Annotated in this window: 38 protein-coding genes and 5 pseudogenes; 30 read left to right on the forward strand and 13 right to left on the reverse strand. The window is 42.5% G+C overall.

The features are described from left to right. Positions 1-237: 237 nt before the first annotated feature. Together C7B70_RS17580 and C7B70_RS17585 are read left to right on the forward strand one after the other, a co-directional pair. Positions 238-1,731: pseudogene (locus C7B70_RS17580) on the forward strand (ISNCY family transposase). 106 nt (positions 1,732-1,837) lie between these two features. After that, positions 1,838-2,899, forward strand: a pseudogene (locus tag C7B70_RS17585) (IS630 family transposase). 236 nt (positions 2,900-3,135) lie between these two features. Here the strand turns inward: C7B70_RS17585 and C7B70_RS17590 are convergent. The 3 genes from C7B70_RS17590 to C7B70_RS17600 form a co-directional block, all read right to left on the reverse strand. Beyond that, positions 3,136-3,873, reverse strand: a complete 738-nt coding sequence (locus C7B70_RS17590) for an anti-sigma factor domain-containing protein (protein WP_199192333.1) — start codon at positions 3,871-3,873, stop codon at positions 3,136-3,138. 20 nt (positions 3,874-3,893) lie between these two features. Beyond that, positions 3,894-4,478 (reverse strand): sigma-70 family RNA polymerase sigma factor, encoded by a 585-nt coding sequence (locus C7B70_RS17595; RefSeq protein WP_106370307.1) that lies wholly within the window; start codon positions 4,476-4,478, stop codon positions 3,894-3,896. Positions 4,479-4,798: 320 nt separating this feature from the next. Next, the gene (locus C7B70_RS17600) at positions 4,799-5,614 is read right to left on the reverse strand and encodes a DUF4394 domain-containing protein (RefSeq protein ID WP_106370308.1); all 816 of its coding nucleotides are present in this window, start codon (positions 5,612-5,614) and stop codon (positions 4,799-4,801) included. Between the two features lie 1,001 nt (positions 5,615-6,615). Between C7B70_RS17600 and C7B70_RS17605 the strand changes: the two genes are divergently transcribed. The 5 genes and pseudogenes from C7B70_RS17605 (at position 6,616) to C7B70_RS17625 (ending at position 11,959) form a co-directional block, all read left to right on the forward strand. Next, complete coding sequence (locus tag C7B70_RS17605; RefSeq protein ID WP_158260522.1) at positions 6,616-7,299, forward strand: DVUA0089 family protein; 684 nt, start codon at positions 6,616-6,618, stop codon at positions 7,297-7,299. Positions 7,300-7,597: 298 nt separating this feature from the next. After that, positions 7,598-8,818, forward strand: a pseudogene (locus C7B70_RS27880) (DUF4331 domain-containing protein). Positions 8,819-8,892: 74 nt separating this feature from the next. Beyond that, on the forward strand, positions 8,893-10,254 hold the full coding sequence (locus C7B70_RS17615) for a tetratricopeptide repeat protein (protein ID WP_106370310.1): 1,362 nt from the start codon (positions 8,893-8,895) through the stop codon (positions 10,252-10,254). A gap of 25 nt (positions 10,255-10,279) precedes the next feature. Next, a complete protein-coding gene (locus C7B70_RS17620; protein ID WP_106370311.1) occupies positions 10,280-11,569 on the forward strand; it encodes a nickel/cobalt transporter in 1,290 nt (429 codons plus the stop codon). Positions 11,570-11,641: 72 nt separating this feature from the next. Then, complete coding sequence (locus C7B70_RS17625; protein WP_146134089.1) at positions 11,642-11,959, forward strand: hypothetical protein; 318 nt, start codon at positions 11,642-11,644, stop codon at positions 11,957-11,959. A 30-nt stretch (positions 11,960-11,989) separates the two neighbouring features. Here the strand turns inward: C7B70_RS17625 and C7B70_RS17630 are convergent, their stop codons facing one another. The 3 genes from C7B70_RS17630 to C7B70_RS17640 form a co-directional block, all read right to left on the reverse strand. Continuing rightward, positions 11,990-14,068 carry a hypothetical protein gene (locus C7B70_RS17630; RefSeq protein ID WP_199192335.1) on the reverse strand — a complete coding sequence of 693 codons (2,079 nt, stop codon included), beginning with the start codon at positions 14,066-14,068 and terminating at the stop codon, positions 11,990-11,992. A 472-nt stretch (positions 14,069-14,540) separates the two neighbouring features. Further along, the gene (locus C7B70_RS17635) at positions 14,541-15,101 is read right to left on the reverse strand and encodes an IS630 family transposase (RefSeq protein ID WP_106370313.1); all 561 of its coding nucleotides are present in this window, start codon (positions 15,099-15,101) and stop codon (positions 14,541-14,543) included. 3 nt (positions 15,102-15,104) lie between these two features. Continuing rightward, positions 15,105-15,617, reverse strand: a complete 513-nt coding sequence (locus C7B70_RS17640) for a helix-turn-helix domain-containing protein (protein ID WP_106370314.1) — start codon at positions 15,615-15,617, stop codon at positions 15,105-15,107. Positions 15,618-15,697: 80 nt separating this feature from the next. Here C7B70_RS17640 and C7B70_RS17645 point away from each other — a divergent pair, with 80 nt between their 5' ends. From C7B70_RS17645 to C7B70_RS17660, 4 genes and pseudogenes are all read left to right on the forward strand, one after another. After that, positions 15,698-15,922, forward strand: a complete 225-nt coding sequence (locus tag C7B70_RS17645) for a transposase (RefSeq protein WP_369831901.1) — start codon at positions 15,698-15,700, stop codon at positions 15,920-15,922. Between the two features lie 117 nt (positions 15,923-16,039). Next, positions 16,040-16,186 (forward strand): annotated as a pseudogene (locus tag C7B70_RS17650) (IS701 family transposase); the annotation flags it as partial. A 62-nt stretch (positions 16,187-16,248) separates the two neighbouring features. Next, positions 16,249-17,361 (forward strand): annotated as a pseudogene (locus C7B70_RS17655) (IS630 family transposase). Further along, positions 17,351-18,562, forward strand: coding sequence for an FAD-binding domain-containing protein (locus C7B70_RS17660; protein WP_199192336.1), 1,212 nt, complete (start codon positions 17,351-17,353; stop codon positions 18,560-18,562). The pseudogene C7B70_RS17655 and the gene C7B70_RS17660 overlap by 11 nt, the downstream one beginning before the upstream one ends. A gap of 567 nt (positions 18,563-19,129) precedes the next feature. Here C7B70_RS17660 and C7B70_RS17665 read toward each other — a convergent pair. Continuing rightward, on the reverse strand, positions 19,130-19,441 hold the full coding sequence (locus C7B70_RS17665; RefSeq protein ID WP_106370316.1) for a helix-turn-helix transcriptional regulator: 312 nt from the start codon (positions 19,439-19,441) through the stop codon (positions 19,130-19,132). 319 nt (positions 19,442-19,760) lie between these two features. On the opposite strand from C7B70_RS17665, the gene C7B70_RS17670 reads away from it, so the two are divergent. From C7B70_RS17670 to C7B70_RS17710, 10 genes are all read left to right on the forward strand, one after another. Then, complete coding sequence (locus C7B70_RS17670; RefSeq protein ID WP_106370317.1) at positions 19,761-20,591, forward strand: helix-turn-helix domain-containing protein; 831 nt, start codon at positions 19,761-19,763, stop codon at positions 20,589-20,591. Next, complete coding sequence (locus C7B70_RS17675; RefSeq protein WP_106370318.1) at positions 20,588-21,091, forward strand: hypothetical protein; 504 nt, start codon at positions 20,588-20,590, stop codon at positions 21,089-21,091. The genes C7B70_RS17670 and C7B70_RS17675 overlap by 4 nt, the downstream gene beginning before the upstream one ends. A 319-nt stretch (positions 21,092-21,410) precedes the next feature. Beyond that, on the forward strand, positions 21,411-22,193 hold the full coding sequence (locus C7B70_RS28845; protein ID WP_106370319.1) for a DNA cytosine methyltransferase: 783 nt from the start codon (positions 21,411-21,413) through the stop codon (positions 22,191-22,193). After that, positions 22,141-22,752 (forward strand): hypothetical protein, encoded by a 612-nt coding sequence (locus tag C7B70_RS28850; RefSeq protein WP_369831900.1) that lies wholly within the window; start codon positions 22,141-22,143, stop codon positions 22,750-22,752. Before C7B70_RS28845 ends, C7B70_RS28850 begins: the two co-directional genes overlap by 53 nt. A 273-nt stretch (positions 22,753-23,025) precedes the next feature. Beyond that, positions 23,026-23,583: a GIY-YIG nuclease family protein gene (locus C7B70_RS17690; protein ID WP_106370320.1), complete on the forward strand. Its 558-nt coding sequence runs from the start codon at positions 23,026-23,028 to the stop codon at positions 23,581-23,583. 153 nt (positions 23,584-23,736) lie between these two features. Next, positions 23,737-24,246 (forward strand): DUF4238 domain-containing protein, encoded by a 510-nt coding sequence (locus C7B70_RS17695; protein WP_158260523.1) that lies wholly within the window; start codon positions 23,737-23,739, stop codon positions 24,244-24,246. Positions 24,247-24,626: 380 nt separating this feature from the next. Beyond that, the gene (locus tag C7B70_RS26460; protein WP_158260524.1) at positions 24,627-24,794 is read left to right on the forward strand and encodes a hypothetical protein; all 168 of its coding nucleotides are present in this window, start codon (positions 24,627-24,629) and stop codon (positions 24,792-24,794) included. Positions 24,795-25,075: 281 nt separating this feature from the next. After that, positions 25,076-26,398, forward strand: a complete 1,323-nt coding sequence (locus C7B70_RS17705; RefSeq protein ID WP_106370323.1) for a hypothetical protein — start codon at positions 25,076-25,078, stop codon at positions 26,396-26,398. 56 nt (positions 26,399-26,454) lie between these two features. Beyond that, complete coding sequence (locus tag C7B70_RS28425; RefSeq protein WP_255409350.1) at positions 26,455-26,580, forward strand: hypothetical protein; 126 nt, start codon at positions 26,455-26,457, stop codon at positions 26,578-26,580. 70 nt (positions 26,581-26,650) lie between these two features. Further along, positions 26,651-27,088 carry a hypothetical protein gene (locus C7B70_RS17710; protein ID WP_106370324.1) on the forward strand — a complete coding sequence of 146 codons (438 nt, stop codon included), beginning with the start codon at positions 26,651-26,653 and terminating at the stop codon, positions 27,086-27,088. Positions 27,089-27,271: 183 nt separating this feature from the next. Here C7B70_RS17710 and C7B70_RS17715 read toward each other — a convergent pair whose 3' ends face one another. From C7B70_RS17715 to C7B70_RS17735, 5 genes are all read right to left on the reverse strand, one after another. Next, positions 27,272-29,506: a UvrD-helicase domain-containing protein gene (locus C7B70_RS17715; RefSeq protein ID WP_339376744.1), complete on the reverse strand. Its 2,235-nt coding sequence runs from the start codon at positions 29,504-29,506 to the stop codon at positions 27,272-27,274. 79 nt (positions 29,507-29,585) lie between these two features. Further along, on the reverse strand, positions 29,586-31,118 hold the full coding sequence (locus C7B70_RS17720; RefSeq protein WP_106370326.1) for a reverse transcriptase domain-containing protein: 1,533 nt from the start codon (positions 31,116-31,118) through the stop codon (positions 29,586-29,588). 465 nt (positions 31,119-31,583) lie between these two features. Further along, entirely contained in the window at positions 31,584-33,152 is a 1,569-nt protein-coding gene (gene ltrA, locus C7B70_RS17725; RefSeq protein WP_106370327.1) for a group II intron reverse transcriptase/maturase, read from the reverse strand. A gap of 765 nt (positions 33,153-33,917) precedes the next feature. Beyond that, positions 33,918-34,103 (reverse strand): DEAD/DEAH box helicase family protein, encoded by a 186-nt coding sequence (locus C7B70_RS17730; RefSeq protein WP_106370328.1) that lies wholly within the window; start codon positions 34,101-34,103, stop codon positions 33,918-33,920. Between the two features lie 163 nt (positions 34,104-34,266). Then, on the reverse strand, positions 34,267-34,488 hold the full coding sequence (locus tag C7B70_RS17735) for a hypothetical protein (protein WP_106370329.1): 222 nt from the start codon (positions 34,486-34,488) through the stop codon (positions 34,267-34,269). A 10-nt stretch (positions 34,489-34,498) separates the two neighbouring features. Between C7B70_RS17735 and C7B70_RS17740 the strand changes: the two genes are divergently transcribed. From C7B70_RS17740 to C7B70_RS17775, 8 genes are all read left to right on the forward strand, one after another. After that, positions 34,499-35,503 carry an HNH endonuclease gene (locus C7B70_RS17740; protein WP_106370340.1) on the forward strand — a complete coding sequence of 335 codons (1,005 nt, stop codon included), beginning with the start codon at positions 34,499-34,501 and terminating at the stop codon, positions 35,501-35,503. Positions 35,504-35,512: 9 nt separating this feature from the next. After that, on the forward strand, positions 35,513-36,355 hold the full coding sequence (locus C7B70_RS17745) for a hypothetical protein (protein WP_106370330.1): 843 nt from the start codon (positions 35,513-35,515) through the stop codon (positions 36,353-36,355). A 183-nt stretch (positions 36,356-36,538) separates the two neighbouring features. Next, positions 36,539-37,003, forward strand: a complete 465-nt coding sequence (locus C7B70_RS17750) for a hypothetical protein (RefSeq protein ID WP_106370331.1) — start codon at positions 36,539-36,541, stop codon at positions 37,001-37,003. Between the two features lie 114 nt (positions 37,004-37,117). Beyond that, positions 37,118-37,318, forward strand: coding sequence for a hypothetical protein (locus C7B70_RS17755; RefSeq protein ID WP_106370332.1), 201 nt, complete (start codon positions 37,118-37,120; stop codon positions 37,316-37,318). Between the two features lie 84 nt (positions 37,319-37,402). Continuing rightward, on the forward strand, positions 37,403-37,618 hold the full coding sequence (locus C7B70_RS17760; protein WP_106370333.1) for a hypothetical protein: 216 nt from the start codon (positions 37,403-37,405) through the stop codon (positions 37,616-37,618). A gap of 68 nt (positions 37,619-37,686) precedes the next feature. After that, a complete protein-coding gene (locus tag C7B70_RS17765; RefSeq protein WP_106370334.1) occupies positions 37,687-37,905 on the forward strand; it encodes an HD domain-containing protein in 219 nt (72 codons plus the stop codon). A 501-nt stretch (positions 37,906-38,406) separates the two neighbouring features. Beyond that, positions 38,407-38,640 carry a hypothetical protein gene (locus tag C7B70_RS17770; RefSeq protein ID WP_106370335.1) on the forward strand — a complete coding sequence of 78 codons (234 nt, stop codon included), beginning with the start codon at positions 38,407-38,409 and terminating at the stop codon, positions 38,638-38,640. Between the two features lie 58 nt (positions 38,641-38,698). Further along, positions 38,699-39,199: a hypothetical protein gene (locus C7B70_RS17775; RefSeq protein WP_106370336.1), complete on the forward strand. Its 501-nt coding sequence runs from the start codon at positions 38,699-38,701 to the stop codon at positions 39,197-39,199. 146 nt (positions 39,200-39,345) lie between these two features. On the opposite strand, the gene C7B70_RS17780 is transcribed toward C7B70_RS17775, so the two are convergent. After that, positions 39,346-40,032, reverse strand: a complete 687-nt coding sequence (locus tag C7B70_RS17780) for an HAD family hydrolase (RefSeq protein WP_106370337.1) — start codon at positions 40,030-40,032, stop codon at positions 39,346-39,348. A 141-nt stretch (positions 40,033-40,173) separates the two neighbouring features. On the opposite strand from C7B70_RS17780, the gene C7B70_RS26035 reads away from it, so the two are divergent. Further along, positions 40,174-40,389, forward strand: coding sequence for a hypothetical protein (locus C7B70_RS26035; protein WP_146134090.1), 216 nt, complete (start codon positions 40,174-40,176; stop codon positions 40,387-40,389). Positions 40,390-40,589: the final 200 nt, after the last annotated feature.

Consider the following 40,589-nt stretch of genomic DNA (forward strand, 5'->3'; position numbering starts at 1 on the left):
TCGCTTGAGCCAGACTTATTGCAATCCAGCAGTCCCCTCGCTCGACTTCCTCAAAGGCACACTGTTTCTGTTTTTTTCTATAGTAGCAAAGCTAGCTGGAAAAGAGTGTAAGCTAGAAAGAAGAAAATATTGAATCGTTGCTCAACATAAATGGCGCGAAACCAATCACAACCGGAAGCAGAGCGAGAAGAAGTTCTGGAGTGCGTGCAGCAGAATTGTCCCCACTGCAATAAACGAATGCGGAACAAGTACGACAACTACCGTACGGTGAGAACATTAGCGGGGGTAATACGCTTAAGATTAAAGATCCGTCGCTGCTACAACGGTGAATGTGAAAGGTTTGGCTACGTCTTGCGACCGGAGGCAGAAGGCAAATGGGCATTACCGCAGCATGAATTTGGATTGGACGTGATGGCACTGGCAGGAGCGTTGCGTTACGGGGAACATCGTAGTGTACCGGAAATTCATCATCAATTGCAGGGGCGAGGGATCTGTGTTAGTCAACGTAGTGTGAGCCATCTACTAGAGCGATATGAAGAATTATTGGCTCTGTGCATAAGCAATAAGCGACGATTACAGGAGATTGTAGGTGGGAATAAGCAGGTAATCCTAGCAATTGATGGTATGCAACCAGATGTGGGGCATGAAGTGTTATGGGTAATTAGAGAATGTTTGTCTGGAGAAATTCTGCTGGCAAGAACCTTATTGTCTGCTAGAAGCGAAGATTTAGCAGTGCTACTGAGGGAGGTGAAGGAGGCAATAGGAGTACCGATTGCTGGAGTCATCAGTGACGGTCAGCAGTCGATTCGTAAAGCCGTTGAGGTGGCATTACCTGAAGTGCCTCACGGCTTATGTCATTTTCACTATTTACGAGAAGCTGCCAAAGTAATTTATGCCGCCGACCGCCATGCAAAAAAGGAACTTAAAAAACAGGTACGAGGAGTCCGAGCTATCGAACGCAGTGTTACTAACAATGATGACCCAGTGTCTAAAACTGTCCAAGGTTATTGTTTAGCTGTACGCAGCGCTCTCACCGATGACGGTCGTCCACCACTAGAAGCCTCTGGATTAAAACTACGCTCACAATTGACTCTAATTGAGCAGAGCCTAGAACGGGTGGCTCAAAAAGGGGATTAACTTTCCCTCTACTCAAGTTGAAACAGTTACTTTCGCGCATGATTAGAGCAAACCGCAGCCCTGTGGTCACCGATTATCATCGCTTACGACTGGGTTCACCATGCAGCAAAGATTCTTGCTAATCACGCCCAATTTGATAGCTCTATTGTCCAACTTTGTTTTCGGGCTTTAATTGAAGCAATGTCTGCGCGTCAAACCAGCGCTGGTTCTCTGCTTGAGGGGGTTATCCATTTTCTTAAAGTCACTGCTAGTTATTGGTCGGGATTATTCTACTGCTACTGGGTGCCAGGTTTACCTAGAACAAACAATGACTTGGAGCATATTTTTGGCACCGTGCGCCATCATCACCGTCGTTGTACAGGTCGTAAAGTTGCTCCCAGTTCACTTGTATTACGTGGCAGTGTTCAGTTAATTGCTTGTGTTGCGACTCAACTCAAAACCTGGTGTGAGCAACAGTTAGCGGCTGTATCAGTGGCAGACTGGCGTTTGTTACGTTCCCAGTTAGAACAACATCGTATCAATCGGGTTGAACAACTACGTTTTCGACGTTCCCCTGCTGATTACCTTGCTAGTCTTGAATCTCAGCTACTCTAGTTAACTTTGCTACTGTAGAAAAAAACCAACGCCGCTACTAAGTAGACGGCTACAATAAAGTGTAAGATAGAAGAAATGGGTTTTCTGCACGGGGACAATTTTTTTAATGCCTGCTCCTATCCGAATAGTTTTAACAGAGGAAGAAGACCGCACATTATTAGAATTGCGGGTAGCCACCAGTGTGCCACAGAGGACAAGAGATCGCGCCCATATCTTGCGTCTGAATGCTCAAGGGTGGAATACACCTGCAAGGCGCAGAAATTTTTGAGTGTCATGAGCATACAGTAAGAGCCATGATCAGACGCTGGCAAGCAGAGGGGTTAGGCGGACTGTGGAAATTCCCAGGGCGAGGAGCAAAGCGTAAATGGTCAGAAGCTGATTTGCAATATCTAGAACAGTGTCTGGAGAAAGAAGGGCGCACATACAACAGTCTCCAACTAGCTCACAAATTATCCCAGGAGCGACAGGTAAAATTAAGTCCTGACCGCTTGCGACATTTGTTGCAAAAAAGGGCTTTAAGTGGAAACGCACACGGCACAGTCATCGAGCCAAACAAAATCTTGAGTACAAACTACTCAAACAAGCTCAGTTAGATGCGCTTCTTTAGGTAGAACAATTAGGCGGTGTTAAACTGATATACCTAGATGAGTCAGGCTGCCAGTTGTGGAGTCCAAATAGTTATAGTTATAGCCGCAAGGGAGAACAGAAATGCCTTGAGCAGACGGAGCGACGTAACGGACGCATCAGTATTTTAGGGTTATGGCAACCAGATAAAAGCTTTAAGTATGCCTTAGCTTGTGGCAGTTTTAAAAGCGAAAGTTACATCAAATTTATCGATTGGATTGCAGAATTGGCAGGGGCAACTTTTAGGACAACCGGACGAATGACCGTAGTTGTACAAGATAATGGTTCACTACATAAAAGCAACTTGACTCGCCAACAGTGGCAACGCTGGCAAGCACAGGGTTTGTTTCTGTTTTTCCTGCCTCCCTATTGCTCCGAAATGAACCGGATTGAGGAACAATGGCATCAACTTAAGACCCATGAAATTGCCGGGCGGATGTTCGAGGATGAATATGATTTAGCTCTTGCAATTATGGATGGAATGGAAGCTCGTAGTATCCAAGGTGGTTACACATTGGAACGTTTTAAGTTTAATTCCACCTGACCACTTAATGCTCAAAATTTAAGTAGTCCTGAACTATCCCCTCCTCGCGCAGCAAGGCGGGGATAGTTTATTTATTTGTCTTGCTATTAAAAATGCCTGAAACACGGTAAGAAAGGTATTAATATTTTCTCTTTTTTGAAGTGTTTGCTGGTTTCATTCCCCTACACTTCTTCCCTTTGGTGAATTGTGAAGTTCGCCAACAGTATCAGGAACAGAACAGAAACTTACGTTAAGTCTCACAATCTTACGATCAAGATTGGCGCTCCTGCGTGTTCGGCAGGAGCAGCAGAATCTTCCATAGTTACAGCAATGGCTGTAACTACGTCTTCGGTACGATAAGCTTTAGGAACGGTAATCTGCTTAGAAACATTCCCTTTAGCATCAACCTTGAATACTTCTGTCAAAATTGCGTTTTTTTTGTCCGTTGTGAAGGGCGCACCTGGCTTTAACACTGTCCATAGCACGTAAACTTTACCCAGTGGCAACGGAGGTAAATTCTCAACGTTCAGTGTAGCTTCTAGATTATTGGGGTTCACTGCTACAGTAGCTGACGAGAGACTTGCATTTTTTGCTCGCAGCGAGTAAGTCAAAAATTCATCCTGTCGGCTTTGGGCTTGGATAACCTGTAAACTTCGCCACAAATGATAGTTGCTAATGCCCAAAGCAACCATCAGCACGGCGGCGGCTGCCCCTATTTTCCAAACAGATAAAAACGGGCGGGCTAACTTTGTGACCGGGCGGGGGCTATTTCTTGGGATAGCTTGATGTGCTTCCATAATTGCCGAGCGCAGATGGCTTGGCGGACTCACTTCTGGTGGAGCGTAGGATATCTCCAATACTTGTTGCATTTGTGCTACTTCTTGGGCAATTGCCGAATTAGTTGCTAAGAGTTGCTCAAACTCCTCTGCTTCTTCGGAACTAAGATCGCCGAGGACGTACCCAGCAACTAATAACTGTAACTGTTCTGAAAGCATCGACTAAACCATAGGTAGTATTATCCAACGTAATCTCTGAGGGTTTGACGCAGTTTGAGCAGACCTCGCCTAGCTCTAGCTTTCACTGTACCGAGAGGAATTTGCAGTTGCTTGGCAATTTCTGATTGGCTCAGACCATCATAATAAGCCATCTGGAGAATTTGCTGCTGAGGGTCGGATAATTGGGCGAGCGCATCTCTTACCTCTTGCGACTGTTCGCTGCGGGATACTTGTTCAAAAGGAGCCTCCGTAGCAGTTTGTTGCTGATTATCTTGCCATTGTCCGAGAACCTTGCGGGTGTTGTTGCGCGAACGCACTCGGTCAATAGCTCGCGAGCGGGTCAAAATTGCTAGAAACGTTCTCAGCGACCCTCTAGTTGGTTCGTAGGAGGACGATCTAGCAATACTGAGAAAAACATCCTGGGTCAAGTCTTCTGCCTCTTGAGAATTGCCAAGAATTTTGAGGGCTATCCCATAAACTAATCCAGCATGACGGTCGTAAATAATGCCGAAAGCATCATCCCGACCAGATTTCAGTGCTAGGTATAGTTCAATATCTGTCTGTCCAGATAAGCGATTACTATTGGTGGGTTGCTCAGAAGGCATTTTACCTAGTAAAAAAAAGTGCTTTAGGAGTTGATTGTATGATTAATCTCCCATAACTCAAGATAAACAAATGAAAATTCTTTACTATTTTTTAAAGGATGCTGATTTTAAGCAAATAATTTATTTTGTAAATCTTATGATTCGATTCCTGGCTCAATTCTCTACTGAGCCAGGAGTCGTAAGAGATAATGTCATCTCTTTAGATAAGACCCTCGACTCAATTTTCTAAACTATTTTATGCAGTATTAAATACTGAAGCGAGTGCTAGGTACTACCCCAATGCTATGTTTAACAGGGTTTTTGTTCAGTTTGAAATATGGCTATTTATTATCAGAAGTAAGAGAAACAGCGACTCCAATTAAATTACCTTCCCGGAAGTTGCCCATCATTTTAGCTGCTCCGGTTGATAAATCTACTGTATACAAAGACTTGCCAGCCGCAATAAATCCAACATTCTCTCCCTGACTATTGGTAACAATATCAAACCCTGCTACTGGAGGTAGGTTAAATCCTAACGCTCCTACCGCAGTCAATCTACCATCATTAGGAGGAGCTTGGCTTACTAAGGCATCAGAATCATAATCTAGATTAAAAAGCATGGTGGCAGTAGCTCCTTTTCTAGAATTAATATATGCAGAAGCGGTAACACCTAAGTCTTGAGCAGGGTCATAGTTGAGAAGTGTATCGACAGTAACCATTCCTGTATCAACATTAATTCTATAATTCTGACCGTTACTTGCTACTACTCGTAAACGATCGACAACTGGGTTAAAATCTATACCCGATTGAAATCCACCACTGAAGCTGACTGATAAATTACTAACAAAAGTAGCGACACCGTTGTCGCTATTGACTGTATATATCTTGTCTGTATCTGTAAGGGCATAAAGCATCCCGTTAGCAGGGCGGTAATCTATGCCTAAAACATTTCCATCTACTTTTGTAATGTTTATAGTTTGGTTAGGACGACGAGAACGAGAATTAGAATTAGAACCATACTTTACTAGGGTATTATTGCTAGTTAACCCAATTATTTTGTACATTTCTGCACTCTTAGCTGGAGTACCAATAAAAGTCTGTAGACAAGCCGACAAAGATATTGCTACCGCGATTTTGGTCAACTGATTAAATTTCATTAGTCCTCCAATGGACTGGTTGTTTTAGTGATAAGTGAGTTACTACTACTGATTAATCAGCACGTTCAATTGGCTTGAATGACTCTAATACGTGACTAACTACAAATTGGATGCACTATCTCTAAAAAATCTTTTATATTTTTTCCTAGTAGCTGCATGGGCGAAATGAGCAACCGTACAGAAAGTTACGCGCTTGGCTGAAAGCCTCTCCATGTAAGCATTTTAGTATTCAATATTTTTACCCCTTGAAAAATTGTTCAGTTAGGCTATTTGGTACAGTCAATAACAACGCTACAGCAGGGGTTTGAGCCTACTAAAGTTCAGAGCCTTCAATTGGTACAGTTTCATTCCTAAAGCTCATGCTGTTGAAAGTGGGTCGTTAAGTCCTTAGCGTAACTTTCTGTACGCCGGCTCATTTCACCCCGACACCAAGAGCTTGCGGAGAAGCACTGCCATCAAATAATGATTAGTTCAACAGGTAAAGGTAGGAAAGCTGCATCCAAGTGCCACCTAATGTCTAGAAACATTGCCCTGCAAAGCTTTCCGCAAAGTTTCTGGCAATTCGGTGAAGGATCCTCGAAAAAGCTTATAACTTTCTGCTCGGTCGGTACTCACATCCCATTTTCAAAAATGGAATATTTTTAACTTTAAACTATAGTTTTTGACTGAACAATGCTGTCAAACATTAATCATTACAAGAGCTTTTATTTTTGCACCCTATTTATAAAACGAGCAAAAAGTGAGCAACTTTTGGACTGGAAAGTGAGTAGCCGATTGATTTAGATTATGGATGCTAACAAGTGGAGTGCAAATTTACCTTAAACTCACATTCCTAATGAGGATTCTCATGTTTTTCGAGCGCCGGAGGAACTGAAATCGACACTTTATTTAGCTGCTTTTGGCTCAGATCATAAGAACCTTCATTTCTTGAAGACAGCATAACTCAAATTTTTAGGCTGCTCTAACTTGATACTTGCAGTATGATTAAGGACTTACTATACATGAAACAATTTATATCAGCTATTCCGGTGCTGTTAGCAGTAGTTTATGCAGGGCAAGCACAAGCTGTAACTTTCGCTGAAATTAGTGATGCTGGTGACAACCTCAATACAGCCCAAGTTATCCCGTCGGGGGCATTTTCACTAGATTCAATCTCTGGAAATCTATTTAAGAATGATGCTGATTTATTTCAAATCTTTTTAACAGGGGATCAGACATTTTCAGCCACAACTAGAAATGCCCAAACAGAGCAAATTCCAATTGACGATCTTTTAGGGATTCCAACAGAATTAGTCACCGATCCGCAGTTATTTTTATTTGACTCTGCGGGTAGGGGCGTGTATGCAAATGATGATAGTTTTGGCTCTTTACAACCTACTCTTTCATCGCTTGGGTTTTCTCCTAACGAGGCTGGCATTTATTACTTAGCAGTTTCCAGTTCGGGCTATAATCCGTTCAGTAACGGTACAAAAATTTTTTCTGAGGCATTGTCTGGAGAAGTTATACCGAATAGCAGTAGTTTTGTTGTGACTAATTTTATGGGTGCAAGTAATACTAATGGACGCTATGAGATCGCTTTAAGCGGTGCTAAAGCTGTGCCTGAGCCGACATCGATATTAGGTATATTATCTCTCGGAGCTTGGGGTATTGTTAAGCGACTGAAGAATAAAATTAACCAGAAGTAAGTTTGTTATTTGCCAGAGACTGTCTTATTTTTGGATGGTGCAGGTTGCTTAAGTCCGGCTTAAATTTGACTAAAAAATAAATAAATAGCTACAAAGTTGTTAATAAAAAATTGTAAATTTTCTAACTCAAAGACACAATTAAATGATTTGTTTAACCTGATAAATTACCCAATTAAAAATGAGTAATTAAACATCATAGTTAAAACTATTAAAACAAGTTTTTGGTGCTAGTAAAAACTCAATGTGTTCGGTAGTTGTAGGAGAAATCAATATGAAGACAAAAAAAAGTGCAGTCCAAATGAATTTTAAAAAAATCCTTGCATTAGGAGGACTAGTATTAGGAATAGCTATAAGTGCAGTGATTCTGCCGCAATACGCAAAGACTTCCGATCATGATGATGGTGAGGTTGATACCAAAGGTCGCAACCTAAACTTAACGGATTTATATGTATTTCGAGAAAACGATCAAAATTCTCAAGCCAGTAGTGGAGATTTGGTTTTTATTATGAACACAAACCCGCGCTCAGTAGCTCGCCAGCAGTATTACTTCAGTACCAGAGCGCGGTACGAATTTAATGTTAGCCGCATTACAAATAATGATGCTACTCCTACTGGTAAACCAGATGTAACTTTGCGATTTGAGTTTGGTGTGCCTAATTCCAATGGTCAACAGGAAATTAAAGTAACAAGCCTACGCGACGGTAGTACGAGTAATGTGGCAATGGCAACAACTACTCCAATCATCAACGCATCAAAACCAGTAGTTAAGCAAGTTTCAGTGGGTGGCTCTAATTTAAGCGTGTTTGCTGGATTGCGAGAAGATCCATTTTTCTTTGATGTAGAACAATATTTTCGAGTCCGTGCAGGAGCGCTAGGAATTGGAACTGCGGTAGGTTTTCGCCCCCCCAGCACCGCTGTTGACTTTGCTAAAGGTTATAACGTAAACGCGATCGCTGTGCGTGTACCAATTAAATTCCTCCAAGGCTCATCTACTGCAACAACTTTTGATGTTTGGCAAACAATTTCTGTGGCGGGAGCGGGGAACAAAAAAAAACCAGTTGAAAGGTTAAGTAGAACAGCCATCAATTAAAGGTTTATTGTTACTAATGATTATCTCAACGCCCTAAATAGCGTTGGACCTGACTTTGAAGCTGCGGCTTTAGCTGGTCAACAACCCGCCGCTAGGATCGCTGCACCAATTGTGGGTGAAGCCGCAAAAACGCTAAAAGCAATTGGCAATAGTGACGAACGTACTAATGCTCTATTGGGGGCGTTTTTACCAGATGTAATGCGAATTGATACCACGAACACCAGTGGATACGGTAATGCGCTGAATGCCAAAGGTAGCCCAATTCGCGGTCGCTTGCTTAAAGATGATGTAATAGATATTACCTTGAGCGTACTGACTAATGGAGCAATTACAAGTGATAACGCTTCCTACGATGGCACATTAGGCAACCCAGCACAAGGACACAATCCGTTAGCAACCTCTTTTCCTTACTTAGCTCTACCCAATTAGATCCGCTTTGACTATCAATGCACTGTTAAGCGCGAAAAAGCGCTTAACAGCACGGACTTCTTTGTAGAGGTGAAATGAAAGCTATTAAAAATAAAATTGAAGTCCCAGAAGCCACAAACCTTTTATGGTTGTTGCTTTTGATTGTGTTACCCGTTGCTGGTATCTGGCTAGGTTCACGTTTTTTAGATCGTACTAGGCTCGATAGCCCTTACCGCTACAATTTGATTCGTTCTTCATCAGGCACTGTTACTCTGGAATTAGGCAAAGAAATTAGTTTTTACCAACAACGTATCCGCCAAAATCCCGATGGTGGCTTAGATAGAGCTTTACTCGCTACAGCCTACCTAAAAATGGCTCGTGCTTCAGGAGATGTTAGTTGGTATTTGTTAGCAGAGCAAGCGGCTCAAGAGTCGCTTGCTAAATTGCCTTTTAGTAATGAAGGGGCGATTTTAGCTAGTGCGAAAGTTGCAGAAGCTAGACATGATTTTGCAAAAGCAATCGAATTAGCCCAAAAAGCTCCTAGTGACAATGCTTTAGGAATCTCGGTTACGGCAAACTTGGCGATGGGTAAGGTGGATAAAGCCAACCAAGCGGCGGAAACTTTAGTCAATCGAGTTCCTACTCTTGGATCTTTGACGTTACAAGCTTTAGTAGAAGTAGCCCAGGGTAAAGATAAAGAGGCAATTCAAAATCTTCAGCAAGCTATAGCGATAGAAGAATCAGGAGAGACGGGTAGCTCGGTTTGGGCGCGAAGTCTTCTTGGTCGGCTTTACTACAGGCAAGGGCAGCTAGAACAAGCCCGCATGCTCTACCAAGAAGCATTGAGGATAACCCCCCAATATCCTCCAGCACTTTTAAATCAAGCTCAGTTAGAGATTCGACTGGGCAATTACAAAGCCGCCGAAAAACTTTATTCGCAATTCTTTCAGTTGGTCAATAAGTCTCCCACGGTGTACGATCATGTCGTATTGCGGGGAATGGCTCGCGTTCAAGACTTACAAGGTGACTTTTCCGAGGCAAAAAAGTGGCGAACTCAAGCCGAAGCAAGGCTACGGGAAGATTTGATTGGCTTCGGACATCGAAGGGAATTGGCGCAGTTGTTGCTAGAAGGCGATCGCCCGGAAAGTGTAGCGGAATCTCTGACCTTGATGCAGGCAGAAGTAAGTGATCGCCGGGATGCGGAAACTCTTGCTACTTTAGCTTTAGCTCTTAGTCGTTCGGGGCGCTGGCAAGAAGCTCAACAAGTTATGAATCAGGCGCGACGTTGGGGCATCCGCGATGCTGGCATATTTCACCAAGCAGGCATAATTGAGCAGGTATTAGGCAATACAGCCCAGGCTAATAAATTCTTTCGACTTGCTCAAGAAACAGACCCCCAATTTAACAAACAAGCTCAAAAGGCTTTGGGGCTTGGAGTCGGACTCGGTGTGAATTAAAAAAATTACATTAGTGGTGAATTATATGCAGAGAAAATGGCGGCTAGTTGGCTTGAGCCTGATTTCGCTCATCACCTCGCTTTTACTCTCATTTACTTTTGCGAGTTCTAGTTATGCTCATTGGGCAGACTTGTCAGTGGCTGAAGTTGTCGTCGGCGAAACAAAAACTCAAATAACTCTAACTTTTCCTACAGGTTTGACAGCGTTTGCAGACGATAATCAGGACAATCAGCTTTCCATTGCCGAAGTCCGCAGCCATCAAGTCCAGTTGCAAAGCTTTTTTAGCGATCGCCTCCGCTTGACTAATGACAAAGGCGATCAATCTGCAATGACTCTCACCTTACAAGAGGCTACCCAGACCGCTTTGCAGGCTACAGTAGGTACTCATAGCACTTTATTACTAGCCTACACTTGGCTCCAGCCTGTTCAAGGACTAAAACTTTACTACAATCTATTTTTGCCGGGAGTATCTATGGCGCGTTGTCTGGCGACCATAATTTACCCGGAGCAGGTACAAAACTATATATTCGATCCCAATAATCGTGAACTAACCTTAATTGGGGGTTCGATATGGCAGCAAACGGGAACTTTGCTAGTGGCGATTGCGGTTTCTTTTGTGTGGGGGGGAATGCACGCTATGTCTCCAGGACATGGAAAAACAATCGTTGGAGCCTACTTAGTAGGGTCGCGTGCTACTGCCCAACACGCCATATTTTTAGGGCTGACGACCACTATTACCCACACTCTGGCAGTGTTTGCTCTAGGATTAATAGCGCTTTTTGCCTCTCGCTTCGTTGTCCCAGATCAGATATACCCTTGGCTCAGTTGCTTATCAGGTCTTATGGTAGTAGTGATTGGGCTGAATTTGTTTATTAGCCGACTGCGAAATACTCGTCATAGGACGACGCACCATCACGCCCATCACGACCACCATCATACTCATGGCGGCAGTAACCATTCTCATTTACCACCAATGACTAACGAAGCGCCCATAACTTGGCGTAGTCTGCTGACTTTAGGAATTTCTGGCGGTCTTGTTCCCTGTCCTTCTGCTTTGGTTGTTCTGCTGAGTGCTGTTGCTTTGGGTCGTGTTGGTTTTGGACTTGTAATGGTTTTGGCGTTCAGTTTAGGACTAGCAGGAGTGCTTACTGGTCTAGGATTGCTGCTTGTTCGCACTAAGCGGCTTTTTGATCGCCTACCATCGCAGATGCGCTTAGTTAAAGTATTGCCTGCGGTCAGCGCTCTAGTTGTGGCATTGATCGGTGTAGGCATTACAACTCAAGCATTGATGCAAATTGGGCTGGTTCGATTTTAACTAGATGATTAACAATTTTTTTGTATTAAGAAAAACCTAATGTTGAAACGATTATTTTGCTTAACTGCTACTATGTCTGTTGCATTAGTGCCATTTTTGAGTGAATCTACTTTTGCTCGTCCCCTATCTATAAATTCTCAATATCCAGAAGTACCAAGTCCTAAAAATAATTCGTCACTTTGTTATATGGAAACCAAAGACGGTAGGATTTTAAACCTTGACATTTTATGTGCAAACAAGCTTGAGAATTCAGGCACAAGTTTAACTCCTATCTTTAAGCCTGTAAATTCATCAGCAGCAACGAGCAGTTTAAAATTGAAAAATAGCTCTATTACTACTAAATGCTACTTTGTAGACGCTAACGGTCGCCCCTGTAATACCAGCAATTAAATGAAGTATGCCCTCTATATGCTCTATTCCTTAACTAATTTCCCGTTGCCATAAAATATCTACCACCCGCATCATCCCAGCCTTTAGATGGCGGCGATAGGTACTAAAAGGCAAGTTTAGTAATTCTGCCGCCTTTTCTTGGGTTAATGCAGGCTGCAAATAAGTACGATGCAAGACTCTGTAGAGTTTTTCGTCTCGTGGTGAAGATAAGAGCGATTCAACAGCTTGCTGTACCACTGCTTGCAGGGCTGCAATACGTTTTTCCCTTCCCAAAGTGTCAATTTCTACTACTAAACGTGATCGCAATAGAGGGTTTTTATGCAGCACATCAGCACGAGCAAAGTTACGTAATGCATCTTGGGCGGCTATCGCAAATTCTGGCTGACTAAGAAATAACAGTGGTTCCGTTGATATAGGCAGAGACTTTGCTTGGGCGGAAGCATTAATTTCTCTTCGTGCTAATAACTCTTGCCATGCCGAGGCCGATAACACTCGCCAATCATGTCCGTAAACTCCATAACTTCTGGATCCGACTTGAAAATCCGCCTCCGGTAGGCGTGTCAAGTCTGCATAAGCAAACATTTCTGCCCAAAAATCCGGTTTGGCACAACAAAAAAAGGTAAAGGCAAGCTCTTTTGTTAATCTATGGTGTTGAACAAAGTTAATAAAAATTAGGCTTTGTATAGCTGAAACCTCTTGATAAGTCTCTCTTGCCATCCAAAATCGGAATAAAGTTACACCATTCCCTGGCTGTAAGGGAATGCAATAGAGATGTAAATAATTCTGACAAGCGATCGCTCCTGGATCGGCATTTAAGTCTTCTTTACTAGCTTGATGTAGAGCTATCATAATTACGAAGCCCGCCAACTGCTGTTGTGCATCCCGAAAAACGATTGCACCTTGGGGTTGCCTTGTCAACCAGTGCGCGGCTATTTTCGCACTGGCTTCGCCTTCATGTTCTGCCACTATTTTTAGTAGTGTTGGCTTGTCTGTATCTCTCAGCACATCCGTTACCAAGCTACTGTTTTCTTGCCAAATAAACCGAGGGCGCACCGCCGAATTATCGCGATGCAGGAAAATGTAATCGAATAATACCCGATGTTGCTCTTGACCTTGGGTTTGCTGTAAGCGCAGCGTGTAATAATTACGAGCGCGTTGATGCAACTCGGCGTACCAATCACTATTACGCCACCGCACGTCAGCAATTAATACTTCTCTAGCTAAATCATGGGGAAATAATCCAAGCTGTCCTGATTCAATAAACGATAATTCCCGCAACCACTCAAATAATCCATAGACATCTCCCTGATTCAGCATTTGTGCTAATACGGTTTCTGTAGTTATCCGTACTAAAGCACAGGCTTCTAAAGCCATGCGGTGGGCGGGTGTTGGTACATCTTGAATAAATCTTTGCAATAGAGTTTTAATTACATCTGGCACAGCTTCCGGTTGAAACGAGATTTGTCCATCTTGGGCAAGTACATCAGCAATTAGCGACAAAGCTAGGGGATAACCATGAGTGAAATCTACAACGGTTTGGTGTGCGGTTTCCGGGATATCTCGTTTAGTAAGGTAATTTTTGCTTTCATTAGGGCTGAGGTTGCGTAAGGACAAAGTATGAATTAAGGCTTGCCAGCCATCATCGATGCGCCAAGCTGGTGAAGGGGCTTGACGACCAGCTATAATTATTAGGGTATTCTCTGATAATTGCGGTAAGAATACTTCCCGTAGCCACTGGTCTAACGGTGTTAAAACTTCGTAAGTGTCGAGAAAAATAACCTGCCGTTCGCTTTGAGAGGCGAGTTTTTCTAAAGGAGACTGGGAGCTATCTAGACTTAGTACTACTTTTAAAGCATTAATAAAGGATTCTGGTGTCGGATCTATATTACGTGCATCTAAATAAATTGTTTTTACACGGCTATTACTTAGACGATTAAATTGTTTGAGTAAGCTTGTTTTGCCGACACCACCAGGACCGAATATATACAGTAGATAAAAAGGTAATTCCGAAGCAGCGATTGCTTTTGCAAACAATTCAAGTTCCCTCTTACGTCCTACAAATCGGTGATTTCGCTCTGCATTCAAACGTTCTGCTAGATACGGTAACATTAGCCCTTCCTCTATCAACTATCAATTAATTAATTATCTATGCTGATGAGGGTATAGGGATTGAGCCGAGATACGAGTAATTTAGTGCCACTTCGCTCTTAAGACTTACTATCTCTAGATTTCAGCCATAGTCCATTTTGCTTGATTAATGTCCGCTAATTAATGATTAGCAGATATAAATTGACTCAAAAAAGGGTTTGCGCGAAGCTGCTATAAGGGGTTATTTGTATAAACCCTCGAAAAGGGTGATTAGGGATTTTGACCTAGAATGGGGCTTTACTTTTACATTAGCGCATAACCAATGACAGCTATGCGTTTGGGAGAGTCTCATTACTCCTTAAAGCATTTAAGAATTGCCTTTTGAGACATGAAAAAAGACACAATATAGGTGAGTATCAAAAAGTAGAGCTTTTGAGACGTATTTTGTTTTGAAAAGCTTTGCTGGGAAGAATTTTAAGGAGGTAATACCAATTTAAACAGCGTTGAGGGCAGATAGGGCATCGAGGATAAAGGGATAACCCGTAATTGAAGCAATCACCGGAGCAATTAATGCATTGAGTAATTGATCGACTTTAGTTTGCAGTTGATAAAGAGTTTCAAATGATGCCCACTTGAGGTCAGCTTTGAGGTGTTCCCACAATCGCTCCATCGGGTTCAACTCTGGGCAGTAAGGCGTTTGAAACAACAAGACAATGTTCTCCGGCACAATCAAATCCCCGCCCTTGTGAAACTGCCCGTTATCGACTTGCACGATATTGATGCTGTCGGGGTACGCCTTGGACAACTCATCCCTGAACCGCTGATAACACACGGTATCGACATGGGAGAACTGAAGGAAAAACGCTTTGCCCGTCGCAGGTTCCACTGCCCCGTAGAGCCAGAAGGCTTTGAACAACCATTGCCATGAACCAATCGGTTTGATGCCACAAACGGTGATTAGTCGCCCCACGATGGTCTTCAGACCAAAGCGACTTCCACCAAAGCACCCAGTAGCGAAGGGGGCGCTGATCTTGCCGCACTTGGCGGTAGTAATGGACTAGCAACTCCAAGTCGAGTTCAAGGTTTGCTTAAAAGCCGCTCGCTGCTCGGTATCTTGCTTGCGATTCTGGGGGCGAGCCACCTTGAGCTTGGACTTGAGTCGGTAGCGGGTCATCTGGTAAACCGCATGATACTCGGCTTCAACTCCTAACTTTTTGGCTAACCACTGCTGCACTTGCCCATAACTTTTGCAGCCGTGTTCCGGCTCTTGAAGCCGCTTTGCCAAAGCAGTTTCTGCCCATTGCGGAATCACGCGCACTCCACCTGACGACTTCTTAATCTCCAACATTGCCGCTACACCTCCGTTTCGGTACAACGACAACCAGGTCTGCAAGGTGTTTCGATGTTTGCCGACCGCTTGAGCAATCGCGCTGATACTGGGGGCATTCTCCTGTTTGAGCCAGTAAAGCACTTGCAATCGTTCTTTATCCGTTGGCAATTTGGCTTGACGTAGCCGCTCTGCCAGATCATCGAGGCTTTCTTTCACATCAATTGAGGTAACACCAGCCATTAGTAAAACGCGCTAAACAAATGCTCTGAGTCTAGTGCCTCTGCCCGCCACTCAGTTCAAATTGGTATTACATCAAATTCATCGATTGGATTGCAGAACTGGCATCGGAGACTTTCCAGACAACCGGACGAATGACAGTGGTAGTGCAAGATAATGGTTCAATACACAAAAGCCACTTGACTCGCCAACAGTGGCAACGCTGGCAAGCACAGGGTTTGTTTCTGTTTTTCCTGCCCCCGTATTGCTCCGAAATGAACCGGATTGAGGAGCAATGGCATCAACTTAAGACCCATGAAATTGCCTGACGGATGTTTGAGGCTGAATATGATTTAGCTCTAGCAGTTATGGATGGAATGGAAGCTCTTAGTGTCAAAGGTGGTTATGCCCTGGAGCGTTTTAAGTTTAATTCCACCTGACTACTTAGATACATTAGGGAAATAATTTACGGTAAAAAAAGAGCAATAACTTACTGGGAAATAACTACTGACCCAGAAACTATGCCAGAAAATTCTACGACCTTTGTAATGACCAATATTCAGGGACATCTGAAGAAGACTTTAGGTGACTTAAGCTAATAGACCTTTAGAAGGTATAAAATGAAAGCTTGAAGTACAAGGGTCTGGAGGGAGCAATGCCTGCAAAAGGATTTCTAAATTTTGAACAAAAAGAAAAATTGCAAACTCTAGTGCGCTCTAATAATTGTCCGAGATTAAGAGAACACGCTCTGATATTGTTACTTCAAAATGACGGAAAGACTTATGAAGAGATTGCTAGTTTTATTGGTTGCGGGTATCGAACGGTAGCTCATTGGTGCGTACATGGCGACCCGAACAACCTAGATAGTTTGAAAGACAAACGACAGCAAGGTAATTACCGAAAAGCTACAGAGCAATATATTAAGTTATTACTAGAAGTAGTAGAAAAAGCGCCGTCAGAACTTGGGTATGAATTTGGCAGGTGGACAGGAGAAAGATTATCAACTTATCTGGAACAGCAAACAGGAATTAAGTTGAGCAGCAAACAAATTAGTCGAATATTGCAAAAAAAAAGTATGTTTATATCTGGGCGAAGTATAGCTTAGATTCTAAGCAAAATCTCCAAGACCGAGCAGTATTTAGGCAAAAACTAGAAACTTACTTGAAAGCTGGAGTTATAGCGCCAGAATTTTTCCAGGTCTGGTTTTGGGACGAGACTGGATTCAGTTTAAGAGTAATACGACGTAAATCCTGGACACTTCGAGGAAGAAGACAAAAAGTGACGGGTAAACGCACGCCGAGGGCAAATAAATGTGATGGGTGGACTACGTTATCATGACAGAAAAAGTCTAAACTTTTTTGTGGATAAAGGTAATGGGGAGAGTTTTTTTGAGTCTTTGGAGAAACTGAATAAGTTTATTAAAGCTGAATGGGTCCGTCAAGGAAATAAAGACGAGCTTTATGAACGGATAGGTCCGAGAGTTTTAGTTATTTTAGACAATGCCAGTTATCACAAGCGTCAAGATATTATTGATCAAATAGATAAAGTGTTACCAAATATACAGCTTTGTTTCTTACCAGCTTACAGTCCAGATTTGAATTTAATTGAATTAGTATGGCATTCCTGTAAAGAGTTTATTGCCCATCGGTTATTTGAGTCCGTTAACCAACTTCAAGAAATCTTAGGGAGATTGCTCAATCAGGGAGAGCTAGTAATTAACTGGCACAAAAGCATACAGAATAAAGGTAATAAAGTTATTGCAAATTAAATGTCTATTAGCTTACCGCCAACACAAACTCGATTACTACCAAGGATTAAACAACTTCCTGCAAACCGATAGTGATCGCCGCGACGAGTGGATGGACGAATACTATACCTACTTGCAGCAGCCGTTACATCGAACGCCAGAAAGCATTAATACGCCCCAATTAAACCTTGACATTCCACAACTCACCTTCAGCGATTTGAAGCAAAAATACAACCAGTTTTGGGAAACAGAGAATACCTACTTTAGTGGCGGTGAGACACAGGCGATCACTACATTAAACTCATTTATAAATTCTCGCTTTCAAGGCTACCACTGGAAAATCTCGCGCCCCTGGCTAACTCAACAAGGTGCTACGTCCCACTTATCGCCACATTTAACTTTTGGTACTATCTCTGTTCGACAAGTCTATCAAAGTACCAAAGCTAAGGCTGCCGAATTAGTCAACAATCCCAAAGCACAATTTTCTCTCAAAGCCTTCCGCGATCGCCTGCGCTGGCACGATAGTTTTACCCAACGGCTGTACTTCCACCCAGAGTTAGTAGATACCAACCGTTACCCAGAGTTTGACGAGTATTACTCACCTGCCGAATTAAATGAGGAGAAGCAGGAGTTATTTGCTGCCTGGAAAGAAGGGCAAACAGGATTCCCCTTAGTAGATGCGTCAATGCGGCAACTCAAAACAATGGGCTGGATGAACTTTCGGATGAGAGCGATGTGTGCTACCTTCCTGTGCATCAACTGCGGCATCTCCTGGCATCACGGCGCAGAGCATTACATGAAGTATTTGGTAGACGGGGATTTGGCTATTGACAACTGGCAATGGCAAATGCAAGCAGGGGTAACAAATCCTTTGTCTGATACATTCCGCATTTACAATCCCAATAAAAACTTAGAGGAAAAGGATGGCGATTTGAAGTTTATCTATCACTGGGTTGAAGAACTGCGCGGTTATAATTTGTCAGAAATCCTCAATGGAGCATATTTAAACGAGAGTCCATACCCTGAGCCAATCCTAGACTGGGCGCAGACAAGGAAAGTTAATGGCAAAATCGTCTCCAACTTGCGTAAACAGGTAAAGCAGCGATTGTTGGCGGAGCAAGGGATAGAGCTAGAACAAGCTGCGATCGCTAAAAAAACAGTTGATAAATATTGGGAAACTAAAGACAAGCAGTATCAGGAGTACAAGCAGAAAGTATCTTAACTTACTTAAGCGTCTATAGTAACGCTCAAATCTACACTCCTAAGCTATTTTCTAAAAATATTTCCATCCGCAGCAATGCGATTAGCGATCGCCTTCAGGGTATCGCTTAGTTCATCACGGTTCATTGAGCTAATCCGCCCAGCTACCGAACCATGTAGATAATTGACATCTAAGGTTGGTTGGTTGCTTGCTAAGTAATCGCTGAATTAGCTCAATTTTTTCCTTCATAGGCAAGCTTTCGACTATAGGGAGTATTTCATCTAAATTAAATCTCAAATGATTATTTGAAACCACAATGTGTCTCTTTTTTAGAATGGAGATAAAATAATCTTAGTATCGGTTATAACCTCTTGTTAACCGCAATTCTACGGGTTTATTCTTAAAGTAAATAGTTTTTATATTAAGATTTTTAACGAGATCAAGCAAAAGTTTCTAAATTACAAATAACAGACTTCATTAGTGATTTCTATTGAACACTGAAAGCAATTAACTATGAATATTTGAGGAGCGATACAAAGAAACGCTATGTTGAAAGCGATTGCACAGCTACTAATAAAGCAGCAATGTTTAAGCAACTTTACTTGACTGCTTTTCCCTTAATTGACTTGGCTGCTTTTCCTTTAACTGAGCAGCCGCCATCATGATTGTTTGGTATAGCTGCTCATCATCCATTTTATCTACTGCTAACTGACACCAGAAGTAATGGTATGCACTGTCTGGTAAAGAAGTGACTACCCGCTCAAAATTGACTAAAGATAACTCTCCACCATTCTTGAATCGAGATATCTGAGCTTCAGTAATACCAGATGCTTCACTTAGCTGTTTGCCAGTGATTTTGTATTCATCAAAAGTTTGAATTAGTGCTTCTCTGAGTTTCATGAAAAGATTTGTAACATGATTATCACTTGCGGCAAAAAGATGATAGTGTAATTACAATTTGCGATAATCCTCTAGAACTTTTCTAGGGGATTACTCAAGGGTAGTGAAGATACTCATGAGTAATTTCAATTCTAGCACTAGGAGAAGCTGTAATTAAGTGGCACTTTAATCAATCTCTTACTGGATTGCTAAAACCACAAGAAGAATGCAGCTACTTTAAAAGGTGCTTTTCAGGGAACACTGAGTTTTCTTAAACAAAAATTAGCCCCGCTCTGTTATCAGCAAAGCGAGGCTCTAATACACATTCAATGTACCAATTATGACACATTCAAAGGCAAAAATTCAGGGGAAGTTTTACGCATTGCAAAATGACGAATGGGTAAAAGCTTGTCAGGAACTCACCCCAGCGCAGAGAGACGTTCTGTACTACCTCCGTACTCTAGACCCCTACGGTGATCGCCCTTTGAGTTTGGGTGTGACTGAGATTGCGCGTCAACTGAAGCTCGACAAATCTACCGTATCTAGAGCGCTCAAAGCACTCGATCAAAAGGGGTGGATCGATCTGGAGTTAATTCAGGTCAAAGCCAAAATACTCTCCCAAGGTAAGTGTTGTTCTGACGCAACAGCGTTGCCTCCAGACAACAGCGTTGCGTCAGAACAACCAGCGCGATCGCTACGCAACGAGGATGATCCTGACGCAACGGGCGCGATCGCTACGCAACGGGCGCGATCGCTACGCAACAACCAAGACTCAGAACCAAGTAACAGTGAGGCTTCCAACACCTCTAAGACTATTAAGACTTATTCAGACTTAATAAAGACTCTCTCAGAAGGCGAGAGAGAGAATTTTTTGAATTTTGGTTTAGAGAAATGTAAGTCACTTCCTAAGCTGCCGCAATTGCCCTTGAAATGGATTGAGGCACACTGGGAGGAGTTGTACGCACAATTCAAGTCCACGCCGGAATCTGCCGCCGCCGCCATCGCGGATACAGATTGGACGCAGCACTCGGACTGGGAGGAGTGGTTGGGAGGAATGCGTGAGGGTGTCCCTCGGTTTGTGGCGCTGGGAACGTGCTTTAACCGCAAGATGCGGCGCGCGATCGCAGACTGGGCTGATGAACGGGGCTTGATTTGGGGGACTGAATCATGAATATAAAAAAACTGCCTCGTAGCCCGATGCGACCGGAAAAAGAGCCAGGGGTAGAAACAGAAATTTGGCAGCCAAGTTGGAAGTGTTTTTGCTGCCACGATACCGGAATTATTCACCCACACCTGGCAACTTTAGCAATTGATGAATATGACTATAACCGCGACAAATTACCCAGATGCGTCAATCCTGGCTGCAAAGCAGAAAGCGATTGGGATAGTGAAGCCTTAGCTGATTCCATTGACTACCGGATTGGTGCAGCAACCTGTCAGCAATTGGACGCAATTTCACGAGAAGACTGGAGACAGACAGCACGTACTCAGCAGATAAACATTCAGGCTTTGGCTCAAGAGATGAGCTTAAGGAAACGTGATCGCACAGCAATTGAAGAAGTGGAGGCGCAACAACGGCATTGGGAAGCTAGTAATGCCGATCCCTCACAGTTGAGAGCGATGGCGCTGGAGTATTTGGGCAATGAATATATAAGAGGCAATCCACTATGACTACAAAGTTAAGTAATGGCGTTGTAAAAGATTTCCAAGTAGGCGATCGCGTCGTTTGGGACAAGGCTGGCAATTCTATCTATGAAGTTGTCAAAATCTCAGGAGAAGGGATAACTATTAACCTCCTTGAGTCCCATCCCCAAAAAATATACTCTCCGGCAAAGCGGCGTGTGTCATTAGATGAAATTGAGCCGCTAGATATAGGGTCTAATGACCAACACCACGCTAAAAGTTCTAGGGGATTTGTAGTACCTGATCACATAGAACACTCAATATCAAGCTTTTTTGTCAAACGGCAAGTTTCCCAGGAACTCGAAAAATGCTCGTACAACTTGACCTCTGTAGTGGGGTCGGCGCAGGTTTTCCCCTTGCAGGACTTATCACTGGAGGATTCCAACTCAAAGGATTATGCGAAATCGATAAATTCTGTCATGACCGACTACGCGATCGCTTCCCTAAAATCCCTATCCACCCTGACGTGCGATCGTTACAGTTCCACTCTAGAGAGTTCAAAATCGTCTCTAGTAGTCCGCCGTGCCAGCCCTTTTCGGTTGAAGGCAAACGTAGAGGCTTGGCAGATAAACGTGACTGTATCCCCGCCGTCCTGCATACCATCAAATCAGTACAACCAAACTTCTTTGCCATTGAAAACGTGCCAGGACTGCTCAGTTGCCCCCTCAGCCCTGGCGAACCAACTGGCTCATATTTCGCATATCTGCTCCGGGAAATTTGGCGAAGCGGGTACGATGCACAATGGCTTTGTGTCGGTAGCGGCGACATTGGCGCTCCCTTCCTTAGACGCAGATTATTACTGGTTGGAATCTCCCGGAGCCTTGAGTTCCGACGTGAGCCGAAGTCCTGGACTGAGCAAGTCCGAGGGCAAGTGGCAGAAGTCAGGACTGCTAAAGCGCGGAGAAGTTGCCAACCCGGATTTCCTAGAGCAATGCTTCGGACTCCCGCGCAACTGGACATCCCCCCAGGAGTGCCGGACGGCAACGGAATTGTTAGAGCAAGACGCGCAGCGCTTGGCAATTGCTTCGATCCTAGAGTTGCAAGTATCGCCCTCCGCCGCGTCCTTTACCTCAATTCCCTCTGTAAATAATTACAGTCGCGGCGTTCTAGAGGAAACTAATTTATACGCATTCGTAATTCCCCTAGAACTAAAATCCGACGAACAGGATAGCAACAAAAAAGTTCTAGGGGAAACTAATTACTTAGCTCCCGTAATTCCCCTAGAACTAAAACAACAGCAAAGTTTAATTCAAGAGAAAACTAATTTATACGCATTCGTAATTCCCCTAGAACTAAAACCTGAACAGAATTTAGTTCTAGGGGATAACCAAAATAAATCATTTCCCCTAGAACTAGAGCCAACGACTAAAAGAAAAGCTAGTGGCTGGTTAGAACGTTACACCAAAAGCAAGAAGCTCAAAGGTGGCGCGATCGCAACTTATCCCCGTGTAGAAGGTGAGCGAGAGCCGAACAACTCAGAGCATTGGTATTGGATGTGGCGCTATGAATTAAAAGACTCTAGCGCAGCCAGTTCTAGGGGATATCGCACTAAAGCCTTTCACATTGAGATATCTAAAGTCCTCGTTGTGAAAAGTGCAATTGCCCAAGGAGTGGGGATAGACCAGATTTTGTCAATTGTCAGATCATAGTAGAGCTAAAGTAGGCGTATTCCCCGCGCTGTAAGCCTACCTAAAAATAAGGTGGAAGCTGTCTCTCTTGCGATCGCACGTTCATGGTCGCAAGAGAAAATTTGGAATTTTATCCAAGGAACTGAAGATAAATAGCAAAATAACTCCCAAACTTCCTCTCTTTAGAAATTATTTAAGGAAGTTTGGGCAACATAAGTAGGTTACAAGAGTGTGGCTTGAATTAAAGAGACACCTAAAATTGTTGATTGCCTCCCTAGTCCAACCTTTAAATGAATGCCTACTATGTTATCGATTAATCCATTTGCACTCCCCTATATTCTCTACAAAGACAAAGCTAACTTGCCTAATTCCTCAGGTATTTACTATGTTTTAAACCGCTACAAGCGGGAAATTGTTTATATCGGTAGAGCCAAAAACATTAGAAGTCGCTGGAAAAATCATCATCGTGCTTGGGATGTTGGGATACTTGAATCTATTTATAACGATGGTAGAATTACTATTGCTTGGGAGATTTATGCAGAAAATTATTTGAAAGAGCTTGAGAATAGAAGAATTCAGGAACTCAAGCCAATTATTAATTGGAAAAATTTAGAAGACTCTGACCAATATTTGTACCGGGAACATGGCTGGCAGAACTCTCCTGGTTACTATCGCTACATTATGAGTAATTTACCTGAAGAAACTGCCGCAACTTTTTCTGAAGGAGACTTAAACTATTTAAGAAACAAGCCACGTTTACTTGAAGCAGTTGATTATGGGTCACGACAAGTAACGGAACCAAAAATGGTAATAAGAAGCCTTCTAACCTCTTTTTGCTATGTACATACATAGTTTTGTCATGTATATACATAGTCAATTATCTAAAAACTTACCTCTAAACATTTGAGAGTATGAAATTAAAACGTCTACTTGGTATAGATTCCAAGCTTATTCCGGTTTTCTGTTCCAATGATTGTCGCTACCCTAAATCGAGGTAAATTCTCGTTGAATCAGCCCACTCATGCAAATCTTCGTCAGGCTGCCCTGCTTCTACCTTTTACTTTCGATCTTCACTTTAAGCTTATCGTTAATCAAACAAGAAAACCTTTCATTACATCAGACCATCCAGTGGTTCTCTACAATCAGTTTCTCGAAGATAAAAAAAGCTATGGGAGCAATACTGGAATAGCTTGCAAAGGTCTTGAAATTTTTATTCCTCTGTCTCCAAGCCATCTGTTAATTTTTTTTGATGGTAATGTTTACAAAATAGGAAGTAAGAGTAACTTTCTCGTCGTTATTACCTCTGAAACCGATGTAGAAAATTTGAATCTACTTCAATGTATAAGTGCAAACGAAAATCTTTATTTCAATCAAGAAGTAACTGAACTGCAAATCAGTCACTTAATGAGACGAGCTACTCAATATAGAAACACAACAAAAGCTAATGTTAACGAGTTTACTAGCTCTCAAAATAACAATAAAATACGTGTTCTTCTACATACACTTTTGATGTAAAGTGTCGTTTGTCACTAGATTTTGTCCATATGCTCAAGAAAGCAAGGCAATATAATCTAGGAGAAAAAGTTTTTCATGTAAGGAATCAGAAGCTCTGCGACTTACATCAGCATTTTTTAGAGTTTGTCAAAAAAGGAAAGTATCAAGAAAGTGAATTTTTAAAGTTTGTTGAAGATGTGTCTCCGAGCTATGAATTTGGATAAGAATTTTGGGACAAATTAATCTACAAGCTGGCATTAGTCATGATTGTACCAGTTGAGAGGCTGTAACGCTAAAACATCCACTTTATAGATAGGCACAATGGGGAAAAGAAATTGTTGCAGCTTCCCCTTTGGAAACTGGTTGCTACAAACGTAGTGCAAATTAAGGAGGGAAAAGTGATGTTTCCGAAACTAATGTTAGCAGTGACTATGACATTCGCCCTCAACCTATTACTGGAAATAAACCCACCAGCCAATACTCAGACTGCCATCGGCGCTAGAGTTGATTTTGCAAAAATACTAAAAGTCCGAATAATTGGGCTTGCGTCTATATCAAATGACAAGTAAAAAATCTCTAAACAAATGGCGCACCCCATAAAGTCAAATTTTCCTTATTAAACGGCGATCGCCACCTTTCAAGTCAGCCCCAACTCCATCTGCTGCCCTAGTCTAGTTTGTATAGGTGCATCCCACCAAAACGCTATATTGACTGCACGGGCTTTCCTGTGCTGGTAATGCAGACTTTTGTAATAAATCCCCTAGAACTAATGTGATCGCCCCCCAGTTTTTGGGAAAGCTAGAACGGTAGGAAAAATCATGCTTAAAGGCACAAAGAGCGAGCGCATCTTATGAGTCACTTCCCCATTATCCTAATTCCATCATCAATCCAGCAAGCAAAATCAGCACATCCACCGACACTTATATTCCCCGATTCATTACCCCAACACCCAGGAACAAAACCACAGAAAATTAACAACCCCCTCATCGCAGTAGAAGTGGCACTAACTATAATAATCAGCACTGTCATAACTTCTGGTGGCGGTGCAGGATGGGGGTTTTTGTCATTTGTTACTGCCGCTTGTGCGATCACATTTCAAGCATGGCAACAAATCAAAACCTATCCTCAACGTAAGCGCGATCATCAGCGCGAGGCTGGCGCTTATCCCAAGAAACTTGAAGATTATAATTACAAAAAGCGCCACTACGAACAGGAAAACAAAGCATCTCAAAGCCCAGAACGGGTTGCTGAATTTCAGTACAAGCTGCTGCGGGATGTTCTTCGTCGGACTAGCGCCCACGATGGCGACCACAGTGTTGCCACACGGGGTTGCTCAGAAGCTAAGTTTGGCGATCATCTGAAAAGATATTTTCCGGGTAAAATTCATTCTGGGCTAACGCTCAAAATTCCAAATTTTGACCATCCTTACACCCCAGACTTTGCTTACGTTGACTCATCGCTAAAACTGCACATTGATATTGAGTTAGATGAGCCATACGCTCATAACACTAAAGAGCCTATGCATTATCTAGGCGCTTGGAAAGACAACAACCGGAACGACTTTTTTCTTGATAAGGGCTGGCTTGTAATCCGCTTTAGCGAGGAGCAAGTTGTTTGCCATCCCAAAAGCTGCCGCAAAACTATTGCCAGTGTGATCGCCGAAGTTCTAGGGGATAACTCAGTATTGAATCAATTTGTCAATGTTCCTAACTTGCAAGAAATGCGGCAATGGACTCAAAGCGAGGCAGAAGATATGGCTGCTAGTGACTACCGGAATAAATATTCGCAACAACCTAGCGAACTTGCTGATAGTCCAATTGAAGTCAACCCACAAGTGTCCAAAACAGCTTTGCCAAATCCTAGCCGCGCTCAGAGTCGTGGGGCTGCACGAAAAGCAAGACTTGCTGGTTTGTCCACATCATCGCCAAAGTCTAATTATATTGATGAACAAGTTGCAATCATAAAAACTGGCAAGAAGGCTCATAGCTCTTTGCTAGATGATATTTTCGCTGCATCTCACCAAGGTGATAGAGAGAAGATGGAAGAAGCTTTATTAGTTTTAGAAGGAGTTGAAAAACGCGGTTTTAATAAAGTAGTTTGTCAAGGATACACTATGAAAATCCGTACTAAAGCACTACAAGAGTTTAATAATAAAATAGCTCGAACAGATTAGATTTTTAGTTATGAGCAACGCATACAATTGAGATTCAAGCTTACTTTTTCCTATTAATGATGGACGACATTAATTGTGGTAAATCTCACGAAGACCGTGCAAAACTTGTAGCAGCAAGTCGTAAGATTGGTGATCGCGCTTGTTCTACAAATATTTATCCAACGGCTCTTAATTTTACTTAACTCGCCCTGAGATAGAAGGAATTTGAAATATAGATAGCTACTGTTCTGTTAGGTTTTACATTGTGACCCCATGACTTTAAGCAATAGCACTTCCGGGCGGGTTAGAGAAATTCTGCGAGTTGTTTTCTCTACGTCCCTCATCATCATTGGTATTATTCATTTTTTTAGAGCAGAGCAATTTGCCCGAATTGTTCCACCAATATTTCCGACCTATCCCTCCGTCTACATCAGTGGTGTATTTGAAATTTTGGGCGGTATTGGCTTATTGATTCCATCGGTCAGCGTGGCAGCAGCCTGGGGTTTGATTGCTTTATTTATCGGCGTATTTCCTGCCAATATTTACATGGCTGTGCATAACATTAAGCTCGACGGCGTTCCTCAAAATCAACTACTTTATTGGGGAAGGCTACCATTGCAGGCGGTTTTGATTGCTTGGGCTTGGTGGTATACAAAACATCCAAAACAGCACGGGGCCAAAGCGGTGACGGGTGGCACAAAAAATACTTAGTAAGCGATCGCACATTCAGTGTTAGGGGATAGTTGAAATTGATCTAACGACTATGAGGAGTAGGTGATCGCTTTAGTTCTAGGGGAAAGTCACTAGCGTGATCGCACTTATCTAAATGGTCTTTTCCACATCATCCAGTTTTTCTAATTCAAGAGCGATCGCCAGCGCTAGAAAATAATAGTTCTAGGGGAAACTAATAGACTGATAATTTGTGACTTTAACAGTCAGGTAACGCCTATATCCTTCACCATCTCGGTTGGGATAGTCCCCAGATTCCCCATCTACATCAAAGGTCTGCTGCAATAAAAGAGCAATCGTATCGATGTCCCCTTTCGTCTCCCCCTCAATCCTAAGTTTTGCCTGAATCACACTGGCGGGAGAGCCGATTATTGACTCTTGGGTTGGTTGCTGTTTGGGCTTAGTGCCAATGTTAGCGATATCGAGCTTCCGCCCCTTGCTATCTATTCGCTCACTAGAAATATTTACAGTACCAATCCTCTCTAGTTCTGCCCTTAGCTTCCCAACGAAGGGGGGCGAGACATTGCAGTATGAGGCAATTGCGCGATCGCTCTTACCTTGCCAATCCTTATCCATAAGTACCTGAATTACCCGTTCTCGTTTCTGGGCATTTGTTTTAGGGATTAGGGGTGTTTGTAAACCGTTTACACTTAGAGGATTGAGACTAGGAACGGCTTTTCCCACAAAGGTGACTTCTTCGATCTCTAGGTAGCCCTGCTTATCCTCCTGTTCTAGGGGATCTAAATTCTGGCGTGAAACTTGTCCTCTTGGCTGCTCTAAAACATAGGGGGCAACAGGGGCGTAGATTTCTATCTCAGTTAGCTCATCATCGTCCTCCAGTGATAGCTCAGGCATCCAGTCTGAATAGTTTTCCACGTCCTCCTCATACTCTAGTGTCTCCAGTTCGATCTTCAGATTTGGCTTTAAGTCAGGTGGGTCGGCGATAACTCCTTCCGGCAACGCTTCCACAGTATCGCTCTTGCTATCCTCTCCTGTTTTTTCTTGTGGCAACCAATCAGGTTTTCCCACGATAAATAACTCAGACTTGCTGCGGGTTAATCCCACGTAAAGTAAATTATCTTCCTGTTCTTTCTGCCATTCCATCTGATTCCGCCAAGACATTGGCATATCTTCAGGCTTTAGGATAAATATGCGATCGCCCTCTAACCCTTTGGCTCTGTGACAAGTGCTGAGGGTTATGGGTGAAATATCATCGCTGAACAGGGAATCAATGTAAGCAGATAAATCTGCAATCGATCTTGCCTGGGGTTGGCTAATGTAAATCGTTGCTAAAGCCTCTAACTTGTCATTTAGGTTTTGGATCAGTTGCTCCTCATTGTCCATTTCCTTATACTTCAAAACTTTGAGGGTGCGGTACTCGCTTGCCACAGCGTGGAAATCTTCGTATCTGAACCTGGGCATGGAGGCAATTTCTTCTAAGTCTCTTTTGATTGTCTCCCCAATGTCCCTGCCCTTGACCGTTGCTGCAATTCCTCTTGCTATCAACTTGATACATTGCGATACTAGCGGGGCTGTCTTCCTACTGATGACGCGATCTCCTACTTTAAGGTGCTGCCCCAGATCCTTTTCTTCAACCTGTTTGATTTCCCCGAAACTTGCATCTTCCTTAGCTTCGATTGGAATATTAGGGAATTGCCTTCGTACCAAGTCAATATGCGATCGCGGACAACGGTAGCACGTTGATAGTGGTAATTCTGTTGCTTTAGTTCTCTCCAAGATTTTCTGATAGCTGCGGTTGTCTGCCCCAGCGAAGCCGAAAATTGCCTGTCGGGGATCTCCCACAAACAACTGCCGACCTTCTGAACCAGTCAATCCAATTGCTAACTCTAGCTGAATTGCATTTAAGTCTTGTGCTTCATCACATAGTACAAATTTGTATGGCTTAAACCATTGACGTTTGTAGATTTCCCACTTTACGGGTAGCCAAATCTGATCTGTGAAATCGATAAATCTATTATCTCTAGCTTTTTGTTCTCCAATTCTTAAACAAGCCGCGACCGCGCTTGCGACTATTGAAAATTCCCAGATATCTTCTACCTCAAAGTGGTGGCATAATTCTTTGACTGATGTGGCAGTTGGGTAGTTGTTAGTCAGCCTCATCAGGTTAACTAGCCGCAAGAATTCTGAATCTCTGCCGACTGCTCCATCACGGGTTAGCTGTCCCCTAGAACCACGCTTGCTAATCAGGTCTATGTCTTGGGCAATATTTCTATACTTGCCGCTAACTAGCTGAATGTCCCGATTGTCTTTTATTTCTAGCTCTCTTTTGAGCAGCGAGAACCCAGCGCTATGCAGAGTGCTAATTGATGCCTTCCACCTGACTCCAAACTTGGCTACTAGGTCTTTAGAATTCTCCTTGCCAAATACAATTACTCGGATGTCGCTTGGCTTGGTTAGAGTCGAGGGAGGCTATTATGCCTCGCCCCTCTCTGTTAGATCCGTGCGTAAAACTTTCGCCTTACACGGCTCCCGATTCAATTAGGCAGTGCCTTTTGCTCATGTGTATGTAATCGTGGCAACTCTCATGTAGAGCCTCCAGATTATTAAGTTTCCAGTTGTAGTGATTGCTGTCCTTATGGTGCAAGTGAACTCGCTCCTCGGATGTAGTCTTTAATCCACATCTGGCACATGAATGGTTTTGTCTTTTTAAGACTTTAGAGGTGATACCGTCATAGAGTTTACTGTTACGTTCGCTCCAATAGGTCAAGTCTCCGTCGAAAGGTGATTTATTCCCTTTGACATTGATGTGCTTGTTTTCGGAGTAAGAAACTGCTGGAAAAGCTTTGTCTAACAATGTTTTGCTAGTGTAGCGATTCTGTTTAGTTTCTTTGTTAAATACCTTGAACGTTCTGTTTTGGATGTGGTACAGCGAAAACCGTGACCCGTCCATCTTGCAAAAGCGGTGGTAATTCCGCCATCCTCTAACGATGGGAGCTAATTTCTCAGCTTTTACCTTCGCACCATAGTTACTGTTGTTGACTATGTGTTTTACTTTCTTACGAAACGCTTTGAAATTATCCACTGAGGGAGAGCATCTAAACTTTCCGTTGGTTTGCACTTTGAAGTGCCATCCAAGATAGTCAAACCCATTTGTCGTAGCGGTTAGCTTTGTTTTCTTTTCGCTTACCTTTAATCCTCGTTCGGCTAGAAATTGGCTAATACATTCAAGTATTTGCTCTGCATCGTCTTCAGGTTTTAAAATGTACACCATGTCATCCGCATATCGAACGCTTTGGTGTAATTTCTCAATCCCGTTGAGGGCAATATTGGCAAGTAATGGACTAACGACCCCACCCTGCGGCGTTCCTTGAGAGGGAAATCCTAGGTTAACTCCTGATTTAAGACAGCGAAAGATTCCTGTCTTAATGCCTAGAGGGGCGATAAGTTGTTCCATTATTGATGAGTGGTTAATCCGGTCGAAACATTTTTCGATATCTAGTTCTATGACTCGCTTATCTATTCCATTTGACTGGGAGCGTAGGTTTTGGAAAAGAAGCTTCTGGGCATCATGTGCCGAGCGTCCTGTTCGGAATCCGTAGCTCCTAGCGTGGAAAGTTGCTTCGTGGGCGGGTTCTAAGGCGTATTTTACGAGGCATTGCCAAGCTCTATCCGCAATAGTGGGTACTTTTAGCATCCGCGTTGTTCCGTCCTTTTTAGGGATGGGAATTTCACGTAGCTTATTATGTTTCCATGTGTTAACGTTTTCCTTAAGTAATTCACTTAAGTTGAAGCGTTCCTCAAAGGTGAGAGACGCTTTTCCATCAATACCCGCCGTTTTCTTACCAGCATTTAACTGAGTTACTTGCCGAATAGCCATAAATCTTGCAGCCAGTGACTTCAAGATAAGTTTCTGTAGATACTTCGCTTTACGCTTGTCACCAACATTCACTGCTTTCCACACCCTCTTTTGTAGGCGGAACAGTTCACGCCGGAATTTCTTCCAGGGTAAATTCTTCCAAAGTTCACTAGCGCTGTCGCTGTGCCTAACCATTCTCTACTCCAAAATGTGTGTTCTTTGAACCTTGACCCAATTACGGGTCATCCTACCCAGTCTGCGGAGTTCCGCCTCTCGTCTAGCCTACTGAGGGTACGATTCCTCAGACCTAACAGACTGTTTTTATTCGTTCCTCAAGGTGATTGTTCGTTCCCTTAGATGGATTCACTTCATCCGCCAGAACCCCCTACTCATGCCGCTATTAGGGCGAATGCGGCGGGATACTAATCTCTGGCGCGGTCAGAGTTTTCAGGTGTTACCTGTGTTACGCTCTGCCAACTGATGGGACGCTTTTCTAGAATCTATTTTCATCATAGGAATTCCCTGTTAGCGCCAGTGTCAACCCATAACAGTTGTCTGATTGTTAGAGTCGATGCTGATGTTGCCACCAGACACCTCTCCTGCCAAACCGTGCATGAAGCTTTCGCCGCACACGGCTTTAAGTTTCATAAGTCTCAAGGGCTATCTCCCAGATTTATCCCGTTTTAATGAATGTATTATCTGGTGCTGATGACAGTAACGATGTAGAGCCACTAGATTGCTGGATTTCCAATTGTTATGGTTGCCGTCAATATGATGTAGCTCTATTGGGTCATCGGGCAGGAAAGACAGGTTGCAGTGTGGACACTTGTACTGCTGCTTGGCAAGTGTTTTGGCTGTAGCTCCGTCATATAATGCGGAATTACGTTTTGACCAGTAGAGCAAGTCTCCATCATATGGACTTTTATCTCCTTTGACTTTGACAAATTTTGCTGCTGCCCAGGAAACCGTTGGCGATACCTTTTTCAGAATTGTATTGCTCTGCCTTCGGTTGAACCGCCCCTGTTTGCGGATGAATTTCCATGCCCAGTGACTTGTGTGCCATAGTGCGTGTTGGCTCATATCGCAATATTGGTGGTAGTTCCTCCAGCCTCTGATGATACTGGATACCTTCTTCATACGTTGCTCAAGTGTGTAGTTTGTGTCTTTCAGGGAGGATTTAATTTTTCTTTTGACGGTTTTATAGTTCTTATCAGACGGGGTGCATAGGAACCTACCATCGGGACGAACGATAAATTTCCATCCTAAGAAGTTGAACCCTTCCGTACTCTGCACTAGCTTCGTTTTTGCTTCTTTTACGTTTAGTCCTCTGATTTTCAAGAATTTGTCAATGGCAATTCTCAGAGCATCTGCGTCATCAAGTCGTTCCAAGATGAATACGCAGTCATCGGCATATCTAATACCTGTGAGTGCATTTATCCACCCTTGACCATTCACTACTTTGTGTCTTAGTTTGTATCCAACATTTTCTAACCCATGAAGGGCAATGTTAGCTAAGAGTGGGCTTATAACACCACCTTGTGGGCTTCCCCTTTCGGTGACTTGTCGTTCATTAAGAACGCCTGCCTTGATTGCTCTGTAGATGCCTAGTTTTGCAGCTTTGGGTAATGAGATTTGACTCATTAAGTATTGATGGTCGATTCTGTCAAAACACTTTTCGATATCCAATTCAAGTATTCTTTTGGATAAACCTTTGGCATTGCTGTTAAGGTTTATGAATAGCATTTTTTGGACATCATGAGTGCTTCTGGCAGGTCTAAATCCATAGGAGTTGGCATTGAAGTAGGCTTCACAAGCAGGCTCTAAGGCATACTTGACAAGACATTGGTACACTCTATCTCTAATAGTTGGTATTCCAAGCGGTCTTTGCTCTCCGTTAGATTTTGGTATCCATACCCTTCTGAGCTTGGCGTGATGCCAATGATTGATATTCAATTGTGTGGCTAGTGTCAGGCGTTGATGGCAGTGGAGGTTTTTAAACCCATCTATACCAGCCGTACATTTACCTGTGTTTAGCTGCGTTATTTGACGAATTGCAAGCAGTTTAGCCGCTTTGCTTTTGAGGACTAGCTTTTGAAGCATCCGTACTAGCTTGTAGTTACCTACTTTCTGAGCTTTATAGATTCGTTTTTGTAATCTGAAAAGATTCTTTTGGAATTTCTTCCAGGGGAGTCTTTTCCATCTATCATCTGATATTGCTATCGATGTCATAGCTTGATTTACTCCATTTCCTCTATTCTTGAAACTGACGGATAATTATTAATCCGTCTCCTACCCGACTTGTAACGCTAGAGATTTAACGATGTTCTCCCACACCAAATTGTGAATTATCAAATCGTTTTTCTTCGTTCCCGCATTTGATTTGTTTGTCGCTTTAGGTCACTTCAATTCACCCATCACCATCTCCTAGGCTGTTCCTCGTGGGCTGCACGCGGGAACGAGAATTATTGCGGTGATTTAGTCAGAGGGTACAGATTCCCTTACTGCTAGTAACTAGGATGCTTTTTCTGAAGTTTCGCCCTTGGCTAACCGTAGCGACTCCTAATAGCTTCGATTGGTTACTCGGTTATTGCTAACCCGATCTGTTTCACCTTTCAGTCAAGCCCTTACAACCCGCTTTCACTTTGGTAGTTAGCCTCTGTGGGGTTCGTTTTCGAGTCACACCAGCCTTTAGTGGGTCAGACTTGGCAATAAACGCCTCACTGACATCAAATGAGAGTTATCTTAGGAGACCTAAGACCTAACCTTAATAGGTTCGCAACCATTTGGGGTTAGAACGAATCGCACGCGCCCTGTTACCCGCGTCAGCCTCTAGGAACCGAGCCTAGTCACTGGAGTCAGATAAGGAGTCACGTCTGAGTTTGACGGGTAGGGCTTTCACCTACATCAGCCTTGAAGTTTAAACTAGACTTGGGAGTCTTGGTCTAGAGTGGTTATGTACGGACTTTCACCGTGATTCACACTCAACGAATCGCACTACCCTATCAGTTCCAAGGCGATCGCTACCATCCTCAAAGTGCTGCTTTTTCCTGCACCCGCCACTGCATTACAGGCTCCATTACCCAAGCCATTCAGCACCCATTCCAAAATGCCTATCTGGTAATTACTAGGTTTGTAGCCTATTTGCCTTATCAGTTCTGCTGTCAATTGATCGAGCTTCATATCAATCTCCTGCCACCTTTCAATTCGAGGGTTTGCAGCGTTGAAGCCTAAAGTAATGCGCTCTTGTGATATTTCCTGGCTTCACTGTAAACAATTTACAGTAATGTAGCGTAATTTTATTTAACTTACTGTAAACATTTACAGCAATGCGCGATCGCATCCCTCATGAATCGCGCTTCACTTCCTCAATGACAACATTAAACCCTTCCCAATCTTGCACAGTAAAACCAATACTTGTTTCCTCTGGATATCTAATCGCCATCCTTTCCCAGGCTTCCTCGGCGCTTAATGCTTGAATGAAATAGCCTTGTCTAGCCGTTAAATCGTCACGACCAATGCAGTTATGAGTATAGAGGGCGTTACGGGTGCAGCGATATTCTTGCATGGTCTGGGCTATGGTTATAAACTTTGCTAAATATAACTACTTATTATTGATTGTTTTGAGTGACAAAAACCTTAGTTACTACGCCAACAAATTTACCAAACTACGAGTAGACCGCGCTCACGGGACTATTGCGCCACACAAACCTATCTTACTGTTGTCTGTTATTGAGCTAATCGAGCAAGGCTTGTTGACTCACAACAGGATTCCTCTATCTGCCGAGCTAATCGCTGCTTTCCTGAAGCTGTGGCAACAATTAGGATCTACTACCCATAATGCAGATATTGGAATGCCATTTTTTCATCTCAAAAGTGATGGATTTTGGCACTTTTTGCCTAATTCAGGTTTTGAAGTGTTGTTATCTTCACCAGGCGCTAAAGTAAGATCCGTAAGTGCGCTTACTCAATCAGTAGAGTATGCTTACCTGGATGATGAGTTATTCAAGCTATTGCAACAAAGAGTAAGTAGAAATCTTTTAATTAACACCTTGCTTAACTATTGGTTTACTGATAAAACTCAACAATTGCAGGAAATTTTGCGCGTTAATGCTTTTGCAGAATTTCAGCAAGAACTATTAGCAACTGGTGGAAAGGTCTACGAAGAATCTGTATTAAAAGATGAAACTAAAACAGTTGTTAGAGATGCTGCTTTCCGCAAAGTTATTATTTCTATCTATGAACATCGTTGCGCTTTTTGCGAGTTACAGATACTCAACTCATTAGGACAAAATATTGTAGATGGGTCGCATATTATGCCTTTCTCTCAATTCTATGATGACCGCATTGATAACGGCATTTCATTATGCAAAAATCATCATTGGGCATTTGATAAGGGTTGGTTCAGTATCAGCGATGATTTTACTATTCTAGTAAAGAACGACCTTCGTGAAGATGCTCCAAACTCTAAACCTATGCAGCAGTTCAATGGCGATCGCATTCGCCTACCAGATCAAGAGCGATACTATCCCCGCTTAGAAGCTTTACAGTGGCATCGTCAGCACGTATTTGGAGCGGCTTAAAGGAAGGATATGAGTAAAAGACCTAAAGGTTGGTATGAGGCGCTCGTTATTCGTCCTGTAATGAGTGTAGATGGCTATGAGAGCCATGAAAAGGTATGCGGTTATGTTGCTGATATCTACTTTTCTGTCAAAGAAAATGAGATTCGTCAGAAATTGGCAACTGGTAGTCCAAATTCAATATATACGTCTCTTTACACTCTCTACAAAGTAGGTGAAGCTAAATGTCCTGCTTATTGGGTGGGTAAAGATTTGCTAACAGCACTTATGCAATCAGACCTAACCCTTGAAGCTGATAGCTTACACTGGGCAATGAAGACTGGAATTTTTATACTGCCCAAAAATGTAGTTTTGTCTCCAGAGAAACGTAGCATTGGGGCAATCTTTTGGCACTACGATCAGGGCGACGATTATCTTTACTGGACTGCAATTGATGGATCTAGCTTCTTCTGCCGCAGGTTTAAGGTAAGTGATAATATGCGACAATTAACTTACGCCGATGCCCAAGATGTCGATCCGCAAGCCGTTGTAGAGTTTAATAGTTATTTGCAATCAATATTCCTGCGACTAATTCTAATCATGGAATGCCGCCCTGAATTAGTAGATACAGAATCTCAAGTAATCAGAGTAAATCTTGGATTTGCCAAGAATAAAGCTAAAGATTTCTACGAACCTCTGTGGATTGGGAAGAATTACCGCGTCAAGTCCGAAGATACATCAGAACGGGGTGGTACTCATGCTTCTCCCCGCGTTCATTGGCGCAGAGGGTACTTGCGAAATCAACCCTATGGGGAAGGCAGACAGCACAGAAAATTAGTTTGGATTGAACCAGTTATAGTTATGGGCAAAGCTTAAAAAGGTTTTAAAGCGGTAGCCTTAAAGCTAATAGTCCTTAGATGTTGGGTCTATTCCCAAAAACTTATTCCTACATTATTATACATAGTAAACGATGTATAATATTAGGTATAAGCGATTTCTCATGACTTGGCGGTACAAGGCGCGATCGCAATTCCCATTAGTTAAAAGGAATTACTCTCTATGAAAGCACAGATATATGTCAATCGGCATATTATTCGAGCTAACAAGAAGGCGACTAAGGAAACGGGTGAGTTGGTGGACGCTCCGGCGCTCACTGTCGATACTTACCTTGGGTCAATCAATGCTAAAGAAGTTGAGTTTACGGACAATTACAAGCTAATTCAAGATGCTGCGAAAGCAAAATGTTCGGGGACTACAATTTGGCTAGAAAGTGAATTTGCAAGCTTAATAATTGATGGTGTGAAAGCCAACCGTTTAATGTTCGATAAATCTATCAAGAAGTCAACAATAACTTATAGCAATGTTGAAGAAGTTTACAATGGATGGATAGCTTACGATACTTTACTGAAACATACTAAAAAGTTTCGTAATTCAAGCTCATTGAATCCTTCTCTTAATACGTTAGGCGATCATCTCTTAGCCTGGTATGAAGATTTCGGTAGACAGTATTTATTAGCTCACTAACCCGGTCTATTTCTTGTAGGTGAAACTTCTCGGTTACTATTTTTGAATAAGTAGGATACAGAAGACTTTTATAAATTATTCATTCACTTAATAAAAATTGGAGAATTAAATTTTATGTTTATACTAAACAAAGAAGGAAAAGTTCGCTTGTATTTTACTGAAGATAAAATATGTATTGGCTCCTACAATGAAGTAGAAAAGTACGAGCAAAAAATGAAGAAAACCTGCTGGGCATCTGATTTTTTTAAGTTTCCCCCAGATTATAATCCGATTGGGAAAAGCTTAGAAAGTATTGAATCCGTTGTACAAGAGTAACTTCTAAATTTGAAATTAGTAGCTAACGACAGCCCAAAACTTTATTTTGTAGCAGTCAATTAATTACCAATTGGAGAAAAAAGAATGGATAAACAAAAGCTTCTAAGTTCTGCTCATAGCTTCGGAGCCGAAGCTAGAGCTAACCAAAGAACCTCATTCATGACTAAAGATGATAGGGATGACTTGATTCATACTGCTGGCGTATTGAAGTGGAGTGACTTGCCCGAAGAACTAAGAGACGAACTGCAAGCAGCGTTTTATGCGGGTTTTCAAGCTGAATCTAAATATTACTTAAGTTGACTGATATTTACAGCAATATGTTTGAGAAAAGTTCGCGCTTCCGGGTTTCCCGTACACCATAAATTTACATGAGTGATTTAACAAAAGCAATTTCAATAGCAACTTCCGCTCACAAAAATCAAGTGGATAAAGGGGGTAAGCCTTATATCGAGCATCCACTCAGAGTAATGAAACAAATGATGTCCGATGCAGCACGGATTGTTGCTGTACTGCATGATGTAATTGAAGATTCTGATTACAGTTTGGACGATCTAGTAACGGCGGGATTGGGGGTAAATGAGCATTGATTCCGAAAGTTACGCTAAGGCTAAAAACCTTGCTAGGTAAGCATTATATCAATCAATATTTTTTGAAATTCTCATTGTACCAATTAGAATATAGCCTATTTAATACAGTATTTTAATACGGTATAGCAAGGGTTTGAAGCCCTTAAATTTCAGAGACTTCAATTGATACAGTTTTGTCCCTGGCGATCGCAGTGTTGAAAGCGGCTTATTAAGTCCTTAGCGTAACTTTCGGAATCAATGCTCATTTCACCCCGGATTTAGCGAGGAGATCGTACAGGCTGTTGAAGCGCTGACTAAGCAAAATGGTGAATCCTACAAAAATTACTTGCGGCGAATCAAAACTAATCCAATTGCGATAGCGCCAGCGCGCTCGCAGAGCTTCGCGGTAAAGCTTGCAGATTTACAAGACAACATGGATTTGACTCGCCTGCCAATCATTACAGAAAAAGATATTGAACGCCAGAAAAAATATTCGCGCAGCAGTAGCTACATTAAAAAATAATGGGTAAGTCTAAACAACAACAGTGGAATGAGAAACATCCTGATATAGTTCAAACAGCACAGGCAGAATACAACAAAAAACGACCAGTTTGGTCATTCCGCCCTACACCTGAAAATATACAATGGCTGGAAGAAGAACGCTGGAATGATGATAACGATAAACCTGAAAGTGATGCTACACTTCTCAATCGCAAGTTAAACAAATTAAGACTCTTGGAGCAACAAGGGTTTTAGATTACTAATACTATTATTAATGACAAATTGAATCTTTAACTTCGCTTTTATATAGCTAATGAATGATAACTTAGAATACTTATTAAAGTTTTTAAATCAACAGGCAGACTTAATTGACAGTATCTATAAAAAATCTACAACCCCTCGAAAAAGCAGTCAACGACTGATATTAGAAAATGGTTTACCTTTTTTGACAATGAGCAAACCTAGTCCGTTCAAAGGTGAACCTAAATCTTGTTACCAAAACTGTACATCTGCCTTGTTGAAATACCCAGAACTAAGTTACTGCGAAGGATTTGCTATTTCTAAGGAAGTGTCATTTACCGTTGCTCATGCTTGGTTAATAGATAACAACTCGCAAGTAATTGATCCTACGTGGAACGAAGATTATACTGAATCTACTTATTTTGGGGTGGTTTTTACTAATGAGTTTGTAAAAAAAATAGCCTTAAAAACTAAGCATTATGGAATATTAGAAAACTACTATGTAGACAAATATCAAATATTACAACAGGGATTTCCTAAAGGCGCACTGCATCCTAAATTTCATGTTAACTGAATCTTTCTAAGATAAGCGCAAGTTTTTCTCCAAACCCTTATAAATCGAATTGTGACGCTGCCCCTAACTCCTTAATGCGCGTACTATTGGGCTGAATTATTCAATTACTCAAAAATTGCTCGTTATGACGAAGAACCCGCCAGAAACTACTTGAGCGGAGATTCGTCGTAGTGTGCCAGCAGATCGGCTATATCTTGGTAGATGGCAATGCAACCTGCCTTACGCAAGTTTTCTTCGGCGAAACCACCAGAAAGTACACCAATCGTGCGTAGGTTCGCCTTACCTGCTGCTTCTGCGTCATAGGGTGTGTCGCCCACAACAATGACATTATTAGGAGCAACGTTACCTAACTTATCCAGCGTGACAAAGAACAGATCCGGATCTGGCTTAGACGATTTTACCTCTGTGGTAGTAGTTGCAGCATCGATTAAATCTTCAATATTCAGAATCTGTGTGTAGGCTGCCACATCGTCCTTTGTAGCCGAGGAAGCTAGAGCAAGGAGTTTGCCGTCTGCTTTAATTGTCATGAACAACTCACGCACTTGAGGAAAAGCTTTTATCCGGGGATGATATTCCCTCTTGTTGAGTTCCCTGCGATAATCTCGCATCCGTTCACCGAAAGTAGGGCTTTGACCATCATCTGAAGTGTTAAGTTCTTCCAGGGAGAAAAAGACTGGCATTAACTTGTCACTCCCTTTACCGATCTGGAGGCGTATTTGCTCGTAAGGAATCTGATGACCAAAGTGAGTGAAGGTTCTCTCCCAGGACTGGGCATGAAAGTCAACAGTATCAACCAGTGTTCCGTCGATGTCAAAGATTACAGCTTCGATCACAAATTGTTTGCTCTGATGAAGAGTAGTAAAACGTTAATCTATATTGCAGCAAAATTAGCCGCAGAAATGTTCTGCCGCAAGATAGGTAGACGGGCGTTGGTGGGCAACGGGAAATGTATCCAAAAATAACTTGAAAGTAAAATGAGCGATGGTCTTAATCGGAACACCCGTGGCTTAACGCGCGTGCTATTTGTGGCAGAGACGATTACGCATAGCGTAGTGCTGGAGGCGATCACTCGTTTAGTTCTAGGGGATAGTTTAAAGTGCCACTATTTAGTTATTTTAGCAGGTATCAAAAGTGTGACTCTATTCTTTTCAATTTCCGATGCGGTTAGCTTATCTTGGCACTCTTTGTAAAAATCTTGTGCTTCAGAATCAGTATCAAAAGTAAACTGAATTCTTTTAGATATAACGTTAATGTTATCTGAGTTAGTTTTGCGCCTCATTAGTCTTTTGCTTACTTTTCCACAACTACATATTACCTTAGCTCGGCTTTAGCCATTAGGCAGCATAGCAAAGTAAGTCAGACCAACATTTGAAGAATGTTCGCGGGACAT

It is taken from the genome of Chlorogloea sp. CCALA 695 (assembly GCF_003003885.1).
Lineage (GTDB): Bacteria > Cyanobacteriota > Cyanobacteriia > Cyanobacteriales > Chroococcidiopsidaceae > Aliterella.

Bases quoted from the DNA above. Each gene is read 5' to 3' on its own strand.
- C7B70_RS17590 (WP_199192333.1), bottom strand. From the start codon at position 3,873: ATGCTTTCAGAACAGTTACAGTTATTAGTTGCTGGGTACGTCCTCGGC.
- C7B70_RS17595 (WP_106370307.1), bottom strand. From the start codon at position 4,478: ATGCCTTCTGAGCAACCCACCAATAGTAATCGCTTATCTGGACAGACA.
- C7B70_RS17600 (WP_106370308.1), bottom strand. From the start codon at position 5,614: ATGAAATTTAATCAGTTGACCAAAATCGCGGTAGCAATATCTTTGTCG.
- C7B70_RS17605 (WP_158260522.1), top strand. From the start codon at position 6,616: ATGAAACAATTTATATCAGCTATTCCGGTGCTGTTAGCAGTAGTTTAT.
- C7B70_RS17615 (WP_106370310.1), top strand. From the start codon at position 8,893: ATGAAAGCTATTAAAAATAAAATTGAAGTCCCAGAAGCCACAAACCTT.
- C7B70_RS17620 (WP_106370311.1), top strand. From the start codon at position 10,280: ATGCAGAGAAAATGGCGGCTAGTTGGCTTGAGCCTGATTTCGCTCATC.
- C7B70_RS17625 (WP_146134089.1), top strand. From the start codon at position 11,642: ATGTCTGTTGCATTAGTGCCATTTTTGAGTGAATCTACTTTTGCTCGT.
- C7B70_RS17630 (WP_199192335.1), bottom strand. From the start codon at position 14,068: ATGTTACCGTATCTAGCAGAACGTTTGAATGCAGAGCGAAATCACCGA.
- C7B70_RS17640 (WP_106370314.1), bottom strand. From the start codon at position 15,617: ATGGCTGGTGTTACCTCAATTGATGTGAAAGAAAGCCTCGATGATCTG.
- C7B70_RS17665 (WP_106370316.1), bottom strand. From the start codon at position 19,441: ATGAAACTCAGAGAAGCACTAATTCAAACTTTTGATGAATACAAAATC.
- C7B70_RS17670 (WP_106370317.1), top strand. From the start codon at position 19,761: ATGACACATTCAAAGGCAAAAATTCAGGGGAAGTTTTACGCATTGCAA.
- C7B70_RS17675 (WP_106370318.1), top strand. From the start codon at position 20,588: ATGAATATAAAAAAACTGCCTCGTAGCCCGATGCGACCGGAAAAAGAG.
- C7B70_RS28845 (WP_106370319.1), top strand. From the start codon at position 21,411: ATGCTCGTACAACTTGACCTCTGTAGTGGGGTCGGCGCAGGTTTTCCC.
- C7B70_RS17690 (WP_106370320.1), top strand. From the start codon at position 23,026: ATGCCTACTATGTTATCGATTAATCCATTTGCACTCCCCTATATTCTC.
- C7B70_RS26460 (WP_158260524.1), top strand. From the start codon at position 24,627: ATGTTTCCGAAACTAATGTTAGCAGTGACTATGACATTCGCCCTCAAC.
- C7B70_RS17705 (WP_106370323.1), top strand. From the start codon at position 25,076: ATGAGTCACTTCCCCATTATCCTAATTCCATCATCAATCCAGCAAGCA.
- C7B70_RS28425 (WP_255409350.1), top strand. From the start codon at position 26,455: ATGATGGACGACATTAATTGTGGTAAATCTCACGAAGACCGTGCAAAA.
- C7B70_RS17710 (WP_106370324.1), top strand. From the start codon at position 26,651: ATGACTTTAAGCAATAGCACTTCCGGGCGGGTTAGAGAAATTCTGCGA.
- C7B70_RS17720 (WP_106370326.1), bottom strand. From the start codon at position 31,118: ATGGTTAGGCACAGCGACAGCGCTAGTGAACTTTGGAAGAATTTACCC.
- ltrA (WP_106370327.1), bottom strand. From the start codon at position 33,152: ATGACATCGATAGCAATATCAGATGATAGATGGAAAAGACTCCCCTGG.
- C7B70_RS17730 (WP_106370328.1), bottom strand. From the start codon at position 34,103: ATGAAGCTCGATCAATTGACAGCAGAACTGATAAGGCAAATAGGCTAC.
- C7B70_RS17735 (WP_106370329.1), bottom strand. From the start codon at position 34,488: ATGCAAGAATATCGCTGCACCCGTAACGCCCTCTATACTCATAACTGC.
- C7B70_RS17740 (WP_106370340.1), top strand. From the start codon at position 34,499: ATGGTTATAAACTTTGCTAAATATAACTACTTATTATTGATTGTTTTG.
- C7B70_RS17745 (WP_106370330.1), top strand. From the start codon at position 35,513: ATGAGTAAAAGACCTAAAGGTTGGTATGAGGCGCTCGTTATTCGTCCT.
- C7B70_RS17750 (WP_106370331.1), top strand. From the start codon at position 36,539: ATGAAAGCACAGATATATGTCAATCGGCATATTATTCGAGCTAACAAG.
- C7B70_RS17755 (WP_106370332.1), top strand. From the start codon at position 37,118: ATGTTTATACTAAACAAAGAAGGAAAAGTTCGCTTGTATTTTACTGAA.
- C7B70_RS17760 (WP_106370333.1), top strand. From the start codon at position 37,403: ATGGATAAACAAAAGCTTCTAAGTTCTGCTCATAGCTTCGGAGCCGAA.
- C7B70_RS17765 (WP_106370334.1), top strand. From the start codon at position 37,687: ATGAGTGATTTAACAAAAGCAATTTCAATAGCAACTTCCGCTCACAAA.
- C7B70_RS17770 (WP_106370335.1), top strand. From the start codon at position 38,407: ATGGGTAAGTCTAAACAACAACAGTGGAATGAGAAACATCCTGATATA.
- C7B70_RS17775 (WP_106370336.1), top strand. From the start codon at position 38,699: ATGAATGATAACTTAGAATACTTATTAAAGTTTTTAAATCAACAGGCA.
- C7B70_RS26035 (WP_146134090.1), top strand. From the start codon at position 40,174: ATGAGCGATGGTCTTAATCGGAACACCCGTGGCTTAACGCGCGTGCTA.